At 70.1% G+C, this 57487-nt stretch carries 52 protein-coding genes, 1 tRNA gene and 1 pseudogene (1 of these 54 cut by a window edge); 32 read left to right on the top strand and 22 right to left on the bottom strand.

The window, feature by feature from the left end; genetic code table 11:
- Positions 1 to 387 precede the first annotated feature (387 nt).
- The 15 genes from OHB21_RS02295 to OHB21_RS02225 all read left to right on the top strand — a co-directional run bounded on the left by OHB21_RS02295 (position 388) and on the right by OHB21_RS02225 (position 23505).
- Complete coding sequence (locus OHB21_RS02295; protein WP_195125468.1) at positions 388 to 2529, top strand: GNAT family N-acetyltransferase; 2142 nt, start codon at positions 388 to 390, stop codon at positions 2527 to 2529.
- Positions 2530 to 2541: 12 nt separating this feature from the next.
- Positions 2542 to 4353, top strand: coding sequence for an IucA/IucC family protein (locus OHB21_RS02290; protein ID WP_195125467.1), 1812 nt, complete (start codon positions 2542 to 2544; stop codon positions 4351 to 4353).
- Entirely contained in the window at positions 4350 to 6674 is a 2325-nt protein-coding gene (locus OHB21_RS02285) for a penicillin acylase family protein (protein WP_067510605.1), read from the top strand. The genes OHB21_RS02290 and OHB21_RS02285 overlap by 4 nt, the downstream gene beginning before the upstream one ends.
- 103 nt (positions 6675 to 6777) lie before the next feature.
- Positions 6778 to 8322, top strand: coding sequence for a pyridoxal phosphate-dependent decarboxylase family protein (locus OHB21_RS02280; RefSeq protein WP_067510603.1), 1545 nt, complete (start codon positions 6778 to 6780; stop codon positions 8320 to 8322).
- Positions 8315 to 9628 (top strand): lysine N(6)-hydroxylase/L-ornithine N(5)-oxygenase family protein, encoded by a 1314-nt coding sequence (locus tag OHB21_RS02275; protein WP_067510601.1) that lies wholly within the window; start codon positions 8315 to 8317, stop codon positions 9626 to 9628. The genes OHB21_RS02280 and OHB21_RS02275 overlap by 8 nt, the downstream gene beginning before the upstream one ends.
- Before the next feature lie 18 nt (positions 9629 to 9646).
- Positions 9647 to 9964, top strand: a complete 318-nt coding sequence (locus OHB21_RS02270) for an acyl carrier protein (RefSeq protein ID WP_267898927.1) — start codon at positions 9647 to 9649, stop codon at positions 9962 to 9964.
- Between the two features lie 398 nt (positions 9965 to 10362).
- On the top strand, positions 10363 to 10845 hold the full coding sequence (locus OHB21_RS02265) for a hypothetical protein (protein ID WP_067510597.1): 483 nt from the start codon (positions 10363 to 10365) through the stop codon (positions 10843 to 10845).
- A gap of 367 nt (positions 10846 to 11212) precedes the next feature.
- Positions 11213 to 12667 carry a condensation domain-containing protein gene (locus OHB21_RS02260; protein ID WP_067510595.1) on the top strand — a complete coding sequence of 485 codons (1455 nt, stop codon included), beginning with the start codon at positions 11213 to 11215 and terminating at the stop codon, positions 12665 to 12667.
- A gap of 98 nt (positions 12668 to 12765) precedes the next feature.
- On the top strand, positions 12766 to 16260 hold the full coding sequence (locus OHB21_RS02255) for a non-ribosomal peptide synthetase (RefSeq protein ID WP_195125466.1): 3495 nt from the start codon (positions 12766 to 12768) through the stop codon (positions 16258 to 16260).
- Between the two features lie 19 nt (positions 16261 to 16279).
- Positions 16280 to 17686, top strand: a complete 1407-nt coding sequence (locus OHB21_RS02250) for a condensation domain-containing protein (protein ID WP_232331785.1) — start codon at positions 16280 to 16282, stop codon at positions 17684 to 17686.
- Positions 17683 to 18834 carry an acyl-CoA dehydrogenase family protein gene (locus OHB21_RS02245; RefSeq protein WP_195125465.1) on the top strand — a complete coding sequence of 384 codons (1152 nt, stop codon included), beginning with the start codon at positions 17683 to 17685 and terminating at the stop codon, positions 18832 to 18834. Before OHB21_RS02250 ends, OHB21_RS02245 begins: the two co-directional genes overlap by 4 nt.
- Positions 18831 to 20123 (top strand): wax ester/triacylglycerol synthase domain-containing protein, encoded by a 1293-nt coding sequence (locus OHB21_RS02240; protein WP_067510587.1) that lies wholly within the window; start codon positions 18831 to 18833, stop codon positions 20121 to 20123. The genes OHB21_RS02245 and OHB21_RS02240 overlap by 4 nt, the downstream gene beginning before the upstream one ends.
- A 108-nt stretch (positions 20124 to 20231) precedes the next feature.
- A complete protein-coding gene (locus tag OHB21_RS02235; RefSeq protein WP_067510651.1) occupies positions 20232 to 21872 on the top strand; it encodes a long-chain-fatty-acid--CoA ligase in 1641 nt (546 codons plus the stop codon).
- A gap of 107 nt (positions 21873 to 21979) precedes the next feature.
- Positions 21980 to 22717, top strand: a complete 738-nt coding sequence (locus OHB21_RS02230) for an ABC transporter ATP-binding protein (RefSeq protein ID WP_067510585.1) — start codon at positions 21980 to 21982, stop codon at positions 22715 to 22717.
- The gene (locus tag OHB21_RS02225; protein ID WP_067510583.1) at positions 22717 to 23505 is read left to right on the top strand and encodes an ABC transporter permease; all 789 of its coding nucleotides are present in this window, start codon (positions 22717 to 22719) and stop codon (positions 23503 to 23505) included. Before OHB21_RS02230 ends, OHB21_RS02225 begins: the two co-directional genes overlap by 1 nt.
- Positions 23506 to 23511: 6 nt before the next feature.
- Here the strand turns inward: OHB21_RS02225 and OHB21_RS02220 are convergent.
- From OHB21_RS02220 to OHB21_RS02210, 3 genes and pseudogenes are all read right to left on the bottom strand, one after another.
- Positions 23512 to 24059, bottom strand: a pseudogene (locus OHB21_RS02220) (response regulator transcription factor).
- Positions 24056 to 24205 carry a hypothetical protein gene (locus tag OHB21_RS02215; protein WP_170160805.1) on the bottom strand — a complete coding sequence of 50 codons (150 nt, stop codon included), beginning with the start codon at positions 24203 to 24205 and terminating at the stop codon, positions 24056 to 24058. The pseudogene OHB21_RS02220 and the gene OHB21_RS02215 overlap by 4 nt, the downstream one beginning before the upstream one ends.
- Before the next feature lie 228 nt (positions 24206 to 24433).
- Positions 24434 to 24730, bottom strand: a complete 297-nt coding sequence (locus OHB21_RS02210; protein ID WP_067510581.1) for a type II toxin-antitoxin system Phd/YefM family antitoxin — start codon at positions 24728 to 24730, stop codon at positions 24434 to 24436.
- A gap of 166 nt (positions 24731 to 24896) precedes the next feature.
- Between OHB21_RS02210 and OHB21_RS02205 the strand changes: the two genes are divergently transcribed.
- Positions 24897 to 25292, top strand: coding sequence for a VOC family protein (locus tag OHB21_RS02205; protein WP_195125464.1), 396 nt, complete (start codon positions 24897 to 24899; stop codon positions 25290 to 25292).
- A gap of 218 nt (positions 25293 to 25510) precedes the next feature.
- Here OHB21_RS02205 and OHB21_RS02200 read toward each other — a convergent pair whose 3' ends face one another.
- A complete protein-coding gene (locus OHB21_RS02200; RefSeq protein ID WP_228790591.1) occupies positions 25511 to 26029 on the bottom strand; it encodes a hypothetical protein in 519 nt (172 codons plus the stop codon).
- Between the two features lie 97 nt (positions 26030 to 26126).
- Here OHB21_RS02200 and OHB21_RS02195 point away from each other — a divergent pair, with 97 nt between their 5' ends.
- A complete protein-coding gene (locus OHB21_RS02195; protein ID WP_067510573.1) occupies positions 26127 to 26735 on the top strand; it encodes a TetR/AcrR family transcriptional regulator in 609 nt (202 codons plus the stop codon).
- A 289-nt stretch (positions 26736 to 27024) separates the two neighbouring features.
- On the opposite strand, the gene OHB21_RS02190 is transcribed toward OHB21_RS02195, so the two are convergent.
- Positions 27025 to 27098 (bottom strand) — tRNA-Met (locus OHB21_RS02190).
- Positions 27099 to 27161: 63 nt separating this feature from the next.
- Positions 27162 to 28691: an L-piperidine-6-carboxylate dehydrogenase gene (amaB, locus tag OHB21_RS02185; RefSeq protein ID WP_195125463.1), complete on the bottom strand. Its 1530-nt coding sequence runs from the start codon at positions 28689 to 28691 to the stop codon at positions 27162 to 27164.
- 109 nt (positions 28692 to 28800) lie between these two features.
- On the opposite strand from amaB, the gene OHB21_RS02180 reads away from it, so the two are divergent.
- Positions 28801 to 29253, top strand: coding sequence for an Lrp/AsnC family transcriptional regulator (locus OHB21_RS02180; RefSeq protein ID WP_067510571.1), 453 nt, complete (start codon positions 28801 to 28803; stop codon positions 29251 to 29253).
- Between the two features lie 64 nt (positions 29254 to 29317).
- Complete coding sequence (gene lat / locus OHB21_RS02175) at positions 29318 to 30667, top strand: L-lysine 6-transaminase (RefSeq protein WP_084537791.1); 1350 nt, start codon at positions 29318 to 29320, stop codon at positions 30665 to 30667.
- A gap of 13 nt (positions 30668 to 30680) precedes the next feature.
- Here the strand turns inward: lat and OHB21_RS02170 are convergent, their stop codons facing one another.
- Positions 30681 to 31025, bottom strand: a complete 345-nt coding sequence (locus OHB21_RS02170; RefSeq protein WP_067510569.1) for a hypothetical protein — start codon at positions 31023 to 31025, stop codon at positions 30681 to 30683.
- Positions 31025 to 31393 (bottom strand): DUF1707 SHOCT-like domain-containing protein, encoded by a 369-nt coding sequence (locus OHB21_RS02165; protein ID WP_067510567.1) that lies wholly within the window; start codon positions 31391 to 31393, stop codon positions 31025 to 31027. The genes OHB21_RS02170 and OHB21_RS02165 overlap by 1 nt, the downstream gene beginning before the upstream one ends.
- Positions 31394 to 31536: 143 nt before the next feature.
- On the opposite strand from OHB21_RS02165, the gene OHB21_RS02160 reads away from it, so the two are divergent.
- Positions 31537 to 33504, top strand: coding sequence for a serine/threonine-protein kinase (locus tag OHB21_RS02160; protein WP_195125462.1), 1968 nt, complete (start codon positions 31537 to 31539; stop codon positions 33502 to 33504).
- 158 nt (positions 33505 to 33662) lie between these two features.
- Positions 33663 to 34028, top strand: coding sequence for a nuclear transport factor 2 family protein (locus OHB21_RS02155; RefSeq protein WP_195125461.1), 366 nt, complete (start codon positions 33663 to 33665; stop codon positions 34026 to 34028).
- Between the two features lie 9 nt (positions 34029 to 34037).
- On the opposite strand, the gene OHB21_RS02150 is transcribed toward OHB21_RS02155, so the two are convergent.
- The 3 genes from OHB21_RS02150 to OHB21_RS02140 all read right to left on the bottom strand — a co-directional run bounded on the left by OHB21_RS02150 (position 34038) and on the right by OHB21_RS02140 (position 38293).
- Positions 34038 to 34976, bottom strand: coding sequence for a patatin-like phospholipase family protein (locus OHB21_RS02150; RefSeq protein ID WP_067510561.1), 939 nt, complete (start codon positions 34974 to 34976; stop codon positions 34038 to 34040).
- A 357-nt stretch (positions 34977 to 35333) separates the two neighbouring features.
- A complete protein-coding gene (locus OHB21_RS02145) occupies positions 35334 to 37136 on the bottom strand; it encodes an acetyl/propionyl/methylcrotonyl-CoA carboxylase subunit alpha (RefSeq protein ID WP_067510558.1) in 1803 nt (600 codons plus the stop codon).
- Between the two features lie 242 nt (positions 37137 to 37378).
- A complete protein-coding gene (locus tag OHB21_RS02140; protein WP_067510556.1) occupies positions 37379 to 38293 on the bottom strand; it encodes a sulfurtransferase in 915 nt (304 codons plus the stop codon).
- Positions 38294 to 38460: 167 nt separating this feature from the next.
- Here OHB21_RS02140 and OHB21_RS02135 point away from each other — a divergent pair, with 167 nt between their 5' ends.
- Positions 38461 to 39240 (top strand): helix-turn-helix transcriptional regulator, encoded by a 780-nt coding sequence (locus OHB21_RS02135; RefSeq protein ID WP_067510554.1) that lies wholly within the window; start codon positions 38461 to 38463, stop codon positions 39238 to 39240.
- Here OHB21_RS02135 and OHB21_RS02130 read toward each other — a convergent pair.
- From OHB21_RS02130 to OHB21_RS02120, 3 genes are all read right to left on the bottom strand, one after another.
- Positions 39166 to 39804 (bottom strand): Maf family protein, encoded by a 639-nt coding sequence (locus tag OHB21_RS02130; protein WP_067510552.1) that lies wholly within the window; start codon positions 39802 to 39804, stop codon positions 39166 to 39168. The genes OHB21_RS02135 and OHB21_RS02130 overlap by 75 nt on opposite strands.
- Positions 39801 to 40133, bottom strand: coding sequence for an acyl-CoA carboxylase subunit epsilon (locus OHB21_RS02125; RefSeq protein ID WP_067510549.1), 333 nt, complete (start codon positions 40131 to 40133; stop codon positions 39801 to 39803). Before OHB21_RS02125 ends, OHB21_RS02130 begins: the two co-directional genes overlap by 4 nt.
- A gap of 137 nt (positions 40134 to 40270) precedes the next feature.
- A complete protein-coding gene (locus OHB21_RS02120; RefSeq protein ID WP_067510547.1) occupies positions 40271 to 41911 on the bottom strand; it encodes an acyl-CoA carboxylase subunit beta in 1641 nt (546 codons plus the stop codon).
- A 231-nt stretch (positions 41912 to 42142) separates the two neighbouring features.
- Between OHB21_RS02120 and OHB21_RS02115 the strand changes: the two genes are divergently transcribed.
- Both OHB21_RS02115 and OHB21_RS02110 read left to right on the top strand, forming a co-directional pair.
- Entirely contained in the window at positions 42143 to 42376 is a 234-nt protein-coding gene (locus OHB21_RS02115; RefSeq protein WP_157115842.1) for a hypothetical protein, read from the top strand.
- Between the two features lie 42 nt (positions 42377 to 42418).
- Positions 42419 to 43240 (top strand): biotin--[acetyl-CoA-carboxylase] ligase, encoded by an 822-nt coding sequence (locus tag OHB21_RS02110; protein ID WP_195125460.1) that lies wholly within the window; start codon positions 42419 to 42421, stop codon positions 43238 to 43240.
- A 51-nt stretch (positions 43241 to 43291) separates the two neighbouring features.
- Here OHB21_RS02110 and OHB21_RS02105 read toward each other — a convergent pair whose 3' ends face one another.
- On the bottom strand, positions 43292 to 44245 hold the full coding sequence (locus OHB21_RS02105; RefSeq protein WP_195125459.1) for an acyl-ACP desaturase: 954 nt from the start codon (positions 44243 to 44245) through the stop codon (positions 43292 to 43294).
- A 201-nt stretch (positions 44246 to 44446) separates the two neighbouring features.
- On the opposite strand from OHB21_RS02105, the gene OHB21_RS02100 reads away from it, so the two are divergent.
- The 3 genes from OHB21_RS02100 to OHB21_RS02090 are packed head-to-tail and all read left to right on the top strand — an operon-like array spanning position 44447 to position 47013.
- Entirely contained in the window at positions 44447 to 44980 is a 534-nt protein-coding gene (locus OHB21_RS02100) for a PH domain-containing protein (protein ID WP_067510542.1), read from the top strand.
- Between the two features lie 43 nt (positions 44981 to 45023).
- Positions 45024 to 45701: a response regulator transcription factor gene (locus OHB21_RS02095; protein ID WP_067510540.1), complete on the top strand. Its 678-nt coding sequence runs from the start codon at positions 45024 to 45026 to the stop codon at positions 45699 to 45701.
- Between the two features lies 1 nt (position 45702).
- Positions 45703 to 47013 carry a sensor histidine kinase gene (locus OHB21_RS02090; protein ID WP_067510538.1) on the top strand — a complete coding sequence of 437 codons (1311 nt, stop codon included), beginning with the start codon at positions 45703 to 45705 and terminating at the stop codon, positions 47011 to 47013.
- Here OHB21_RS02090 and OHB21_RS02085 read toward each other — a convergent pair.
- The gene (locus OHB21_RS02085; RefSeq protein WP_067510536.1) at positions 47010 to 47552 is read right to left on the bottom strand and encodes a GtrA family protein; all 543 of its coding nucleotides are present in this window, start codon (positions 47550 to 47552) and stop codon (positions 47010 to 47012) included. The two genes, OHB21_RS02090 and OHB21_RS02085, sit on opposite strands and share 4 nt — an antisense overlap.
- 39 nt (positions 47553 to 47591) lie before the next feature.
- On the opposite strand from OHB21_RS02085, the gene OHB21_RS02080 reads away from it, so the two are divergent.
- Together OHB21_RS02080 and purE are read left to right on the top strand one after the other, a co-directional pair.
- Complete coding sequence (locus OHB21_RS02080; RefSeq protein WP_067510534.1) at positions 47592 to 48812, top strand: 5-(carboxyamino)imidazole ribonucleotide synthase; 1221 nt, start codon at positions 47592 to 47594, stop codon at positions 48810 to 48812.
- Positions 48813 to 48853: 41 nt separating this feature from the next.
- Positions 48854 to 49354 (top strand): 5-(carboxyamino)imidazole ribonucleotide mutase, encoded by a 501-nt coding sequence (gene purE, locus OHB21_RS02075; RefSeq protein WP_267898926.1) that lies wholly within the window; start codon positions 48854 to 48856, stop codon positions 49352 to 49354.
- A gap of 390 nt (positions 49355 to 49744) precedes the next feature.
- On the opposite strand, the gene OHB21_RS02070 is transcribed toward purE, so the two are convergent.
- Both OHB21_RS02070 and OHB21_RS02065 read right to left on the bottom strand, forming a co-directional pair.
- Positions 49745 to 49915 (bottom strand): hypothetical protein, encoded by a 171-nt coding sequence (locus OHB21_RS02070; protein WP_195125458.1) that lies wholly within the window; start codon positions 49913 to 49915, stop codon positions 49745 to 49747.
- 76 nt (positions 49916 to 49991) lie between these two features.
- Positions 49992 to 51386 (bottom strand): xylulokinase, encoded by a 1395-nt coding sequence (locus OHB21_RS02065; protein WP_195125457.1) that lies wholly within the window; start codon positions 51384 to 51386, stop codon positions 49992 to 49994.
- 442 nt (positions 51387 to 51828) lie between these two features.
- Between OHB21_RS02065 and OHB21_RS02060 the strand changes: the two genes are divergently transcribed.
- Together OHB21_RS02060 and OHB21_RS02055 are read left to right on the top strand one after the other, a co-directional pair.
- Positions 51829 to 52512 carry a TetR family transcriptional regulator gene (locus OHB21_RS02060; protein WP_067510530.1) on the top strand — a complete coding sequence of 228 codons (684 nt, stop codon included), beginning with the start codon at positions 51829 to 51831 and terminating at the stop codon, positions 52510 to 52512.
- A 132-nt stretch (positions 52513 to 52644) separates the two neighbouring features.
- Positions 52645 to 53805, top strand: coding sequence for an acyl-CoA dehydrogenase (locus OHB21_RS02055; protein WP_195125456.1), 1161 nt, complete (start codon positions 52645 to 52647; stop codon positions 53803 to 53805).
- Positions 53806 to 53858: 53 nt separating this feature from the next.
- Here OHB21_RS02055 and OHB21_RS02050 read toward each other — a convergent pair whose 3' ends face one another.
- Both OHB21_RS02050 and OHB21_RS02045 read right to left on the bottom strand, forming a co-directional pair.
- On the bottom strand, positions 53859 to 54506 hold the full coding sequence (locus OHB21_RS02050) for a response regulator (protein ID WP_195125455.1): 648 nt from the start codon (positions 54504 to 54506) through the stop codon (positions 53859 to 53861).
- Entirely contained in the window at positions 54503 to 55666 is a 1164-nt protein-coding gene (locus OHB21_RS02045; protein ID WP_195125454.1) for a sensor histidine kinase, read from the bottom strand. The genes OHB21_RS02050 and OHB21_RS02045 overlap by 4 nt, the downstream gene beginning before the upstream one ends.
- A 118-nt stretch (positions 55667 to 55784) precedes the next feature.
- On the opposite strand from OHB21_RS02045, the gene OHB21_RS02040 reads away from it, so the two are divergent.
- The gene (locus tag OHB21_RS02040) at positions 55785 to 56801 is read left to right on the top strand and encodes an SDR family NAD(P)-dependent oxidoreductase (RefSeq protein ID WP_084537789.1); all 1017 of its coding nucleotides are present in this window, start codon (positions 55785 to 55787) and stop codon (positions 56799 to 56801) included.
- On the opposite strand, the gene OHB21_RS02035 is transcribed toward OHB21_RS02040, so the two are convergent.
- Both OHB21_RS02035 and OHB21_RS02030 read right to left on the bottom strand, forming a co-directional pair.
- Entirely contained in the window at positions 56802 to 57104 is a 303-nt protein-coding gene (locus OHB21_RS02035) for a GNAT family N-acetyltransferase (RefSeq protein WP_067510524.1), read from the bottom strand.
- A gap of 61 nt (positions 57105 to 57165) precedes the next feature.
- Positions 57166 to 57487, bottom strand: partial view of an FAD-binding oxidoreductase gene (locus OHB21_RS02030; protein WP_067510523.1) — the end only. Its footprint extends 1037 nt past the window's final position; the window shows 322 of its 1359 coding nt (coding positions 1038-1359); the start codon falls outside the window, past its right edge — the gene reads right to left on this strand; its stop codon occupies positions 57166 to 57168.

Below are 57487 nucleotides of genomic sequence, written 5' to 3'. Positions count from 1 at the left end.
GTGGAGGACGGAACGGTCCGGGATCCGCTGGCCGCGTCGGGCCGATTCGCCGAGTTCTGGGCCCGCCGGCACGACGCCGCTGGGTGGCGGATCGGCACGGGGCAAACCTCGATGAGCGCCGGCTGAACGACCGGGATGCCGGGCGCGAGCGGCGGTTGTTCCTTTCGGCGGTTCCGGTATTCCCGCGCGGAGCGGTCCCGGGTGACCGGCTGGTTAGTGTAGCCTAAGCTTGCCTGAGGCTCAATTCGAGAGCGGCGGTTGTTTGTCACAGCGCAGCGCGCTTGTCCCGTAGTCGCGATTGGCTATGCTCGGATGGCCAGTTAGTGCACCCTAATTTTTTAGGGTGCACTAATCAGGTGATGGTCCTGATCTGCGAGAGGCGTTCTGATGGTGGTTACTCGTCCCGAGGCGAGTACGGAGATTGACCTCCGGGCGGACATCGGTGCGGTCCTGGGGATTGCGCCCGACGCCGTGGACCCCGAGGGCGACCTGATCGGACAGGGCCTGGACTCGCTGCGCATGATGCGGCTGGTGGGCCGTTGGCGCAGCCTCGGTTACGACATCGATCTGGCGCGCCTGTCGGCCGCGCCGACCCTCGCCGCCTGGGCGGCGCTGCTGGCCGAGCGCCGGATCGCCGAAAGCGACGCCGCCGCAGTCGAATTCGACGACGCCGACCTGGCCGCCGCGTTCCCGGTCGCGACCACCCAGCACGCCTATTGGACCGGACGCTCCCGCGATCACGGTCTGGGTGGCGGCGCGGCCCACCTCTACGTCGAATTCGACGGCCCGGCCCTCGATCCCGAGCGTTTCCGCGCGGCCGTGACCGCGCTGCTGGAGCGCCACCCGATGCTGCGCGTCCGCCCGCCGCACGACAGCACCCAGGTCGCCGAAGCCGGTGCGGTGAGTGTGCACGATCTGCGCGAACAGTCGCCCACGGCGGTCGCCGAGGCCCTCGAAGAGCGCCGTCAGCGGGGCACCGACCGCAGCCTGCCGGTCGAGGACAGCGCCGTGCTGCGCGCCGAGCTGACCTTGTTGCCCGAAGGTCGCGGACGGGTCCATCTGGCCGTCGACATGACCGCCGCCGACGCCATGAGCTACCGCGTGCTGGTGGACGACCTGGCCCGGCTCTACCTGGGCGAGCACCTGCCGGAGCTGGGCGTCACCTTCCCGGCGCTCTCGGCCGAACGCCGTGCGCGCGAGGCCGATGTGGCCTGGTGGAAGGCCCGGATCGCCGATCTGCCCGGCCCGCCCGAACTTCCCGTGAACGCAGCGGCCGCCGACGCCGCGCCCGCGATCCTGCGCCTGCACCACCTGATCGACGCCGACGCCCGGCAGCGCCTGGAAGAGGGCGCCCGCCGGCGCGGCGTGACGCCCGCCGCCGCGATGGCGGCCGCGTTCGCCGAGGCGGTGGGCGCGTTCTCGGCCAGCAGCCGCTTCCACCTCACGGTGCCGCTGTTCGACCGCGACGCGGTGACCCCCGACGTGGACGAGGTCGTCGGCACCTTCACCTCCACGATCGTGGTGGACGTGGACCTCGCCGAGGAGCAGCCGCTGGCCGAGCGCGCGAGCGGGATGCGCGCCGCCATGCACGAGGCGGCCGGTCGCGGCACCGCCGGTGGCCTGGATGTGCTGCGCGAACTCGGCGAACGGGTGGTGTCGCCGGTGGTGTTCACCAGCGCGCTCGGGCTCGGCGAACTGTTCTCGCCGGTGGTGGCCGAGGTGCTGGGAGAGCCGTCCTGGATCGTCTCGCAGGCCCCGCAGATGCTGCTCGACGCGAAGGTCGTCGAGGTGTCCGGCGGTTTGCTGGTCAACTGGGGCGTGCGCACGCCCGACCTGGCGCCCAAGACCGCGCGGTCGATGTTCGACTACTACGTGCGCCTGCTGGACCTGCTCGTGGCGGGCGAATGGAACACCCCCGCGCCCGGTCCGCAGAGCGTGACGGCGCCGGTGTACCACTTCGAGTCCCGGCCGATGGATGTCGACCGCGACGCCGTGGTGGCCCACGGCTGGCTGAACCACCCGAAGTCGGCCTACTGGGGCATGCTCAACAGCAGTGTGGCCGACGTCCAGGAGCTGATCCGGGAGGCGGGCGCCGATCCGGACCCGCGCTTCGGCATGCGCATCGGGTACTTCGAAGGCGAACCGCAGTTCCTCTTCGAGCTCTACAACCCCGCGACCAGTGACCTGGCCGAACCGGGCACCGGGTACGTGCACGAGCCGGGTGACATCGGCATGCACCTGCTGGTCGCCAGCACCGATCGACGGCTCCCGGCTTTCACCGGGAACGTGATGCTGCACATCATGCGGACCGCGTTCTTCGAACTCGGCGCCGAGCGCGTCGTGGTCGAACCGGATGTGCGCAACCTGGACGTGCAGGCGCTCAACGCCGCCGTCGGCTTCGTGGTCGCCGGGGACTACCCGGTGGCGGACAAGGTGGCTCGACTCAGCTACTGCACCCGCGCGAATTTCATTCGCGTGACGGACAACGGGCGCTCGCTCGCAACCGTCGATCAGCGTTCCGATTCCTGAGAAGGCAGCGTTTTGAGTAGTACCGAGGCCAACGCCCGTTCGTTCTGGCAGATCTACAACGCCAGAATCGCGAAGAAGATCCTGTCCGAGTTCTGCCACGAGCGTTTCGTGCATCCCGCCGAACTGTCGCCCGGCCTGTTCGTGGTGTACTCCGACGACGGCCGCACCGAGTACCGATTCCGCGCCGAGATCCTCGCGCTGGACAGCTGGAGCATCGATGAATCGTCGCTGCGGCGGATCCGCGACGGTGTGGAACTGCGCGTCGACTCCCTCGCCCTGATCGTCGATCTCGCGGGCTCCCTGGGCATTCCGGCGGAGTCGCTGCCGGAATATCTCGAGGAATTCACCAACACCCTGACCATCAGCACCAACCGCCCGGACGCGCGGCGGATCGCGGCGGCCGAACTGGCCGAAGCCGATTTCCAGACGATCGAGCGCACGATGACCGAGGGTCACCCCTGCATCGTCGCCAACGCCGGGCGGCTCGGTTTCAGCGCCGACGACGTGGAGCGCTACGCCCCCGAATCGGGCGGGCGGTTCCCGCTCACCTGGGTGGCGGCCTTGCGCGAGAACACCGAGTTCGCCGCCGTGTCGGGCGTCGACTACGACAGCCTGGTGCGCGGCGAACTGGGCGCGGACACGCTCGCCGGTTTCGACGCCGTGCTCACCGAACGCGGCCTGGACCCGGCGGCCTACTACTACATGCCGGTGCACCCGTGGCAGTGGGTGCACAAGATCGCGCGCATCTACGCCGTCGACATCGCCGAGCGCAAGATCGTGAAGGTCGGCGACGCGCCGGACCTGTACCAGCCGCAGCAGTCCATCCGGACCCTGTTCAACGTGTCGAATCCGGCCCGCCACTACGTGAAGATGGCGCTGTCGATCGTGAACATGGGCTTCACCCGGGGCATGTCGGCCGACTACATGCGCACCACCCCGCTGATCAACGACTGGGTCCGCAGCCAGGTGAGCGGGGACCCGTACCTGAAGTCGCTGGGCTTCGAGCTGATCTACGAGGTCGCGGCGATCGGCTACCGCAGCACCACCTACAACGCCCTCACCCAGCCGGGTTCGGAGTACCGCAAGCTGCTCTCGGCGCTGTGGCGCGAGAGCCCGGTGCCGCGTGTGGCCGAGCACGAGCAGCTCACCACGATGGCGGCGCTGCTGCACGTCGACCATCTCGGCACGCCGCTGGTCGAGGCGATCATCCGCCGCTCGGGCCTGCCCGCCGGGGAATGGCTGGCCCGTTATCTGCGCTGCTATCTCCAGCCGATCATGTACCTGCTGTACAAGTACGAGTTCAAATTCTCCCCGCACGGCGAGAATCTGATCCTGGTGCTCGACGGCGGCGTCCCGGTGCGCGGCATCCTGAAGGACATCGGCGAAGAGGTCTCCATTTTCGCCGCGCCGGACGGCATTCCGGACACCTGCCGCCGCGCGGTGACCGAAGAGGCCGACGAGATCCGCAACATGGGCGTGCTCTCGGACGTGTTCGACGATTACCTGCGCCACCTCGCGCTGATCCTGCACGCGCGCGGATTGCTCGCCGACGCCGACTTCTGGTCGGTCGTCGCGCGCGCCGTCGTGGAATTCCAGGAGCAGCACCCCGATATGTCGGAAAAATTCCGGAAATGGGACCTGTTCGCGCCGACCTTCAAAGCCATTCACATGAATCGCCTTCAGCTGTCCAACAACCGGCGCATGGTGAACCTCGGTGACTCCTACTCGACCTTGGTCGACGCCGACCACGAACTGGTGAATCCGATCGCGGCCCATCGCCCCGCGCCCGAGCGGGCGCGCGCCGAGGAGGTGGCGGTCTCGTGACCACCGCCGGACTGGAGGTCATCCGGGACGCCCAGGGCGTCCCGCACATCGTCGCGGATTCGGCCGAGGGCGCGCTGTTCGGGCAGGGGTACGCGAGCGGCGTCGACCGCGCCTGGCAGCTGGAGTTCCTGCGCCTGCGGGCCGAGGGACGCACCGCCGAGGTGTTCGGCGTCGACGGCGTGGGCTGGGACGAGTTCGTCCGCCGCGCGCAGCTGGACCGCGCCGCCCGCCGCGTCCACGACGCGTCCTCGGAGCGCACGCGGCGATTGCTGGCCGCCTTCGCCGAGGGGGTCAGCGCCACGGTGGAGACCGCCGACGCGCTCGAGCTGACCGAGTTCGGGCACCGCCCGACGCCGTGGCAACCGTGGACCCCGATCTCGGTGTTCCTGTTGCACCACATCCTCTTCGGGCGTTTCACCACGAAGCTGTGGCGGCTGCACGCCGCCCGCGCGCTCGGCCCCGACGCGCTGCGCCAGTTCGACTGCGAAGGCGTCGACGTCGCGCTGCCGACCGTGCCCGACTACCCCGACGACGCGTTCCTCACCGACCTGCTGGCCCAGTTCACCGGGACGGGCACCGAGACGCCCGGCGAATCGTTCGGCGAACCGCTGTCGGGCAGCAACGCGTGGGGCGTCGCGTCGGCGCGCACCGCGACCGGTGCGCCGCTGATCGCGGGCGACCCGCACCGCTTCCTGGAGCTGCCCGGCATCTACCAGCAGATCCACCTGGCCTGCCCCGAATTCGACGTGGTCGGCTTCTCCTTCGCGGGCGTGGCCGGGGTGCCGCACTTCTGCCACGCGGGCACGGTCGCCTGGGGCATCACCAACGCGATGGCCGACTATCAGGACCTCTACGTCGAACGGTTGACCCGCTCGGGCGACGGCGTGCTCGTCGAATCGGCCGAGGGCGTGGGCCCCGCAGAGGTCCGGCGCGAGCGGATCCTGGTGCGCGACGGGGACCCGGTCGAGCTCGAGATCGTCGTCACCGGCAACGGCCCCGTGCTGTTCGGCGGGCCGGAGGCCGCGTTCGCGGTGAGCCTGCGCTCGCCCATGCTGAACGACCCCGAGGTCACCTTCGACGCCGCGCTGGACGTGCTGTTCGCCAAGACGGTGGGCGATGTCGAGCAGGCCATGGCGGGGTGGGTCGAACCGGTCAACCGGATCGTCATCGGCGACACCAGCGGCCGGGTGACCCACCACGTGGTCGGCAAGATCCCGGTGCGGGCGCACGAGAACTACTGGCTGCCAGTGCCGGGCTGGGACGCGCGCTACCGGTGGCGCGGTTACGTCACGCCGTCGGTGCACGACGACGGGTTCGACGCGAGCGTGCCGGGCTACTCGGTGATCGCCAACCAGCGCATCCCCGATTCGCTTCCGCTGCAACCGGTCACCACCGAATGCGCGGCCGCCGCGCGCGGCGCGCGGATCGGCGCGCTGCTCGACGCCGATTCCGCCGTCACCGTGGACGCGTGCGAGCGCATCCACGGCGACGTCGCCAACGAACAGGCCGACGTGCTCGTCGGGCGGCTGCCCGCGCTCACCGGCCTGAGCCCGGCCGCCGAGGAACTGCGCCGCGCGCTGCTCGCCTGGCACGGCGAGATGCGGGCCGACAGCACCGACGCGTACGCGTTCGCCGAGGTGCGCACCCGCCTGGTCCGCGCCATCGCCCGCCACGAAGCGCTCGCGGGCCTGTCCGAGCCGCACCTGTTCTCGCCGGTGCTCAACCCGTGGTTCGTGGTGGAGACGCGCCTGGCCGCGGCGCTGGATTCGGTGCTGCGCCTGGCGCCCGAAGTCGGCGTGGACATCGAGCGGCTGCTCACCGAGGCCCTCGAGGCGGTCGCCGCGCACCTCGCCGAGCAGGAGACGGTCCCGACCTGGGGCAGCGTCCACGTGCTCACTCCGCTGCACGGCCTGGATCTGGCCGGCCTCTCGCCGAAGCTGCCCGAGCTGTCCGCGCGGATCCGGCCGGACCGGCTGCCGCTGGGCGGTGACGCCGAATGCGTCTTCGCGAACGGCAGCGCCGTCGGGTTCTCGCACGCGTGCAGCCTGGGTTCGGCCGCCCGCTACGTCTGGGATCTGGCCGACCGCGACGCGAGCCGCTGGATCGTGCCGCTGGGCGTCAGTGGCGATCCGCGCTCGCCCTGGTTCCAGGACCAGGCGCCGCGGTGGGCGCGCGGGGAACTCGTGCCCCTCGTGAGCGACTGGGCGCGCCTGCGCGAATCCGGCCACCCCCGTGCGGTTTTCGAGCGGGCCTCCGGGTCCGCGGGCTACCGGCTCGCTCGCACGGGATCCGCGCACGACCCGGCGCGAGGAGAGACGTGACGGTCTCGACGCCGGGGTAGCCACGCCCGATCGCCGCGGGCCGACCACCTCGGCCGAAACAAGTTCGTTCTCGATGCAATCCGACGTAATAGTGGGGCTTTCCGTGTCACATGAATCCACCTCCCCCTGGGGAAGGCCATCCAAGTTCGCCGACCCGGGCGACGGCTGGACGGCCGCAGGCAGCGGACTGGCGCAGCTGGCCGCCGCGGTCTCCGACCATCGCCACCACAGGGCGCCGCTGCCGCCCGGCGATCCCGCCGAGGTGCTCACCGTGGTCGCGGAGGCGCTGGGGCCCGAGCGCATCCCGGACAGCGGTCTCGGCGAACCGGCCGCGCTGGCGCGCCTGGCCGATCTGATCGCCGCCTACGGCCTGGACCTGACCCACACGCTGTGCGCGGCGCATTTGCAGCCGCCGCCGCTGACCGTGGCCGTGGTGGCCGACGCGCTCGCCAGCGCCACCAACGCCTCGCTGGACACCTATGACTCCGGCCCCGCAACCCTGGCCATCGAGAAGTGGGCCGTCAGCGCGCTGGCCCGGCTGGCCGGCCTGCCCGAGTCCGCCGGCGGCGTGTTCGGGCCGGGCGGGTCCTACTCGAACCTGCTGGCGATGCTGATCGCCCGCGACTACAGCGCCGCGCAGCTCGGCATCGACATCCGGCAGAACGGCGTGAGCGCCCTGCCCCGGCCCGTGGTGCTCTGCTCGCGGGTGGCGCACTTCTCGGTGCACCGCGCGTGCGCCGCGCTGGGCCTGGGTGAGGCGGCGGCGATCCCGGTGCCGGTCGACTCCGAGCACCGGATGATCCCGGAGGCCCTCGAGCAGATCCTCACCGAGCTCGCCGAGAGCCACACCCCCGTCGCGGTGGTCGCGACCGCGGGCACCACCGACTTCGGCTCGGTCGACCCGCTGCCCGAGATCGCCGAGATCACCGCCCGGCACAATGTGTGGTTCCACGTCGACGCCGCCTACGGCTTCGGTTCGCTGTTCTCCGACAACCTGGCCGGACTGCTGACGGGCATCGAGCGCGCCGACTCGGTCACCCTGGACCTGCACAAGGTCGGCTGGCAGCCCGCCGCCGCCAGCGTGCTGCTGCTCGCCGACCAGGAGCGCTTCGCCTCGCTGAGCCGCTCGGTCGCCTACCTGAACCCCGACGACGACGTGGAGGCCGGTTTCGGCGGCCTGCTCGGCCAGACCTTGCAGACCACCCGCCGCCCCGACGTGCTGAAAGTGGCCGCGACCTTCCTGGCCTACGGCCGCGAGGGCCTGGGCGAGATGCTCGACACCTGCCACGAGCTGGCCCGCTTCGCCGAGCGCCGCATCGGCACCGAGCTCCAGCTGGAGCTGGTCGCGCCGGTCACCATGACCACGGTGGTGTTCCGCTACCGCTGCGAGGACCTGGACCTGGACCAGGTGAACGCCGAACTGCGCCGCCGCCTGATCAGCTCCGGCAAGGCCCTGATCGGACGCACCCAGGTGCGCATCCACGGCGAGGGTGAACCGCGCACCTGCCTGAAGCTCACCTTGCTCAACCCCGAATCCAGTGAGCAAGATATCGATTCGCTGTTCGACGAACTGCTGCGCGTGGGCCTGGAAGTGGAGTCCGAAGGCCTGAACACCGAGCGCGACGAGATGGTGAAGATCCATGAGTGAAGTCCAGAAGGTCGACATCCTGGCGATCGGGTGCGGCCCGTTCAATATCGGCCTGGCGGCCATGGCCTCGACGGTCGAGGACGTCGAGGTGTTGGTGGTCGACTCGGTCGAGGAGTTCCGCTGGCACCCCGGCCTGATGTTCGACGAGGCCAAGCTCCAGGTCAGCTTCCTGTCCGACCTGGTCTCGCTGGTGGACCCGACGCATCCGATGTCGTTCCTGGCCTACCTGGCCGACGTCGACCGCCTGTACCCGTTCCTGGTGCGCGAGGACTTCTTCCCGACCCGGCGCGAGTACGAGGCGTACCTGCTGTGGGCGGTCGGCAAGCTCACCTCGCTGCGGTTCTCCACGACCGTCGAGGCGGTCCGGTGGGACGAGGCCGCCGGGCACTTCGAGGTGTCGGTGACCAGCGGCGGCGAGGCGTCGGTGATCCACGCCGGCCACGTCGTGGTGGGTGTGGGCACCGAGCCCGCGATCCCGGCGGCGCTGTCCACCGACTCGCCCGCGCTGGTGCACAGCTCGCAGTACCTGTTCCAGCAGGAGGCCGCGCACCGCGCCGACGCGGTCACCGTCATCGGGTCCGGCCAGTCGGGCGCGGAGATCGTCATCGACCTGCTCGAGGCGAACCTGCGCGGCGGCCCGGCCGTGCGGTGGTGGACCCGCACGCCGTGGTTCGCGCCGCTGGACTTCACCAAGCTGTCGCTGGAGATGACCACGCCCGCGTACATGGACTACTTCCACAGCCTGCCGGAGGAGACCCGCGACCGGGTGCGCGCGGGCCACTGGCAGTTCCACAAGGGCATCTCCTCCGACACCCTGGAGCGGCTGCACGACCTGCTCTACCGCCGTCAGCTGCTGGAGAAGCTCCCGCCGGTGCAACTGCGCAACGGCGTCGCGGTCGAGGGCCTCGACACCCTCGGTGACGGCAGGCTGCGCATCCGCGGCAAGCACCTCGACACCGGCGCGCGCCTCGCGCACACCGCGGATCTCGTCATCGCGGCCACCGGCTACCGGCCGCGCAAGACCGACTTCCTGGCCCCGGTCGCCGACCGGCTGCGCCGGGATTCGCGCGGGCGCCCGGTGGTCGAGGCGAATCACGCCGTGGCCGCCGACGAGGCGCTGTCCGGCCGGATCTTCGTGGCCAACGCCGAGGCGCACGCCGTCGGCGTCTCGGCGCCGAACCTCGACATCGGCGCGGTCCGCAACGCCAAGATCCTCAACTCCGTGCTCGGCCGCGAGGTGTACCGGTTGCCGCGCAACACGGCCTTCACCAGCTTCGGCGTGACGGACGAGGAGATCGTCAAGTAGAGCGCAGCCCGCTCACCCGTGACCACGCACCTCCGGTGGTGCACCTGCCGGGCCAGTCCCGGCAGCAGACAACAAGGAGTACCTATGTCCGACGACCACATTCGCGACGCGCTGAACAGCATCCTGGAAGAAGACCTCGACCTCTCGCTCACCGACGTCTCCCGGTCCTCGCTGCTCGTCGAGGACCTGGGCATCGACTCGGTGGCCTTCGCCATCGGCGTGGTCGCCATCGAGGAGCGGCTCGGCGTGCAGCTGACCGAGAAGGAGATGTCGGAGGCCGCTTCGGTGGGTGATCTGGAAGACCTCATCCGCGCGAAGGCGACCGTCACCGGGTAGTTCCGCCGGACCCGATGCCGATGTCGCGACAGTGACATCGGCGTCGTCGCGTCGGCACCCGCGTGCCCGAGTCTTGCGAATCGAGTTTGCCTGACAACGTAATTCGCGGGGCCGGGGCCGGGGCTCGCGGGAATTCGCCGGGCACCGCCATGCGGTCGACGCCGTGCTTGTGAGAGCCCTTACATACCGGAGGCCGGGCGGACCTGAGGCTTGATCACCGAAGCGCGGCTAATTAGGATTGACTGGCCTAACTTACGCGGCTACCGGGTGCGGGTGATCTCGACGAGTTCGCTCCCCGGTAGCTCGCACGGGCGGGCTCGGCGGATGTCGCGGGTGGTCGCCAGGTGGCGGACCTCGTCCCCGGCCGGTTCTGTTTCTACTGGTCAATGAAGGTTGCCATGTCAAAACTCATCAAGGTCGCTGTCGTTTCGATTCTGGCCGCCCTGCTCGGCCTGGGCGTGGCCCAGCCCGCCTCGGCGGACGTGCTGATCCGCGATGCGAAGGCCGCCGATCTCTACATCCGCGACGATGTCCCCTCGCTGCAGCAGCTCGAGCGGATGTACGCCGCGTTCTACAACCCCAACGTCTCCATCAACGACAAGGTGGCGGTCACCCTCGGCGGTGAGAAGGCCCGTCCGATCGTCGAGCAGAACATGTCGTTCAGCCAGGCCTACGACTTCTTCTCCATCCAGGGCCGTGCCGTCGGGCCGGTCAATATCAACGGCGACTCGCTCAGCGTGGTGGGCGAGGGCCTGATCGCCGGCTTCCCGGCCACCTCGGCGACCTTCTACCTGCAGCGCGAGGGCGGTCTGTGGAAGTTCGACTTCAAGAAGTTCTGCGAGAACGTCGCCTGCGCGGGCAACCCGCAGTTCGACTACTGAGCCGACCCACGGCCCGCGGCCGGAAGTGAATCTCGACCGCGGTCACCGGTTCTCTCCGATCGGGTGGTTCGCACGCCTCCACGGGTGTGCGGGCCACCCGATCGTCGTTCCGGCGGTCGCGGCGGGTTTTTCCTCACACTCGAGCCTCTTGCTCCCCGGTCGGGATGGTCTATGCTCGACGGGTGCGGTTAGTGCACCCTAACTTCCGGGTGCGCCGACCCGCGATCACGATCCGCGCGCAGGGCGGACCCCGCCCGTGGACGACCGGATTCGGAGACCGCCGAACGGCCCTCGGCGTGGGTCGTCGACCGTGCCGCCGTCCGGCGGCCGGTACGACCGGCCCCCACCCTCCACGGCTAGGAGAAGCATGAACGTACTGACCGACGCGCAGCGCGAGCTGATGCGGCAGCGGCTCGCCGACGCGGGCCTCGCGGCCGGCCGGGGCGCGACCGCCGAGCGGGCGCGCCCGGAGCAGTCGGACGGCGGCATGGGCATCGCCGAGCGCCGGATGTGGAAGATCTACGAGCTGGACCCCGATTCCATCTCGCACAACTACGGCGTGCTGCTGGAGTTCGACGACTCCTACACCCTCGACGAGGTCGTCGCCGCCTATGAGCGGCTGGTGAACGCCTCGGAGGTGCTCAGCTCGGTCGTCACCGTCGGCGACGACGGCGTGGCGCGGCGCGAGCCGAGGCGCTGGGACGGGCGCTGGGTCGTGCCGGGCCGGGTGTGGGAGTGGGGCTCGATGCCCGAGTCCGAACCGAACACCGAGGGCCGGTCGTTCGAGGAGATCGTGCGGGCCGCCGCCGTGGCGCTGTCGACGGCGTCGTTCCGGCTGCGGGAGGACCCGCCGATCCGCGCGCGGGCCTACGCGGGCGAGAACGGCGGCGTGTCCATGGTTCTCGTGCTGCACCACCTGGCCGGTGACGAGACCGCGCTGCCCCCGATCCTCAGCAAGCTGGTGGCGCGCCCCGGCGCGGCCGAGGCCCCCGCGCCCCAGGCCCCGCCGCGCCCGGTCGCCACGCTGGACCGCGCGGTGCAGCACGCGGTGCGCACCTGGGCGGCCGAAGGCATTCGCTATCCGCTCTCGGGCGAGCTGCCCACCACCACTCCAGAGGAGAGCTGGTTCTCGGTGATGGGGGAGGGGCCCGGCGCCTACCTCACCCACCCGATCGAGCGGGCCGGGGTCACCGCGCTGGCCGGCGTCGCCCGCGAGATCGGCGCGACGCCCAACGCGCTGTTCATCGTCGTGTCCGCGCTGAGCATCGCCGCGCTGACCGGCGCCGACGACTATGTGCTGCTGGTGCCCGCCGACAACCGGCAGCCCGGCGAGGCGGCCGACAAGGTCGGCTACTGCGGCAACGTGGTGCCGATGCGCTTCACCTTCGATCCGGCGGCGAGCACGAAAGACGCGCTGCGCGAAGCGGTGTCGACGGTCTACGGCGCGATGGAGTTCTCCTCGGTCGACTACGGGCCGATCCTCACCGCGCTGCGCGGCGGCGGCGGGCGCTTCCCGGTGGCCGAGGTGATGGCGCTGGTGAAGAACACCCCGCTGCGCGGTGTGCCGATCCCGGAGGGCGCGCGGGTGAGCTGCGAGACCGTCTTCAAGGGCGTCGTGCACTACCCGCTGGCGCTGGCGTTCGAGATCACCGAGGACGACCAGGTGCGCCTCGAGGTCGAGTACCGGACCGACGTCCTGGACGACGCCTACGCGCGCCGCGCCGCGGCGGTGGTGACCGACCTCGTCGTGCGGGTGCCCGCGGCGCTGGACCGGCCGCTGCGGGACCTGTTCGGGGATGTCCGTGCGGCGGCGAGCGCCTGAGTCGTCGCGGGGCTGCCCGGCCGTGCCGGGCCCCAGGTTTCAGCATGTTAGGCTAGGCAAGCCTAGCCTAAGTATCAGGTTTTGATCCGAGGAGTCACGTGTTTTCGAAAGACCAGCTACGTGCTGATGTCGCGGCCTTGCTGGGTGTTCCCGGTGATTCCATTGGCGACAGTGACGATCTGGTCCGCCTGGGCCTGCACTCCATGCTGCTGATGAAACTGTCCGGCACGTGGCGTCGCCAGGGCTACCGGGTGCAGAGTTCGCAGCTGGCGCTGGAGCCGACGATCGAGGCGTGGGCCGCCCTGCTGGGCGCGGGCTCCGCGCCCGCCGAGTCCGCTCCGTCCCCGTCCCCGGCCCCGGCTCCGGCCGAATCCGACCCTGCCGACCCTGCCGCCGAGGCCGAGGACGAGGAATTCGCGCTGGCCACCATGCAGCACGCCTACTGGGTCGGACGTCAGTCCGGGCAGGCCCTCGGTGGCGTGGCGGCGCACCTGTACGTCGAGTTCGACGGCGCGGGCGCCGATCCCGATCGCCTGGAACGCGCCGTCGCGCAGGTTGTTTCGCGCCACGACCAGCTGCGCTCCGCCTTCGGCGAGGCGGGCAAACAGCGCATCCTGGCCCAGCCGCCGGAGTCCTTCTTCCGCGTGGTGGACCTGCGCGAGGCCGCCGACGCCGACGCCGAACTCGAGACCATGCGCGACCGCATGAGCCACCAGCTCCTCGACGTGGCCGCGGGCCGGGTGGTCGAGTTCGTGCTCACCCTGCTGCCCGAGGGCAAGCACCGCCTGCACCTGGACGTCGACATGCTCGCCGCTGACGCCATGAGCTACCGGCGCATCCTGGACGACCTGGCCGCCGCCTACGAATCCGACGGCGCCCTGCCGCCGGTCGGCTACAGCTTCCGGCAGTACCTGGCCGAGCGCGGCGACCGGATCCCGGCCGACGAGCACGAGGCCGCCCGGCGGTGGTGGACCGAGAAGTTGCCGAGCCTGCCCGAGACCGCCGAACTGCCGACCATCGCGGAGGCCCGCCGCGCCGACCCGTCGCGCAGCGTGCGCTTCCACCACCGGCTCGAGCCCGAGGACAAGACCCGCCTGTACGCGCTGGCCCACGGCCACGGCCTCACCCCGGCGGTGACGCTGGCCTCGGTGTTCTCCGAGGTGATCGCGCGCTGGTCGGCGCGCCAGCGCTTCCTGCTGAACCTGCCGCTGTTCAACCGGGAGCCGGTGCACGACGAGATCGACCAGGTGGTCGGCGATTTCACCAACTCGGTGCTGGTCGACGTCGACGCCCGCGCGAGCGAATCGCTGGTCGCGCGCGCCCGCCGCCTCCAGCGCGAACTGCACAGCTGCGCCGCGCACGCCACCTACGAGGGCCTGGACGTGCTGCGCGATCTGGGCAAGCTGCGCGGGTCGGCGGTCACGCCGTCGGTGGTGTTCACCTCCGGCCTGGGCCTGGGCGAGCTGTTCTCCGAACGCGTGACGCGCCTGTTCGGCAGCCCGGTGTGGATTCTGTCGCAGGGCCCGCAGGTCGATCTGGACGCCCAGGTGGCCGAGGTCGGCGGCGGACTGCTGGTGAACTGGGACACCCGCCGCGACGCGCTGCCCGCGGGCGTCATGGCGTCGATGTTCGCCGAGTTCCGTGCCCTGCTCGACAGCCTGCTGGCGCCCGAGGCCGACTGGAATGCCCCGCTGTCCATTGCGTTGCCCGCCGAGCAGCGCGCCGCGCGGGAGGCCGCCGAGACCACCTCGGCGTCCATCGCGCCGCGCACCTTGCACGCGGAGTTCTTCGAGCGCGCGGCCCGGCACCCCGAGCGCGTCGCGCTCGTAACCTCGCAGGGCGAGGAACTGACCTACGGCGCGGTCGCCGAACAGGCGCTCTCGCTGGCGAATTCGCTGATCACCGCGGGTGTGAACACCGGCGACACCGTCGCCGTGATCGTGCCCAAGGGCCACCGCCAGGTGATCTCGGTGCTCGGCGTGCTCGCCGCGGGCGCGGTGTACCTGCCGGTCGGCACCGATCAGCCGGTCGCGCGCCGCGACCGCATCCTCTCCCGCGGCCTGGTGCGCGCCGTGGTCACCGGCGCGGATGTCGAGGTGCCCGAAGGCATCTCGCGGATCGTCTTCGAGGAGTCGATCAGCGGTCCGCGCGCCGACCAGGCCGTGGTGCCCGATCCCGACGCGCTGGCCTACGTGCTGTTCACCTCCGGTTCCACCGGTGAACCCAAGGGTGTAGAGGTCAGCCATCGCGCGGCCGCCAACACCCTCGACGCCATCGCCGAGGAATTCGGCCTGACCGCCGAGGACCGCACCATCGGCCTCTCGGCGCTGGAGTTCGACCTCTCGGTGTTCGACATGTTCAGCCCGCTCGCACTCGGCGGCGCGCTGGTCTGCATCGACGCCGACAAGGTGCGCGACGCCGCCGCCTGGGCCGAACTCGTGGCGGCGCACCGGATTTCGGTGCTCAACTGCGCGCCCGGCCTGATCGGCATGCTGCTCGACGCGGCCTCGGCCGACCAGCTGCGCAGCCTGCGGGTGGTGATCACCGGCGGCGACCGCGTGGACGCGGGCATGGCCGCCCGCATGCGGGCCCGGGTCCCCGGACTGCGCTTCGCCGGTCTGGGCGGCACCACCGAGACCGCGATCCACTCCACCGTGTACGAGGTCACCGACGAGTTCCCCGCCGAGTGGACCGCCGTGCCGTACGGGCGCCCGCTCTCGGGCGTGCGCTGCCGCGTGGTGAACGAGCGCGGCGAGGACGCCCCCGACTGGGTCACCGGCGAGCTGTGGATCGGCGGCGTCAGCGTGGCCGACGGCTACCGCGGCGATCCCGAGCGCACCGCCGACCGGTTCGTCACCGCGCAGGGCACCCGCTGGTACCGCACCGGCGATCTGGCCCGCTACCTGCCGGGCGGCACCATCGACTTCCTCGGTCGCGCCGACCACCAGGTGAAGATCCGCGGCTACCGCGTCGAACTGGGTGAGGTGGAGGCCGCGGCCAAGACCCGGCCCGAGGTCGGCGAGGCGGTGGCGGCGGTCGTCGCCGGACGGCTGAGCCTGGCCGTGGTCGGCGCCGAGGCGGGCCGGGTGGTCGACACCGTCGCGGTGGCCGCCGCCCTGGCCGAACTGCTGCCGGAGTACATGGTGCCCGACGTGCTGCACTTCCTGGAGCAGGTGCCGCTCACCAGCAACGGCAAGATCGACCGCGCCGCCATCCGCGCGGTGCTGGAGCGGGAAGCCGAGGGCCGCACCGTCGCCGAGTACGTGGCGCCGGAGACCGCGCTGGAGGCGGCGATCGCCTACATCGCCGCCCAGGTGCTCGGCATCGACCGGATCGGGGTGACCACCGACTTCTTCGACGCGGGCGCCAACTCGATCCTGGCCACCACGTTCGTCGCGAACGTGCGCGGCCTGCTCGCCATCGACGGCGTGGGCGTGACCGACGTGTTCAGCGCGAAGACGGTGCGGGGCTTCGCGGCCCGGCTCGTCGAGCGCGAGGAGGTGCCCGGCCAGCTCACCCAGGTGGCGCGAATCCTGTTGGAGGTCGCCGGAGTTCCCGATCCGTCGGCCGACCTGGCCGCGGCGCGAGCCTGATCGGGCAAGGAACGAACCAGTGCCGTCACTAGAGGACCTTCAGGCCGCGATGCGGGCCCGGCTCAGCGATGCCGGCATCGCGGCCGCGCCGGGCGTCACGGCCCGGCGCGATCCGGGCCGGGCGCCGCTGTCGTTCGCGCAGCGCGCCGTGTGGGCGTACCAGGTCCAGGCGCCGGACAGCTCGGCCCACAACCTCTGCCTCGCTTTCACTTTCACCGGTGCGGTGGACGAGGACGCGCTGCGGCGCGCCTTCCTCGCGCTGGTCCGCAAGCATGAGGTGCTGCGCACGACCTATCACGCCGACGCCGACGGCACGCCGTATCAGCGCATCCACGACGACCTTCCGCCGCGCGTGACCGCGCTGGACCTGCGCGGCGAAGCCGACGCCGACGCGCGCTTGCGCGCGGTGATGGCCGCCGCGGGCACCGAACCGTTCGACTTGGTGACCGAGTCCTCGCTGCGGTTGACCTTCGTGGAATTGCCGCCCGACGACGCGGGACAGCCCAGGACGGCCGTGGTGATGGCGTTGCAGCACATCGCCTGGGACGGCATGACGCTGCCCGTCCTCTCTCGCGATCTGGAGAGCGCCTACGTGCGCGCGAAAGAAGCGCCGGGCTCCGAACTCGACTTCACGCCGCTGTCGTTGCAGATCGCGGATTTCGCGGAGTGGGAACAGAATCGGTTCGCCGACCGCGACCACGCCGACGACATCCGTTTCTGGGAGCGGCAATTCGAGGGCGTCGAACCGCTGCGCCTGCCTTACGACCGGCAGCCCGCCACGGTCTCCGAACGCGGCGCCCGCTCGGATCGCACGCTGAGCGCGGCGGCCGACAAGAACCTGCGCGCGCTGAGCACCGCGCTGCGCACGCCGGCGTTCTCGGTGTTCCTCGCCGCGTACTACCGCACCCTGCGGCAGCTCACCGGTCAGCGCGACATCGTCATCGGCACCGCGGTCGCCAACCGCGAGGAATCCGGAATGGGTTCGCTGATCGGCAATTTCAGCAACGCGATCGCGTTGCGCGTGGGCGCCGACACCGACTCCTTCGCCGATCTGGTCGCCCACGTGCGCGCCGTCACCGACACCGCGTTCGGCCACCGGAACCACCCCTACGACCACATCGCCGAGGCGGCGCGGCGCGTCCAGGGTGGCGCGCGGCCGTACGAATCGCTGGTGCTGTTCCTCGAACAGAAGATCGACGGACCCCAGCTGCCCGGCTGCACCACCACCTGGGAACTCGCGGAGAAGGGCTACGCCCTGCTCCCTTTGACCGTGGAGGCGTTCCTGCACGCCGACCACACCGATGTGCAGATCGCCTATCAGGTCGATCTTTTCGACGAGCAGTCCGTCGCGCGCATCCACGAGGAACTCGACCGGGTCCTCGCGAACGCGTCGGCGGACCGGCCGGATCAGAGGGCTCACCAGTGACAGACACTTCCTACGACGACGTGCTCGCCAAGGCGTTCGACGACCGCGTGGTCGCCTGGACCGAACAGGCCGAGCTGGACAAGAAGTTCCCGCGCGCACTGCTCGAACATCTCGGCGCCGCCGGGGTTTTCGCGCGCAAGTGGGAGGACCGCAAGCTCACCGATCTCGGGCACCACTTCGCGCTGGCCCACCAGCTGGGCGCGCTCGGCTCGGCGGCCATCGGCGTCGGTGTGAGCCTGCACGATTCGGCCATCGCGATCCTGCGCCGCTTCGGGCGCAACGACTTCCTGCGCGAGCTGGCCGAGCAGGCCATCGCCACGGAGAAGGTGCTGTGCATCGGCGCCTCCGAGGAGTCGGGCGGCTCGGATCTGCAGAACGCGCGGACCATGATCGAGCCCGAGGGCGACGGCTACCGGGTGGTGGGGCACAAGAAGTTCGTCTCGCTCTCGCCGATCGCGGACTACATCTTCGTCGTCGGCCGTAGCGCCACCAGCGGCTCGTCGGGCGATGCGGGCAACGTCGCGCTGGCCGCGGTGCCCATCTCACAGGTCCAGGTCGGCACCCCCTACGAGAAGCTGGGCGCGGGTCCGCTGGACACCGCCCCGGTGACCATCGATACCTGGATCCCCGAGGAAGCGCTCATCGCGCGCCCGGCGACCGGCCTGGCCGTGATCAGCTGGGGCCTTGCCCACGAGCGCTATTCGGTGGCGGGCCAGATCGCCGCGGCCTGCGAGGTGATGCTCGGCGTCACCCTGGCCCGGATGTACGACCGTGTCCAGTTCGGCAAGCGCCTCTACGACCACCAGGCCCTGCGCCTGCGCGTCGCGGATCTGCAAGCGCGCGTCGACCTGCTGCGCTACGCACTGAAAGGCGTTGCCGCCGAAGGCCGTATCAACCTGCGCACGGCCGCCTCGCTGAAAGCTTCCGCCGCGAGCCTGGGCGAGGAGGTCGCCTCGGAGTGCCTGCACATCTTCGGCGGCATCGGCTACCTGCAGACCGGCCTGCCGCTGGAACGCTGGTACCGCGATATGAAACTGGCCCGCGTCGGCGGCGGCACCGACGAGGTGCTGTGGGAGCTGGTGGCGGCGGCCATGAAGCCCGACAACGAGCGCTACGCGCAGATGTTCGCGAAGGTGGAACAGTCATGAGCACCCCGGTGAATACCGAAACCACGTCCGCCGTCACGGAATTGACGCCCTCGGACCACACCTACCTGCACCTGGACACCAAGAGCCGTCCGATGCACTGGTCGATGGCGCTGGAGCTGGCGGCCGACGGCCCGCACCTGTCCGTCGCCGACGTGCGCGAGCGAGTGCGCGAGCGCAGCGAGCTGTTCGACCTGTTCCGCATGGGCATCCGCGACGGCCGCTGGCGGGAGCCGCAGGTGGTGCTGGCCGAAAAGGTCGACGTGGAACGGCATCTCACGGCCGTCGAGTACGCGGACGGGGCCGATCTGCGCGCGCGGGTCGCCGCGCTGCTGGAGACGCCGTTGCCCCGGCCCGAACCGCTGTGGCACATCACCATGTTCACCCCGCGCGGTGACGGCGCGCAGTTCTTCCTGCTGCGCGTGCACCACGCCGTGTCCGACGGCATCGCGGGCGCCGCGTTCGCCGCGCTGCTGGCCGACGGCACTCCCGAAGAGCTCACGGAATTCGAGCGATTCGCGACCACGCCGCGTTTCCGCAGCCCGGAAGTCGAGCCGGAGGTGCTGAAAGAGGCGAAGGCCGCGTTCAACGAGCAGTGGGCGGCGGGCCGCAAGGGCCGCGGCTGGCCCAAGCTCACCAAGTCCGGCAAGCGCGAGTACGCCCTGTACAGCGCGTCCACTCGCGAGCTGCGCCGCGCCGCCAAGCGCAACGGCGCCACCGTGCACGAATTCCTGCTGGCCGCGATCGGCCGCACCGTGAGCATCGCGCCGCCCGCCGCGTCGAACCAGGCCGAGGTCATCCGGGTCACGCTGCCCGTCACCAACGATCCGGCCTTCCGCCACACCGGCAACGCGGTCGTGGTCACGCCGCTCAACCTGCTGGGCAACGAGACCGACCTGGCCCGCCACGTCGACCGGTGCCGCACGCAGCTGGCCACCATCGACAAGCGCCGCCCGGAACTCACGACGGCCGCTCCCGCCACCGCGCCCGGCCTGCCGTGGGCCGTGCGGCGGGCGATCGCGGCCGCCGGCCTGGCGCATATGAGCCCCGATATCCATATCGGTATCAATCCCGGATTCTCGCGGATTCGTTCCGTGCTCGGAAAGCCGATCGCGGAATTGACGCCGCTGTCGCCGCTGGCGGGTTATTCGCTCTCGGTGACCGCGCTGATCCTGGGCAACAAGACGTCGTTCGGCATCGTGATCGACCCCGCCGCACTGCCGGCAGGATACACCGACATCTTTGTGGAGCATTTCGACCGGGTGCTTCGCGAAGCAGGTACATCGGAATAAATCCGGCCGCATCCCGGCGTCCCGGAAAGTAATTCCGGAAACACAACCCATTCGACGCCGGGGTGTCCTCTGCGCAGAAGCGCCGTGCGGGAAGAGATGGAAACCCCAATGAGCAGAATTACCGAGTTGCTTTTCGAGCAGCCTGCTTCCGAGGTGAACGGCCTGTGGAGCGGTGTGGACGCGTCGGATCTGACGTTCCGGTCCTGGGATCAGGTGCGCGCGACGGCACGCCGGGTCGCGGGCGGTCTGGCCGAGGCCGGGGTGCAGCCAGGCGATTCCGTCGCCATTCTCGCGGGCACCCCGGGTGACGTGGCCGTCACCGTCCAGGCCACCTGGATGCGCGGCGCGGCCTTCACGATGCTGCATCAGCCCACCCCGCGCACGAATCTCGAGACCTGGGTGGCGGATACGCGCGCGGTGATCGAGATGCTGGGCGCCCGCGTGGTGGTGGTCGGCGCGCCGTTCACCGAGGCCGTGCAGGGTGTGGATATCGGCGTGCCTTTCGTCTCGATCGACGAATTGACCGCTCGCACCGAGGAATTGGCGCACGTTCCCACCGCCGAGGACGACGTCGCCGTCCTGCAGCTCACCTCCGGCACCACCGGCGTGCCGAAGGCCGTCGCGATCACCTACGCGAACCTGCACCAGAACCAGCTGGCCATGGTCGCCGCCGCCGGATTCCGCGCCGACGACGTGGTCGTCAGCTGGCTGCCGCTCTATCACGACATGGGCATGATCGGCACCTTCATGACCCCGCTGTTCGCCGGGGCCACCACGGTGATGATCACCCCGCTCGGCTTCCTCCAGAATCCGCTCTCCTGGGCCGAACTCATCACGCGCTTCGGTGGAACATTCACCGCCGCACCGAATTTCGCCTACGCCGTGCTCGCCCGCCGCCTGCGCCGCGCCGCCGACGGGGCCTACGACCTGTCGACCATGCGGGTCGCGGTCAACGGCGCGGAGGCCATCGACGAGTCCACGCTGCTCGAATTCCTCGGCGAGGCTTCGCGTTTCGGCTTCAAGGCCGAAGCGTTGATGCCCGCCTACGGCATGGCGGAGACCACGCTGGCGGTGTCGTTCACCGCCGCCGCCGAGCGCTACACGGTGGACGTCATCGACGCCGACTCGGCCGAGGCCGACAGCGTCGTGCGCCGCGACGAGGTGACGCGCCCGCGCACCCTCCTGCGGCTCGGCGTCCCGGTGCCCGGCCTCGAACTGAAGATCGCCGACGACAACGGCGACACCCTGCCCGCCGACCGCGTGGGCAACATCCTGGTGCGCGGCGACGCCGTCACCAGGCGCTACCTCGGCCCCGAGGGGTACGTCTCGGCGCTCGACGCCGAGGGCTGGCTGTCCACCGGCGACCTCGGCTACGTCGTCGACGGCACCGGCGAGGTGGTGGTGACCGGCCGCAAGAAGGACGTCATCATCGTCGCGGGCCGCAACATCTCGCCGACCGTGGTGGAGCGCGCGGCGGTCGGCGTCTCCGGTGTGCGTCCCGGCAGCGTCGCGGCGCTGGCCGTCCGGTTGCCCAGCATGGCGCGCGAGGGCATCGCCGTGATCGCCGAATCCGATTTCGCGGCCGACGCCGACGAGAGCGAGCGCATCCGCAAGGAAGTGGCCCGCGCGGTCTACGCCGACGTGGGCATCGCGCCCGCCGTGGTCACGATCGTGCACAAGGGCGCGCTGCCCAAGACGCCGTCGGGCAAGCTGCGCCGGTCCTCGGCGGCGAGCCTGATCCCCGCCTGATATCGCGCGATCGCGCTCGGCTTAGGATCGACTGTCCTAACCTGCCGCACGGAGCGTCGCTCCGTCGTGTGGTGTGGCACCCCGACCCGTAACCCAGGATTTCCTTCATGATCAGCGTTCGCGGCGTTACCAAACGCTTCGGTGAGAACGTCGCCGTAGACGATGTCAGCTTCGAGGCCGAGGCGGGCTCGATCACCTACCTGCTCGGGCCCAACGGCGCGGGCAAGACCACGGTCATGCGCATGATCGCCGGTCTCACCCGCCCCACCTCCGGCGCGATCGCGATCAACGACAAGGGGCTGCTGGAGTTCCGCGACACGATCCGCGAGATCGGGTTCAGCCTCGGCGCGTTCTCCCGCAACCCCAAGCACACCGCCGAACAGCACCTGCTCTGGCAGGCGCGCCTGGGCGGTGTGCCCGCCGCGAACGTCGGTCGGGTGCTCGAGCGCGTCGGGCTCGCGGCGGTCGCGCGCCGCTCGGTCGGCAGGTTCTCCTACGGCATGTTGCAGCGGCTGGGCATCGCCTCGGCCCTGCTCGGTGATCCGCGCACCCTGGTGCTGGACGAGCCGGCCAACGGTCTCGACGTCGAGGGCACGCTCTGGTTGCGCGAGCTGGTCGTCGGCCTGGCCGCCGAGGGCAAGTGCCTGCTGGTGGCCTCGCACAATCTCACCGAAGTAGAGATCACGGGTGACCGGATCGTCGTCATGGGCAAGGGAAAAGTGCTGTCCGATACGAGCAAGGACGAACTGGTGGCCAAGGGGACCGGTCCCCGGCGGTTGGAGTCGGCCTACGTCGACCTCACCCGCGGCAGCGTCGAATACGCCGCGGGCGGGGGTGAGCGCTGATGCTCGCCACCTATCTCGCGCGGTCCGTGCGCAGCGAGCTCACGAAGCTCTCCTGGCGGAACTCGTTCTGGTACACCGTGGTTCCGCTGGCGATCCTGATCCCGGTGCTGATCAACTTCGGCATCGCGAAGGCCACCCAGGAGCAGGCGTTCAACGGCTCCGGCGGCATGGAGACCAATAACTCCACCTACTGGATCCTCATCTTCGCCACCTTCATCCTGATGTCGGGCGGCGTCACGTCGCTGTGCGCGGAGTTCAAGGACAAGACGGTCGAGACGGCGTTCGGCATCCAGGCGCGGCGCTGGCTGCTGCCGGTGTCGAAGCTGATCGTGTTCGGCGCGATCTCCGGTGTGACCTCGCTGCTCACCACGTTCATCCTGGTCGGCGGATTCCCGCGCCTGTTCCCGGACGTGTGGGGCAAGGTCGACGCGTTCTCGTCGGTGGGCGTGCGCCTGCTGATCTGCGTGCCGATCTTCACGATGCTGATCTGCGCGCTCGGCCTGGGGCTCTCGGCGCTGCTGCCCAAACCGGGCCTGGTGGTCATGATCGTGCTGCTGTGGAAGTTCGGCGTCGAAGTGTTCGTCACCTTCGTGCCCGGCGACCTCGGCATCATGCTCCAGCGGCTGTCCCCGTTCAAGAACGGAGAACTCGGGGTGGGCCAGATGTCGACCATCAAGACCCTGTTCGGCGGGCCGACCGGCTCGCTGCTCTACTTCGCGGCGCTGTGCCTGGCGATCTTCGTGATCGGGACGGTGCGGTTGTCGACAGGGGATACGAAGACCGACTAGCGCGGATCAGGTTTCGCCGAGGAAGTCCGGGTTCGCCAGTCCGGCGCGGTAGGCGATCACGACGAGCTGGGCGCGGTCGCGGGCGTGCAGCTTGGTCATCGCGCGGCTGACGTGGGTGCGGACGGTGCCGTTGCTCACGACCCAGCGGCGGGCGATGTCCTCGTTGGAAAGCCCTGCGCGACAAGGGCGACCGCTTCGCGTTCGCGTTCGGTGAGCGATCGGGTCGCGGGCCTGCTCGCCGAGGCCGGACCGTTGGCGGGGCCGAATCGCGTGATCAGCCGCTGCACCAACTTCGGTGTGAGCAGGGCGTCGCCCTGCGCCACCGTGTGGATGGCGTCCACGAGCGCGTCCGCCGAGGCATGTTTGACGAGGAACCCGCTGGCGCCCGCGCTGAGCGCCTCGTACACGTACTCGTCGAGCAGACGGGTTCGTTCCACGGCGGTGAGCCCGTTGTCGGCCTCCCCGACGACGGTGATGCCATCCTCGAGATCGAGCACCGTGCGGAATCCGGTCCGCACGAGGTGCTGGTCGTCCACGACGAGCACGGTGATCACGACCGCGCGCCTCGCGCGTCGCGGGGGTACGCCCACTCGGCGACCACCTCGAATCCGGGTCGGTCGGCGCGGAATCCGGCGCGCAGTGACCCGCCGATCGTCTCCACCATCGCGCTGATCGCGGCGGTCTGGTTGTCGGTGGCCAAACCATGGGGCCGCGTCCGCCCTTCGACCGCAACTCCCGTCCGGGAACGGACCCGGGTGAGTCGGGTGTAGGGGTCGGGTGAGCGCCTCCGGTTCGCGGCACATGTCGCGGGCCGGAGGCGTTTCGCCGTGGTCCACATCCGTGACCGAACCTCCGGCCACCGCAACGCCCGAATCAGCGGGGGCTCACCGACTGGAGCCTCACCGGCATGCCGAGGATCCGGGGCTCCTCAGTACCGCTCGCCGTCCCGTAGCTCCCGCAGCGCGGCGTTCACTCGGCCGGCGTCGATCGGCTCGTTGGCGATCCGGCGGCGAACCTCCGTGAGCAGGTCCGGCCGACCTCCGAACGCCGGCCGCCGGTGCCCTACGGCGGCCGATCGGACCCGTCGGTCGTGCGTCGGGTCCACCGGCACGATCCGTGCGACGACCTCGCCGCGCTCGATGATGTCGACAGTCTCACCGGACTCGACCAACGCCTTCGCCCGCGCGGCGTGGTGTGCGAGCTCCCCGATCGGAATGGCCGTCATGGATCAAGCGTGTCATACAGTGCGGCCCATCCCGGCTCAATTATCGAACGGCGTCGCGGTCGATCACCCGCCCTTTCGCCGACCGCTCGAGCTCGGGCCCAGCACTCGCCGATCGTGTACCAATTTTCCAAGCCGACCCGCATCGCGCGCGGCAATACTCACGACCATGGCTATCGACAGGATCGCTCCGAAACTGGTCGTCAGCGACGCCGCCGCGGCGATCGAGTACTACACCACCGTCTTCGACGCCACCGTCCTCGAACGCCACAACGATTCCGGCCGTGTGGTCTTCGCCGAACTCGCCCTACCCGACGGCCCGACGTTCCAACTCAAGGACTCCGACGAATACGACCGCGACCCCCACCAACTCGGCAGCCCTGGCCTCCTCCTCACCCTCACCACCGACACCCCCGATACCCTCGCCGCCCGCATGACCACCGCCGGTGGCAACACCGTCTTCCCCGTCGCCGACCAGCCCTACGGCGCCCGCCAAGGCCGCATCCGCGACCCCTTCGGCCACGAATGGATCGTGGGCACAGCGATTCCCGCGGAGTCCGACTGACCCGGTTCGATCGTTGCTCACGCTCGTCCGGGTACCTACTGAATCAGTATCGATGTTCTGATTCAGGAGGTGTGGGCATGACTGGCGAGCTGTCGATCGGCGACCGCATCGATCGCGCGAGGTAGGTCATCGCTCGGGAATCTCCGGGCGGACGCCGGGCCTGTCGACCTTCATTCTCCGAGCCCGCCACATCAGAAGTGGCTTCCGTCGTATCGGGGTCAGTCGTGGGAGCCGTTCTCGGGCAACGACTTCCGTGCCGCATGGTGTTTGTGCGAGACCGTGTACTCGTCGCGGCGGGCGAGCATGGCGGCGAGCATGAAGAGGAGCATGAGGATGTGGCCGCCCATCATCAGGCCCATCTCATCGAGGTGTCCGGTCCACAGGGGCGGGAACAGGACGATGAAGCCGGCGGACATGGCCAGGCACATCTCCACGATCGGGCGGGCCCGGTGCCCGCGGAACCTCATCCAGGCCGCCATGGTGACCGACATGCTGGCGGCCATCAGCAGGCTGTCGATCTCCGGCCGGTCCGGGAGGCCGCCGGTCGCGAGTTCGAGGGCCGGTAGGACGAGCAGCATCCCGACCGTCATGGCCAGCACCATTTCCAGGTAGTGCCACGCGAACCGTGCGAACGGGCCGGTCATGCGTTGCCGTCGGGGGTTCGCGTGAGCCATCGTCCCGCCCGGCGTCCGTTCGGTCTCGTCGCCGACCATCACATGTGCCCTCCGCTCGGTCATACCGCACCTCCCACTTAAGTCGAACAGCAGTGTTCGAGTTCAATGATGCTACGGTAACTCGTACACCGGTGTTCGACAAGAGTGAAGGCGAGGGCGAATGTCCGCACGGGCGGGTCAGATCAGCAGACCGCAGGCGCCGAATCAGCGCGCCGACGCGCGCCGCAACCGCGAGGCGATCCTCGACGCCGCCATCACCTGCCTCGGCCGCGATCCGGACACCAGCGTCGCGGCGATCGCCCGGGAGGCGCGGGTCGGCCGGGTCACCCTGTACGGGCATTTCCCGACCAGGGCCGACCTGGTGGACGCCGCGCTGGTCGCCGCCCTCGAACAGGGCGACGCCGCCCTCACCGGCGTGGACCTGTCCGGTGACCCGCAGCGGGCGCTGGAACGGCTGATCGAGTCGAGCTGGCAGCTCGTCGAACGCTCACGCGCCCTGCTCGTCGCCGCGCAGAAGACGTTGCCGCCCGGCCGAATTCGCGCCCTGCACGCCAAACCGGCCGAACGCGTCCTCGGCCTGCTCATCCGCGGCCAAGCCGAGGGCGTGTTCCGCACCGACCTCCCCGCCACCTGGCTGGTCGGCACCCTGCACAGCGTCATGCACGGCGCGGCCGAGGAAGTCAACGCCGGCCGCGTCGCGAGTGCCGACGCCGCGCACTACATCACCGCCACGGTCCTGCCGGCCTTCAGCGCCGCCGCGCGCGGCTGAGCGCGTTCACCGCCGTATGACGGCGACAGCGACTCCTGGGACCGCCGGACGGTCTCCGGATCGATCTCCTGGATCTGGAGGACGACACCGTCCGGGTCGGTGATGCGGATGCTGCGGGGTCACCGAGGCGCTGTCCACCCACACCGAGGTCGCGTTCGCCGCGACCACCACGGGCGCGACCAACGTGCTCGCCCTCAACGAGCCGGCCCGCCCCTACTACCCCGCGCGTGACGCGGTCCACGCATACGAAAAACGGCCCGGAACAAGTGTTCCGGGCCGCTTTCCCTAGTAGCGGGGACAGGATTTGAACCTGCGACCTCTGGGTTATGAGCCCAGCGAGCTACCGAGCTGCTCCACCCCGCGTCGGTAAGTACAACCCTACACAGGGGGCGGAGGAAGTTCCTAATCGCCTGGTCAGGGGCGGTTTCAGGTGAACTTGATGCCCTGGGCCAGGGGGAGGTCGGGGGAGTAGTTGACGGTGTTGGTGGCGCGGCGCATGTATGCCTTCCAGGAGTCGGAGCCGGATTCGCGGCCGCCGCCGGTGTGCTTCTCGCCGCCGAACGCGCCGCCGATCTCGGCGCCGGAGGTGCCGATATTGACGTTGGCGATCCCGCAGTCGGATCCGTCGGCGGCGAGGAAGCGCTCGGCTTCGCGCTGGTCGGCGGTGAAGATCGCGGACGAGAGTCCCTGGGGGACGCCGTTGTGCAGGGCGATGGCGTGGTCGAAATCGCGGTAGGTGAGCACGTAGAGGATGGGGGCGAAGGTCTCGTCGCGCACGACGCCGGTCTGGGCGGGCATGCGCACGATGGCCGGGCGCACGTAGAAAGCGTTGTCGCCGTGGACATCCACGCGCTCGCCGCCGCAGACGAGTTCACCACCGTCGGAGAGCGCACGGTCCAGCGCGGAACGCATGGCGGTGTAGGCGGATTCGTTGATCAGCGGTCCCACCAGCATGCCTTCGTGCAGCGGATTGCCCACGGGCAGTTGGCCGTACGCGTTCTCCAGTTGGCGCAGCAGCGGGCCGACGATGTCGGCGTGCGCGATCAACCGGCGCAGCGTGGTGCACCGCTGCCCGGCGGTGCCGGCGGCCGCGAACACGATTGCGCGCGAGGCCAATTCCAGATCGGCGGTGGGCGTCACGATGGCCCCGTTGTTCCCGCCGAGCTCGAGCAGACATCGCCCGAACCGCGCCGCCACCTTCGGCGCGACGGTCCGGCCCATCCGCACCGATCCGGTGGCGCTGAGCAGCGCGACGCGTTCGTCGTCGACGAGCCGGGCGCCCACCTCGGCGCCGCCCTGAATCAGTTGGTGCACTTCGGGATCCGCGCCCACATCGACGGCCGCCCGCCGCAGCAGGGAGTGACACGCCAACGCCGTCAGCGGCGTCGTCTCCGACGGCTTCCACACCACCGTGTCGCCACACACCAGCGCGATGGCGGTGTTCCACGCCCACACGGCCACGGGGAAGTTGAACGCGGAGATCACGCCGACTACGCCGAGCGGATGCCACGTCTCCATGAGCCGGTGACCGGGCCGCTCGGAGGGCATCGTGCGCCCGTACAACTGCCGCGAGAGGCCGATGGCGAACTCGCAGACGTCGATCATCTCCTGCACCTCGCCGACGGCCTCGGGCCCGATCTTGCCCGCCTCCAGCGTGACCAGCTCGCCCAGTTCGGTCTTGTGCGCGGTGAGCAGTTCGGCGAGCCTGCGCACCACGGCGGCCCGCACGGGCGCGGGCACGGTGCGCCAGCCACGGAACGCCTCGGCAGCGCGGCCGATCGCGGCGTCCGCGTCGGCGGGCGTGGTGGCGGGGAGGGTGGTGAGCAAGCCGCCGGTGATCGGGGTGCGAGCTGGGAGTTCGCCGGGTGGCGGCAGTTCGGCACCGAGCGCGCGCAGGATGTTGGTGGCGCGTCCGGACAGGTCGCGGGTCAGACGGTCGTTCAGGGTGTTCGTCATCGATTGCTCCACATCGGCTTTGGGTCGGCACTCGGTGCTAGCGGGTTGCCGGAAGTGAACGAGTCGAAGTTTCCTCCACGAGTCGCTGTTGCTGGGTTAGCCTTCGCTGATGGCGGATACACCGGCAAAACCCGTACTCGACGACATTGATCGCCTGTTGATTCGTGAACTGATGGCCGATGGTCGCGCCACCTTATCGAACCTGGCCGAGAAGGCGAGCCTCTCGGTGTCGGCGGTTCAGTCGCGTGTACGCAGGTTGGAGGCGCGCGGTGTGATCCGCGGCTACACGGCGAACGTGGATCCCGAGGCGCTCGGACAACTGCTGTCGGCATTCGTCGCGATCACTCCTCTCGATCCGTCGCAGCCGGATGATGCCCCCGCTGTCCTGCAACATATCCCGGGAATCGAGGCATGCCACTCCGTGGCGGGCGACGAGAGCTACGTGTTGCTGGTCCGGGTGGCCTCGCCGCGCCACCTGGAACAACTGCTCCAGGAGATCCGGGCGACCGCCAACGTCCGCACGCGCAGCACCATCATCCTGCAGACATTCTATGACAGATAGCGATTGAGCGTACTTCCTCCAGTTATCCGTGGAGATTTCGTAAAAATTTCCGTACCCTACGGGTGTGACCTTAGAACTGGAACGCACCCGATCGGGTGGTGACAAGGCACCGGTCACCCCCGCGACCCGGGTACACGAGATCCTGTCGGCGCACATCCTGGCCGACGGGTTCGATCTGGTGCTGGATCTGGAGAACTCCCGCGGCTGCCGTCTCGTCGACGAACGCGACGGCAGCACCTACCTCGACATGTTCGGGTTCTTCGCCTCGAACGCGCTGGGCATGAACCATCCCGCCCTGGCCGACGACGCCGCGTTCCGCGCGGAACTGGCCACGGCGGCGGTGAACAAGCCCTCCAACTCCGACATCTACACCGTCGAGATGGCGCGCTTCGTCGAGACCTTCGCGCGGGTACTGGGCGATCCGCGCCTGCCGCACCTGTTCTTCATCGACGGCGGCGGGCTGGCCGTGGAGAACGCGCTCAAGGTCGCGTTCGACTGGAAGAGCAGGCACAACGAGGCGCACGGCCGCCCGGCCGAACTCGGCACCAGGGTGCTGCACCTCACCGGCGCGTTCCACGGGCGCACCGGCTACACCATGTCGCTCACCAACACCGACCCGGTGAAGACGGCCAGGTTCCCCAAGTTCGACTGGCCGCGCATCGACGCCCCGTACCTGGCCGACGGTCGCGACATCGAGGCCGCCGAGGCGCACGCGCTGGACCGGGCGCGGCGCGCGTTCGCCGAGAATCCGCACGATATCGCCTGTTTCATCGCCGAACCCATTCAAGGCGAGGGCGGCGACCGGCACCTGCGCCCGGAGTTTCTGCGCGCGATGGCCGAACTGTGCCGCGTGAACGACGCGCTGTTCGTGCTGGACGAGGTGCAGACCGGCGTCGGCATGACCGGAACCACCTGGGCCTACCGGCAACTCGGCCTCGAACCCGATGTGGTGGCGTTCGGCAAGCGCACCCAGGTGTGCGGGATCATGGCCGGCGGGCGCGTCGACGAGGTCGCCGACAACGTGTTCGCCGTGAGTTCCCGGCTCAATTCCACCTGGGGCGGCAACCTCACCGATATGGTGCGCGCCCGGCGAATCCTCGAGGTCATCGAGCGCGATCGCCTCATCGAGGGCTCCCGGCCGCTCGGTGAACACCTGCTGCGCAGGCTGACCGGGCTGGCCGCCGACCATCCGCGCGTCACCGAACCCCGCGGGCGTGGGCTGATGTGCGCGATCACGCTGGCCACGCCGGAACTGCGGGACGCGGTGGTGACCGCGCTGCGCGAGCGCGAGCACGTGCTCATCCTCGGGACCGGGGAGCGCGGGATCCGTTTCCGCCCGCCGCTCACCGTGAGTGCTGCGGAACTGGACGCGGCGGTGGACGCGCTGGATCGGGTGCTGCGCTCGGTGGAATGAGGGCGGGCGCGGCTCAGTTCCGCGGGAGTCGCAGTCCCAGTCCGCCGGTGACGAAGCGGCTCACGGCGGTGCTGCCCGCTTCGAGGGCGGGTTCGTAGCCGGAGCGCGACCACCCGGTGAGGTCGGCGGTGCCGTCGGCGGCCGGGGTGACGACGATCTCGGCGACCATCTCCGCCGTGGTGGGTTCGCAGACCGCCCACGAATAGTGGGTTTCGGCGTCCCAGCCCGCGGTGCGTCGCGCGACGTACTCGGGGTCGGTGATGCCGCCGTCGGCCAGGGCCGGGCGGTCGTCGATGCGCTCGTCGGCGCGCAGCGCGCGCAAATACCAGGTGCCCGCGTTGATCTCGACGGGTTCCATCAGTGCCCTCCGTGTCGCTTGCCGAACAGCAGGGCACCGGCCAGCGGGATCGCCAGGAACCACAGCCAGCTGCCCGTGACGAAGAACAGTATGACCGCGACGATCGGGATCGCCGCCATCACCCGCTCCGGCCAATCGCCCAGCAGCGCCGGATCGCGGCGAGCGGGGGCCTTGTCCTGACTCGGCTCCGGCGGGAGGTCGGAGAACACCGGTTCCAGCTCACCGCGGGTGCGCGCGTTGGCGATGACGGCACTGCGCTCGTCGAACTCCGCGACGCTCAACCGTCCGGCGGCGAAGTTGTCCGAGAGCCGCCGCATCGCCCGCTCCCGCTCCTCGGTGCCGATCCGGATGTCGGGTGGCTGGTCCATACGCCCAGGTTAGTGGACGGGCGAGGGCGCGGGAGTCGGGCGGCTCACAGCCCGGCGGGCCCGCGCGCGGGTACGCTCCAGGCAGGACTCGCGGGTCGGGTGGCCGCGGGTCCGGTACGTCGACGGTGACCGGGAGGTGCGCGATGGAAGCGGCGCGATTCGGTCGCTATCGGCTGGAACGGTTGCTCGGTCGCGGCGGCATGGGCCAGGTGTGGCGGGCGCACGACACCGAATCCGGGCGGGCGGTCGCGCTGAAACTGCTGCCCGCCGAACTCGCCGTCGACGCGGACTACCGCAAGCGCTTCGCGCGCGAGGCCGAAGTGGCGGCGGCGCTGCGCGATCCGCACATCGTCGCGATCCACCGGCACGGCGCGATCGACGGACGGCTGTTCATCGAGATGGACTACATCGAGGGGACCGATCTGGCGGCCCGGCTCGCCGCGCACGGCACCCTCGATCCGCGCGCCGCGCTCGCGATACTCGGGCAGGTGGCGGGAGCGCTGGATGCCGCGCATCGGGCCGGGCTCGTGCACCGCGACGTCAAACCGTCCAACATCCTCGTGCGCCCCGACGGGTTCACCTACCTCATCGATTTCGGTATCGCCCGGGTGACCGGCCAAACCTCCGTGACCACCACGGGTCTGGCGATCGGCACGTGGGCATATATGGCGCCGGAACGGTTCTCCGGGGACGCCGACGCCCGCTCGGATGTGTATTCGCTGGCCTGCGTGCTCTACGAATGTCTCACCGGCAGAAGACCTTACGGCGACACCGACCCCGCCCGTCAGATGCACGGGCACCTGATGACCGAGCCGCCCCGCGCCTCCGCGCACAACCCGGACGTGCCCGCCGCGCTGGACGACGTCATCGCGCGGGGGATGTCGAAAGAGCCTGCCGAACGGCCCGCGCGCGCAGGGGAATTCGTGCGGGCGGCAGTGTATGCGGTGGTCGGGGGTCGGGCGGATTCGCCTGGAGGATCGTCCGAGCGAGCGGGCTCGGGGACACCTCGCCCCGCCGAGCCGGGCGGTGCGAATCCGGCTCCGCTGAGCGGTCTTCCGGCTGCGCATTTCGAGTCGGCATCCGGTGCTGCGATGGCGGGCTTTGCGGTGCCGAACCCTTCAGGAGCCCTCGGCCCGCAAGGTACGAAGGTTCATTCCCAGCCGAGACTTCCGCTGACGCGAGTCGGTGGGCCCGATGCGGTGGGTCCGCCCACCCCCGGCTCGGACAATCGGCCGTCGGTCGCCTCTGCCGGTCCGCAGGGGACGAAAGTTCTTGCGCAGCCGGATCGTCCGGCGACGAGAGTGGAGACGAGGTACACCGCTCCGCCGGCGGTGTCTCGCGGGACCGGCGTGCTCCCGGTGGACCCGCGCGGGAATCCGCCTGTGGGATGGGTGGATTCGCGACCGTACCGCCCGGCGCCCGGATACGGTTGGCCTGCGCCGGTCCCGGCGGGCAAGCGGTGGTACCTGCGGCGTAAGGCGCGGGCGGGGCGGTGGCCGTCGCGCGGCCCTGCGTACTTGGTGCCCCGCAGACCGCAGCCGCCGCCGCGCCGCAAGCGTGGGGGAGTGTTGAAGAAGGCGCTCACCGCGTTGCTCGTGATCTTCTTGGCGCCGTTCGTGTTCGCGATCGGGTGCCTGGCGCTGATCGCGGCGGGGAGCGGAGAGTCCGAGCCGGGTACCGCGCCGCCCGCGGCGATTGTCGAGGACACACCGCCCGGCGCACCGGCGCAGGCGGGTGGTCCGGCACGCGACGGCAAGTTCGAATTCGCGGTCACCGGTGTGGATTCCGGCGTGTCGCGGGTCGGATGGCAGACGGCGCGTGGCACCTTCCTGGTCGTCACGCTGAGCGTGCGCAACATCTCCGACGAGGGCCGCTGGTTCGTGCCGTTCGGCCAGAAGCTGCGCGACAGCACCGGCGCCGCCCTCGAGCACGACACTACCGCCACCGCCTGGGAATCCGTGCAACGCGGCTTCGGCTACCCGATCCAGGTCGACCCCGGCAACACCGTGGACGCCGTGCTCGTCTTCGACGTCCCCGCCGGCACCACCCCCACCCACCTCGAACTCCACGACTTCGTCTTCTCCGGCGGCGTCACGATCCCCTTGGTATGAGCGCGGCATCGCCTGCGACACTCACCGTGCCCGGTCGGATGGTCGGTCCCGCAGGCCCACCGGTCGTCATACCCCGAGTCTGCGCCGGCGCCGTGCCCCCCCGCCATTACCTGCGGGGTAATGGACGACTCGGAATCCCGTCGGCGACAGTCTCCTTCATGGAGAGCACCAACAAACAACGGATCATCGACGGTTTCCGCGAATTCGCCTCGGGCAACGTGGAGGTCCTACGAACACTCCTGCACGAGGACGTCCTCGAGCACAGCCTCGGAAACCCCAGTGGGCGAGACGCTTTCATCGACTACATCACCCACGCGCCCGTCGCGGGCGCCCGCCTGGAACTCGCGCGCGTGATCGCCGAGGACGACCACGTGGTCGTGGACTACCGCATGACCCCGCCCGGCGCGGACCACGACGTCACCGTCGTCGACATCTGGCGCCTGGCGGACGGTCTGATCGTCGAGCACTGGGACGTCGTCCAACCTGTCCCCGACGCGACCTCCCTCCCCCACGGGATGTTCTGAACCGGCCGATCAGGACGACGAGTCGGCGCCCGCGACCAGCGCGCCCAACGCGTCGTGGACGGCTCGGCGGCCGTGGTGGAGCGCCGTGGTGAGCAGGGCGGTGTCGCGGGCCGTGCCGTCGACGGTGGGGGAGTCGGCGGGCGGGTGGATCTGGAGGGCGGCGTCGCCGAGGTCGGCCAGCAGGCGCTCCTCGGCCGCTTCCTGTTCGGGGCGGCGCAGCCAGGCGCGGTAGGCGCCGGGGGCGCGCAGACGCAGGTAGTTGCCGCCGACCACCGAGTGCAGGCGGGAGGCGGGCGGGCGCGGTTCGCCCGCGCGGCGGGTGCGCAGCACCAGGCAGTGGGTGGCGCCGGCGCGGACGGCGCTGTGGATGGGGATCGGTTCGGCGATGCCGCCGTCGAAGTAGAGCACGCCGTCGAGGGCAATCGGCCCGCCCGCCAAGATCGGCAGGTTGGCACTGGCCCGCAGCGCGCGCATCAGGCTGCGCTTGTCGTAGATGTGCGGGCGCAGGTCGATGGCGTTCCCGGTGCGCACGTCGGTGCCGATGGGGTGCAGGGTGGTGGGGTTGTCCAGGATCGCGGGGAAGTCCATCGGCTCGAGCCCGTCGTAGACGCGGTGCACGAGATAGCGCACGTCGAAGGCGGCCCCGCCCCGCATCAGCCGCGCCGGATCGATCACCCGCCGCATGATGTCCGGATTCGACCAGGACCGCATGCCCGGCACGGCGCGCCCGCACAGCAGCCACGCCCCGTTGATCGCCCCCGCCGACGTGCCGTACACGGCGTCGAACACCCCGGAAAGCCCCAGCTCCTCGAGGCCCTGCACCATCCCGCTGGAGTACACCCCGCGACTGCCGCCGCCTTCGATCACGAGCATCAGCCGATGCCCGTCGTCGCGCGACCCGGACGCGGCGCGAGCGCGGATGACCTCGGCGGCAGTAGGACTGGTCACCCGACCACGATACGTCGGCCGAGGAGCCGGGGCATGCCGTGATCGGTGGGCGCCGCGTCGCCCCTCCACCGTCGGCCTCTGCGGTCACCTCGACGGGGCGGACTGGGCGACTCGGATACATGCGAGCCGCCGCTATGGGCATCCGCGCTATGGCCGCCTAGAGCGCGGGCTTGTTGCCCGAATCGGCGGTGTTATGGCAGCCCCGGGTGTCGGCGGAACGCCTGTCACACCGAGCGGAGAAGTCGGCTTGTTCGCGCCTGCCGTGCGTTCGGACCGGACGGTCGGCACGGCCCCCACAAAAATAGGAGCGGGCGCGGACCTCGTTGTCCGTGCCCGCCCTCGTCGGTGCCGGCCGATCTACTTGATCTCGGCCAGCACCGTGCCCTGGGTGATGGCGGCGCCCGCCTCCACGGCGAGCCCGGTCACCACGCCCGACTTGTGCGCGTTGACGGGGTTCTCCATCTTCATGGCCTCGAGCACCACGATGAGGTCGCCCGCCTCGACGGACTGACCCTCCTCGACGGCGACCTTCACGACCGTGCCCTGCATGGGCGCGGTGACGGCGTCACCGGAGGCCGCGCCGCCGCCCGCGCCGCCACGCTTGCGCGGCTTGGGCTTCTTGCGGATCACACCCGCGCCCGCCGCGGCGCCACCGCCGGAGCCGACGGAGAAGTTGCCGGGCAGCGACACCTCGACGCGGCGGCCGCCGACCTCGACGACGACCTTCTGCCGGGGCAGATCCTCCTCGTCGTCCTCGGCCGGGGCGCCCGCGCCCGCGTACGGCTCGACGGTGTTCTTCCACTCGGTCTCGATCCACTTGGTGTAGACGTCGAACTTCTCACCGTCGCCGATGAAGGCGGGGTCCTCGACGATCGCCCGGTGGAACGGGATGACGGTGGCCAGGCCGTCGACCTCGTACTCGGCCAGCGCGCGGCGCGCCCGCTCCAGCGCCTGGGTGCGGTTCTCGCCGGTGACGATCAGCTTGGCCAGCATGGAGTCGAACTGCCCGCCGATCACGCTGCCCTGCACCACGCCGGAGTCCACGCGCACGCCGGGGCCGGTCGGCTCCTTGTACACCGTGACCGGGCCGGGGGCGGGCAGGAAGCCGCGGCCGGCGTCCTCGCCGTTGATGCGGAACTCGAAGGAGTGACCGCGCGGGGTGGGGTCCTCCTTGATGGACAGCTCGTGGCCCTCGGCGATGCGGAACTGCTGGCGCACCAGGTCGATGCCCGCGGTCTCCTCGGTGACGGGGTGCTCCACCTGCAGGCGGGTGTTCACCTCGAGGAACGACACGGTCTCGCCCTGCACCAGGTACTCGACGGTGCCCGCGCCGTAGTAGCCCGCCTCGCGGCAGATGCGCTTGGCCGACTCGTGGATCTTCGAGCGCACCTCGTCGGACAGGAACGGCGCCGGGGCCTCCTCGACGAGCTTCTGGAAGCGGCGCTGCAGCGAGCAGTCGCGGGTGCCCGCGACCACGACGTTGCCGTGCTTGTCGGCGATGACCTGGGCCTCGACGTGGCGGGCCTTGTCCAGGTACTGCTCGACGAAGCATTCGCCGCGCCCGAACGCCGCGACCGCCTCGCGGGTGGCCGACTCGAACAGTTCGGGGATCTCCTCGATGGTGTGGGCCACCTTCATGCCGCGCCCACCGCCGCCGAACGCGGCCTTGATGGCCACCGGCACGCCGTACTGCTCGGCGAACGCGACGACCTCGTCGGCGTTCTTCACGGGGTCCTTGGTGCCCGCGGCCATCGGCGCGTTCGCGCGCTCGGCGATGTGGCGGGCGGTGACCTTGTCGCCGAGGTCGCGGATGGACTGCGGCGAGGGGCCGATCCAGATCAGCCCGGCGTCGAGGACGGCCTGGGCGAAGTCGGCGTTCTCGGACAGGAAGCCGTAGCCGGGGTGGATCGCGTCGGCGCCCGACTTGGCGGCGGCGTCGAGGATCTTGTCGAACACGAGGTAGGACTCGGCGGAGGTCTGGCCACCGAGGGCGAACGCCTCGTCGGCGAGCTTGACGAACGGGGCGTCGGCGTCGGGCTCGGCGTAGACCGCGACACTGGCGATCCCCGCGTCCTTGGCCGCCCTGATCACGCGCACGGCGATCTCGCCTCGGTTAGCTACGAGTACCTTCGTGATCCGCGCGCTGGCATGGCTGGGCACTGAGCCTCCTGATTGCAATCTTCTGGTCGCTTCGCGGGATGGGGCTGCACGGCCCGGTCCCCGGTGAGGGGCGGCGCGCCGCACAGGCTCCGCGCCCGTTCCACAAATCTACGACGCGTCTCCACGACGCAAATCTGCGACTCGGGCGAGTGTAGGCAGTCTGCCAACAGACGCCGAACTCGGATAGCCCTACTCGACAGTAGGTCGTGGATCACACTCCCGCACATCCGGTGCCGAACGTGCTACCTGGCGCGCTGTTTGCGGCCCGCTCCGGAAGGCGCCTCACCCGGTTCATCCCCCCTGACGATCGGCATACGCACCGAGTTGCCCCATTCGGTCCACGACCCGTCGTAATTGCGCACCGAGGGGTAGCCGAGCAGGTACGTCAGCACGAACCAAGTGTGGCTGGACCGCTCGCCGACCCGGCTGTACACCACCAGATCCTCGGCGCCGTTCAGCGCGCCGTAGAGCTCGTCCAGTTCCGCGCGCGAGCGGAAACGCTTGTCGGAGGCCAACGCTCGGTCCCAGGGGATGTTCAGCGCGGTGGGGATGTGGCCGCCGCGCAGGGCCGCGTCCTCGGGGTTGTCCGGCTTCGGGCTGGTCTCGCCGGAGTACTCCTCGGCGGAGCGCACGTCCAGCAGGGGCTTGCCGAGATGGGACAGCACGTCGTCGCGGAACGCGCGGGCGATCTCGTCGTCGCGGCGCACCGTGGGGTAGTCGCTGAGCGGGAGGTCGGGGGTGTCGAAGACGGTGTCGCGCTCCTCGGAGATCCACACGTCGCGGCCGCCGTCGAGCAACCGCACGTCCTCGTGCCCGAAGAGGGTGAACAGCCACAGCGTGTGCGCCGCTTGCGCGTTGCCGCGATCGCCGTAGATCACCACCGTGTCGTCGCGGGAGATGCCTTTCGCGCGCATGAGTTCGGTGAAACGCGCGCCGTCGATATAGTCACGCGTGACCGGATCGTTCAGATCACCTCGCCAGTCGATCTTGACCGCGCCGGGCACATGTCCGATGTCGTATAACTGGCTGTCCTCGTCGGCCTCGACGATCCGCAGTCCCGGCGCGCCGATGTTTGCCGACAGCCACTCCGTGGTTACCAGTCGGTGAGGATGCGCGTACGCACCGAAGGAGGGATGAGAGTCCGGGGCTACGGGCACGATTCGGGTCCTTCACACGAGGTGGTCGGTGGTAACGGCGGTTCGGGTCTCACAGGAGATGGTAAATGTGGGGCGTTTGTGAAACTGGTGTCAGATCACGAATCGGCTGAATGGGCGAATAAATCGCACCCTCATCCGATAAAGTCTCCCGGGAGGAGGGGTGAGCTATGTCCGATTCTTGGCCGCGGCGGCGACTGCTCGCGATCCTACGTGGCGCAAGCGAACCTCTCGACGCGCAGGAGCTGGCCAGGATCACCGGACAGCACGTCACCACGGTCCGTTTCCACCTGGATGTTCTCACCAAAGAATCCCTGGTCCGCCAATTCCAGCAGCCGCCCCGCGGGCGCGGCAGGCCGCGCATCGGTTACAGCGCGGTGCAGCGATCGGTCGGCTACCAGGAACTCGCGCAGGTGCTCGCCGATCAGCTCGGCCCCGACCCGCGCCACCGCCAGGAGGCGGGCATCGCGGCGGGCCGTGCGTGGGGCGGCAAACTCGATGTGGGTGACCACCCCGCCGAGACGCTGGAGGACGCGAAAGACGTCACCGTGACGGTGCTCTCGGAGCTCGGGTTCGCGCCCGAACGCGATCCGGCCGCCGACGACGAGCGCAGTGTGCTCATCCGGATGACCGCCTGTCCGCTGCGCGAGCTGGCCCGCACGCACTCCGACGTGGTGTGCGGGGTGCACCTGGGACTCATGAGGGAAGCGCTGGAGCGCTGCGGCGCCCAGGGCGTGTCGGTGCGGCTGCTGCCGTTCGTGGAGCCGGAACTGTGCCTGGCGCGGCTGGAATCGACCGGCTGCGGCGATCAGGACGAGCGCGCCGCGGTGCCGGTGGGCGCCGACCCGTCCGCCGAGCCGCCCCGCACGCCGCCGCTAGGAGGCCGTGTGCCGCCACAGCTGCGCAATACCGACCCCAACGTCTTCGAGCAGCCTGCGCAGCAGTGGTAGCCCGATTCCGATGACGCTGGACGGGTCGCCCTCGATCCGGTCGACGAACCAGCCGCCCAGCCCGTCCAGGGTGAACGCGCCCGCCACCTGCAACGGCTCGCCGGTGGCGATGTAGGCGTCCAGCTCGTCGGCCGCGGGCTTGGCGAAATGCACGGTGGTGGAACTGCAATCGACGGCCTGCGCGACCACCGCGCCGTCGCGCAACCGCAGCACGCAGTGACCGGTGATGAGATCGGCGCTGCGACCGGCCATGTCGGTCCAGCGAGCGCGCGCCACCTCGGCGGTGTGCGGTTTGCCCTGGAGTTCGCCGTCCACCAGCAGCATCGAATCGCATCCCACCACAACGCAATCGGCGTCGTAGTCGGGAACGGCCGCCGCCACCGCGGCGGCTTTGGCCTTGGCCAGCTCCACCACGACGGTCTGCGGGCCGGAGTCCGCGGGCAGCGCGGCGGCCACGGCGTCCTCGTCCACGTCCGACACCCGGACCACCGGGTCGATGCCCGCCGAGCGGAGCACCTCCCGGCGGGCGGGCGACGCGGACGCCAGGATCAGCGTGGACGTCACCGAAGGTGCGACAGTTGCGGGAAGGCGTACGGCGAGAACGGCGAGCTGCCGCGGTGCATCAGGGTGGGCCTGCCCCACGCGTCGGCGGGGCCGGTGGGCGCGGGGGGCGCATCCTGGCCCGCCGCGCTGAAAACGCACACCAGGGCAGCGAGTTCGAGGTCGTTCGGCGCGCCCTTCTCGATGCGGAGGAACGGCTGTCCGTCCGGCTCGGCGGCCGGGGTGGCCTGCACGGCGTTCGGCGCCTCGACCTCGACCTCGTCGGCGATCTCCTCGACCGTGAGATCCAACTCGGCGGCGGTCAACACGTCTTCATCTGCCACGGTCGTCACAGTGCCAGATCCTTCCTCTAGCTCGATCGGGCGGCTGTGTGTTCACCCGATGGGTGGGATGACGCGATGGTCATCCTCGGATCCACTCATTGCCTCTCAGCAACCAGTGTGCGCGGCTTACCGAGGGTATCGCTGATTCACAGCGGGATGTTGCCGTGTTTTTTCGGCGGGAGGGTCACCATCTTGCGTTCCAGCAGTCGCAGCGCGGACACGATCTGGCCGCGCGTGTGCGACGGCGGGATGACCGCGTCCACGTAACCGCGCTCGGCGGCGACGTACGGGTTCACGAGGGTGTCCTCGTACTCGTTCTGGAGCTCGAGCCGCAGCGCATCGACGTCGGCGCCGTCTTTCGCGGCCTGCTGCAACTGCTTGCGGTAGACGAATCCGACGGCGCCGGAGGCACCCATGACGGCGATCTGCGCGGTGGGCCAGGCCAGGTTCACATCGGCGCCCATGTGCTTGGAACCCATCACGTCGTAGGCGCCACCGTAGGCCTTGCGGGTGATGATCGTGATTTTGCCCACAGTGGCCTCGCCGTAGGCGTAGAGCAGCTTCGCGCCGCGCCGGATGATGCCGTTGTACTCCTGGCCGGTGCCGGGCAGGAAGCCGGGCACATCGACCAGCGTGATGATCGGGATGTTGAACGCGTCACAGGTGCGCACGAACCGCGCCGCCTTCTCCGAGGCGTCGATGTCCAGGCAGCCGGCGAACTGGGTGGGCTGGTTGGCGACGATGCCGACGCTGCGGCCGTCGACCCGGCCGAAGCCGACGATGATGTTCATCGCGCGCTCGGCCTGCACCTCGAGGAACTCGTCGTCGTCGAGCAGCCTGCGGATGACCTCGTGCATGTCGTAGGGCTGGTTCGGCGAATCCGGGATGATCGAGTCGAGCTCGAGGTCCTCCTCGGTGAGCGAGTCCTCGATGGCGCCCTCGATGGGGTCGGTGGCCGGGAAGCGCGGGGCCTCGGCGCGGTTGTTGCTCGGCAGGTAGGACAGCAGATCCTTGACGTAGTCCAGCGCGTCCTGCTCGCCCGAGGCCACGTAGTGCGCCACACCGGACTTGGTCATGTGGGTGTGCGCGCCGCCCAGCTCCTCCATGGTGACTTCCTCACCGGTGACCGTCTTGATGACATCGGGGCCGGTGACGAACATCTGGCTGGTCTGGTCGACCATCACGACGAAGTCGGTGAGTGCGGGCGAGTACACGTGACCGCCCGCGGCCGGGCCCATGATCAGCGAGATCTGCGGGATCACGCCGGAAGCCTGGATATTGCGGTGGAAGATCTCGCCGTAGAGGCCGAGGGAGACGACGCCCTCCTGGATGCGCGCGCCCGCGCCCTCGTTGATGCCGATGAGCGGGCGGCCGGTCTTGAGCGCCAGATCCATGACCTTGACGATCTTCTCGCCGTACACCTCGCCGAGGCTGCCGCCGAAGACGGTGACGTCCTGGCTGAAGATGCAGACGTCGCGGCCGTCGATGGTGCCGTAGCCGGTCACCACGCCGTCGCCGAGCGGGCGGTTGTTCTCCAGTCCGAAGTTGACGCTGCGGTGGCGGGCCAGCGCGTCCAGTTCCACGAAGGAGCCCTCGTCCAGCAGTGCGAGGATGCGCTCGCGCGCGGTCATCTTGCCCTTGGCGTGGACCTTGTCGACCGCGGCCTCACCCATCGGGTGGGTCGCCTCTTCCAGCCGATTCCGCAGATCAGCCAGCTTTCCGGCGGTGGTGTGGATATCGGGTTCGCCCGCCGAACCGGAAGCGGACTGCTGCTGGACACTCGTCATGGCTCGGAGTGTAACCAGTACCAGTGCTCTTCCGGAACCGCGCCCGGGCTACCGATGAGTAGAAAAGCCCAGGTCGGCCACCGGATTCGGTGCTTTGTCACAAGCCGTGACCCGGGCCGGCGCGCGAAAAATCGGTATCGCCGGAGCCCCCCGCTCACTTAGCCTGAGTGCGTTCGTTTTTCGGCTCGAAAGGCAGGGGGAGCTGGGCTGATGTGGGAGTGGAGCAGACGGGTGCACGAGCACGCCGCGGCGGCCTCGTGGACCCGGTGGCGGATCACCGATCCCGAACCGACCATCCTCGATCCCGAGACCGACGCGGACCGGGGCGACGGTGTGGCGGAGGGGGCCGCGCCGGGCAGCATGACGCTGTCCGGCGCGGCCCCGTTCGCGTCCGGGCACGCAGTGGTGGTGACCGTGGTCGTCGCGGCGCCCGACCGGCCGGACACCTACGACCTGGCGGGCTGACCTGCCCCGCGCGGGCGATGCGGGCGAGTAGCGTGCACGACTGTGACGCCTTCGACTGATGCCCCCGACCGGTCGCCGCTGGACGCCGATCGCCTGCGGCGCGCGCCGGGCGAGTCGCCGGAACTCGCGTTCTTCTCGCGGGTGGACGTGGTGGAGTCCACCGGGTCCACCAACGCCGACCTGCTCGCGCTGGCCGGCGACGCCGACGCCGACCACCGGGCGCTGATCGCCGAGACCCAGGAGGCCGGACGCGGGCGGCACGCGCGCACCTGGGTGAGCCCGCCGCGCGCGCAGATCGCGCTGTCGGTGCTGGTGCGGCTGCCCGGTATCGACCCGGCGGCCCTGGGCTGGCTGCCGCTGCTCACCGGCGTCGCCGCCGTCGACGCGCTGCGCACCGCCGCCGGCGTGGACGCCGCCCTGAAGTGGCCGAACGACGTGCTGATCGGCGATCGCAAGGTGGCGGGCATTCTCGCCGAGGTCGGCGCGGCCGACGGGGTGCCCGCCGTGGTGGCGGGCATCGGCGTGAACGTGAGCCTCACCGAGCCGGAACTGCCTGTCCCGCACGCCACTTCGCTCGCGCTGGCCGGTGCGACCGATACCGACCGCACCCGCCTGGCCCTGGCCCTGCTCACCGAATTCGCCCGCCGCTTCACCGTCTGGCGCGAGGTCGCCTGGGACACCGCCGATCTCGCCGCCGCCTACCGCGCCCGCTGCGCCACCCTCGGCAAGGAGGTCCGCGCGGAACTGCCTGGCGGACGCGAACTCACCGGCGTCGCCGCGGATGTGGACGCCGCGGGCCGCCTGCTGATCGACGGCGAAGCGGTATCGGCGGGCGACGTCACCCACCTGCGCGCGGGGTACTGAGCGGCGCGGTGGTGAATCTCGCGATTCACCACCGCCCCAACGGGATTCGGCTCACACCGGCTGGAGCTTGCCCCGTGCCGCCTCCCTGGCGAACATGCGGTCGCGCTGTTCCTCGAACTTCACCACGTCCTGGCCGAGCTTCTCGACGAACGCGGCGAGCTCCTCGCGTGCCTTCTCCCCGCGCGGCCCGAAGTCGTTGCGGTCGAAGACGTTCCACTTCTTGAGCACCGGGTTGACCACTTCCTCCAGGTGCTGGCGCAGGTCGTAGATGCCGTGCTTGGCCATCAGCACACCGTTGCGCCGGAAGTTCGGCATCCCGTGGCCGGGCATGACGAAATTGGTGAGCACGCTGGTCAGCGCCGTCATCGCCTGGTCGGGCACCAGGTCCAGCGCCGCGCCGCACAGGTTGCGGTAGAAGATCATGTGCAGGTTCTCGTCGGCCGCGACGCGCTGGAGCATGCGGTCGGCGATCGGGTCCTGGCACACCTTGCCGGTGTTGCGGTGGCTCACCCGGGTGGCCAGCTCCTGGAACGTCACGTACGCGACGTTGACCAGGAACCCGCCCCAATCCTGCGGCGCGTGCGCGCCGTTGGTCATGTGGATCATCCGCGCCTGCTCCAGCGCGACCGGGTCCACGCCCCGCGTCACCACCAGGTAGTCGCGCATCACGATGCCGTGTCGGTTCTCCTCGGCCGTCCAGCGGCCCACCCAGGTGCCCCACGCGCCGTCCAGGGAGAAGTTCTGCGCGATCTCCCGGTGGTAGGAGGGCAGATTGTCCTCGGTGAGCAGGTTGGTGATCATGGCCGCCTTGGCCACCTCGCTCAGTGTGGACTGTTCCGGGTCCCAGTCCACGCCGCCCATGGCCGCGAAGTTGCGGCCCTGGTCCCACGGCACGTAGTCGTGCGGGTGCCAGTCCTTGGCCATCGACAGGTGCCGGTTCAGGTTCTGTTCGGCCACCGGTTCGAGTTCGGTCAGGATTTCCAGCTGGGTCAGATCCTTGGTCACACACGCCTCCACAGTCGTTTCCACGTCTAGCCGAGCGGTTGTCGTCCGAAGTCGGGATCGAGCTTGTCGAGCAGAAGAGAACTTGGTCCTGCGCTATGCGAGGCAATGGGGTGAAACGTCCCCGCCAGGCTGAAGATTGTGCAGCACACGGCGCGGCGGTGTCAGCCATTCTGGCATCTCGGGCGGGGTAGGGTTTCGGGCATGGGTTATCCGGAGGACGTGCTCGCGCCCGACGAGCAGCTGATACTCCACCGCCATCCGCATTGGAAGATGCTGTTCTGGCCCGTCGTGACGCTGATCGTCGCCACGGCACTGGCCGGGTTCGCGGGGGGGCTGGCGTACCGCAATATCGAGGGTACGGGGCAGACGGTGGTGCTCGCGCTGATTCTGGCCGCCTGGGTCGGCATCGTCGCGTGGCGCTTCCTGGGGCCGCTGATCAGTTGGGCGTCAACGCATTTCATCATCACCGACCGGCGGTTGCTGATCCGCCAGGGCGTCATCACCCACGTCGGCACCGACATCCCGATGAGCCGCATCTCGAGTGTGCAGTTCCGGCACGGACTGTTCGACCGGATGCTGGGCACCGGCACGCTGATCATCGCGTCGTCCTCGGACGAGCCGCTCGAATTCGACGACATCCCCCGGGTGCAGGCCGTGCACTCGCTGCTCTACCACCAGGTCTTCGAGGTCGACCGCCACGCGGGCCGTCGCACCTACGGCGCACCGGACCACTGACGGGTTGCCGCCCGCGCGGCGCCTCCGTCCGTAATCTGTTGGCATGACCGCCGTACTCCTGGCCGAAGACGACGAGGCCATCGCCGCGCCGCTGTCGCGCGCGCTGGGGCGCGAGGGTTACTCGGTCACGGTGGAGAGCTTCGGGCCCGCCGTGCTGCGCCGCGCCCTGGAGGGCAATCACGACCTGCTGATCCTCGATCTGGGCCTGCCCGGGATGGACGGGCTCGAGGTGTGCCGCCAGGTGCGGGCGCGCGGCGCCGATCTGGCGGTGCTCATGCTCACCGCCCGCACCGACGAGGTCGATTTCGTCGTCGGGCTGGACGCGGGCGCCGACGACTACGTCGGCAAGCCGTTCCGCCTGGCCGAACTGCTGGCCCGCGTGCGAGCCCTATTGCGGCGCAGCGGCATCGGCGACGAGGCGGTGGAGGTGGGCGGCATCCGGCTGGAACCCGCCGCGCGCCGGGTGCTGGTCAACGGCGTCGAGGTGGGCCTGGCCAACAAGGAGTACGAACTGCTCAAGGTCCTCATCGACCGGGCGGGCCAGGTGGTGCCGCGCGAGACCATCCTGCGCGAGGTGTGGGGCGACGCCGAACTGCGCGGTTCCAAGACGCTCGATATGCACATGTCGTGGTTGCGCCGCAAGATCGGCGACGAGGGGCCGATGGCCGAGCGGCGCATCGTCACCGTGCGCGGCGTCGGTTTCCGGCTGAACACCGACTGACGTGCGCAGGCGGATCCTGCGGTCGATCCTGACCGTGCTGACCATCACCACCATCGTGCTCGGCGTCCCCCTCACCTACACCGCGTGGCTGTGGGTGGAGGACATCACCCGCAACGACTTGCAGAGCAGGCTCGATCGGATCGCCGTCGAGGTGATCGCCCAGGAGCGCGCCGACGGCCTCGTGCACGGCGGGCTGGACGTGCGGTCGGTGCGCCCGCTGGTGCCCGAGAACGGCAGGCTCACCATCGTCTACCCCACGCCGGGCGACAACGCCGCCCGGATGGACGTGGGCGCGCAGACGGTGGCCGACCCGTTGGTGGAGTCGCTGTCGATGGGCACCGACGGGTCGCTGCGGTTGGAGGTGCCCGCCGCGCCGATGCAGGCCAGGCAGCGCCAGGCCGTCGCGGTGGTGGCGGCGGCCGTGCTGGCGTCCCTGGGTGCGGCGGTGACCGTCGCGGTGGTCACCGCGCGTCGGGTCGCCGACCCGCTGCGCGATGTGGCCGCGCGCGCGGCGCGGCTGGCGATGGGTGATTTCCGTCCTGATCCGCGCAGGCACGGCATCGCCGAACTGGATCGCGTCTCCGATGTGCTCGATTCGGCGACCGTCGAGATCGCGGGCCGCCTGCAACGCGAGCACGCGCTGGTGGCCGACGTGTCCCACCAGCTGCGCAGCCGGTTGACGGCGGTGCGGTTGCGCCTGGACGAGCTCTCCGCCCACCCCGACCCGGAGGTGGTGCACGAGGCCGAGGAGGCGATGGCGCAGGTCGACCGGCTCACCGAGGCCATCGACGATCTGGTGCGCGCCTCCCGCGACGAGGACGCCGCCGACCGCGACCCCATCCCGGTGATGGACGAACTGCGCGGCATCGTCGCCGAATGGACGCACCCGTTCGACGAGGCGGGCCGCACGCTGGTCCTCACCGGTGACGAATCGCTGAGCGCCCCGATCACCGCGTCCCGGCTGCGCGAGGCGGTCGCGGTGCTGATCGACAACGCCCTCATGCACGGCGGCGGCACCTGCACCGTGTCGGTGCGCACGGTGCGCCCCGGCAACGCCCGCGAACCCCTGGTGTGCGTGGAGGTGGCCGACGAGGGCGAGGGCGTGCGCGAGGAACTGGCCCCGCACATCTTCGACCGCGGCTTCTCCGCGGGCGGCTCCACGGGCGTGGGCCTGGCGCTCGCGCGAGCCCTGGTCGAGGCCGACGGCGGCCGCCTGGAACTGCAACGCCGCCGCCCCGCCCTGTTCGCCGTCTTCCTCGGCTACTCCGCGCCCCGGCGCCCGGTGGCCGCCGGCGTCCCGGAACCGCGCTAGCTACGGCCGAGCTGTTCTTCTTCGATGAGTTCCTCGAGTTCGGCGTCGAGTGCGCTCATTTCGTCGGGGAACACCCAGCGGCGCATGGCCCAGAAGCGGAACGCCATTTGTAGCAGGTTGCCGATGATGAACGCGCTGAAGAAATCGGCGAGGTTCTCGACGGTGAAGCTCACGTTGGGCTGGCGCAGATCGAACACGTAGCTCGAGATCCACAGTGGAATATTGCTCAACATCACACCGACGCCGCTCACTCCGAAGAAGAGCAACGCCTCGTGATGGCGTTCCCGTCCGCCCCGATTCTTGAACGACCATTCCCGGTTGAGAATGTAGGACGCGATGACCGCGATCACACCGGAGATGATCTTGGCGGTGACCGGTTTTTCGGTCAGCACCGTCCATTTCAGGGCGTAGAAGATTCCGCTGTCGATCACGAAGGTCGTGGCGCCGACGATGGCGAACTTGATCAGCTCGTGATGGCGGTACGCGATCTCCCGCAGGGGCGCTGGGAGGACGTTGACCACGTCGTCGACGAAAGACACGAGAGCCGAGTGTACCGGTAGCGGTGATTGCCGCCGGACATGACAAGATTGGTAGACGTGACCACCCGTTCTTTCGACAGTTCCGCCCTGCCCACCGTCACCATGATCGGCGGCGGCCAGTTGGCGCGGATGACCCATCAGGCCGCGATCGCGCTCGGCCAGCGGCTGCGGGTGCTCGCCGAGCGTCCCGAGGACCCGGCCGCCCAGGTCAGCCCCGAGGTGGTGCTGGGCAGTCACACCGACCTGGCCGCCCTGCGCAAGGCCGCCGTCGGCTCGCATGCGCTGACCTTCGACCACGAGCACGTGCCCACCGAGCACCTCGAGGTCCTGGTCGCCGAGGGCGTGAACGTGCTGCCGCCGCCGAGCGCGCTGGTGTACGCCCAGGACAAGCTGGCGATGCGCACCAAGCTCAGCGAGCTGGGCCTGCCGGTGCCCGCCTTCACCCCCGTGACCGAGGTCGCCGACGCGGTGCGCTTCGGTGACGAGCACGGCTGGCCGTTCGTGCTGAAGGCGGTGCGCGGCGGATACGACGGGCGCGGGGTGTGGATGCCCGCCGACGCCGCCGAGGCCGAGCGGATCGTCGCCGATCAGCTCGCGCACGGTGTGGGGCTGCTGGCCGAGGCCAAGGTGGATCTGAAGCGGGAGCTCTCGGCCATGGTGGCGCGCTCGCCGTTCGGACAGGCCGCGACCTGGCCGGTGGTCGAGACCGTGCAGCGCAACGGGCAGTGCGCCGTGGTGATCGCGCCCGCGCCCGACCTGCCCGACGATCTCGCGGCGAGCGCGGAGACCCTCGCGCTGAACCTGGCCGCCGAACTCGGCGTGGTCGGGGCGATGGCCGTGGAGCTGTTCGAGACCCACGACGGTGAGCTGCTGGTGAACGAGCTGGCCATGCGCCCGCACAACTCCGGGCACTGGGGGATGGACGGCGCTCGCACCGGCCAGTTCGAACAGCATCTGCGCGCGGTGCTGGACTATCCGCTGGGCGACACCAGCCCGCTCGCGCCGGTGACGGTGATGGCCAATATCCTTGGTGCTCCGCAGGCCCCGGCCATGTCGATGGACGAGCGCCTGCACCACTTGTTCGCGAGGATGCCCGAGGCGAAGGTGCACCTCTACGGCAAGGGGGAGCGGCCCGACCGCAAGATCGGGCACGTCAACGTGCTCGGTGACGACGTCGCCGCGGTGCGGGAGAAGGCCGAGCGCGCGGCGCACTGGATGTCGCACGCGGTGTGGACGGACGGATGGGATCCGCATGAGTGAGGGAGTGGTCGAGGCATGACCGAGCGCAGCGAGGTGCGGGCGTGAGCGAACCGCGGGTCGGGTTGATCATGGGCAGTGACTCGGATTGGCCGACGATGGAGGCCGCCGCCGAGGCGCTATCGGAGTTCGGTGTGCGGTTCGAGGTGGGCGTGGTCTCCGCGCACCGCACCCCCCAGCGCATGCTGGACTACGCGCGCGGGGCGGCCGAGCGCGGTGTGCGGGTGATCATCGCGGGCGCGGGCGGTGCGGCCCATCTGCCCGGCATGGTCGCCTCCGCCACCCCGCTGCCCGTCATCGGCGTCCCCGTCCCCTTGAAGTACCTCGACGGCATGGACTCCCTGCTCTCCATCGTGCAGATGCCCGCGGGCGTCCCGGTCGCCACCGTCTCCATCGGCGGCGCCCGCAACGCCGGCCTGCTCGCCATCCGCATCCTCGCCGCCTCCGACGCCGCCCTGCGCTCCCGCATGGAGAAGTTCCAGGCCGACCTCGAACAACTCGTCCTCGACAAGGACGACGCCCTGCGCGCCAAACTCCTGGGCTGAGTTCAGCCCCGGCCACCCCGCAGCGCGGCTACGGCTTCGACGACTCCGGCAGTTTCGAGTGCGCCGAGCACTTCCTCGGCGCACTCGGGCGCGTTCCGTCGCGAATCGGCGATCTGCTGTACGCACGCCCACACGACCCGGTCATCGAGAGCGATCTGGTCGAGAAGAAACTCGTCGGGGCTCTATGGCCTCGATGTTGCAGTCCGCCAGATATTCGGCGGGGAAGTCGCGCAGGTTCGAGGTGACGATAACTGCGCGCCTGCCTTGATCGCCGCCGCAAGCACGTGCCTGTCGTCGGGTCGGGCAGCTTCAGCCCCTCGACCAGCGGCTCGTATCCTTCGACCAGGCAGTCCGGTACCGTTCGCGTCGTACAGCACCACGAATGCCATGTCAGATGCCGAGATCCTGTCCGAGGGCGGACAATTCGTCGGCGGCCGCACGGCTCGCGGACTCGGCGGGATGACGCATGAGGCAGTCCTTGATGCGACGCATCGCCCGAGCCGCGACTTCCGCATCGATCTCGCCCGCAGCGATGCGCTTGGCTGTGTGCATGCCGGTCATGTCGGCCCCCTTTCCCCTCGAACATACGAAACAACCGACGTAAACGAAATAAACGAACAGCCACGGCGCGGTGTCGCTATTGGCCGGAGGTGCGGGTGCGGAGGTCGTTGTAGCGTGCGACGACGTCGGGGGCGGGGAGGGCTGTGGATATTTCGGGGGTGCCCGTGGCGGTCCAGGTGGGTTCGGCTTTGGTGTGGGTCCAGGCGGCTTGGCGGGCCGCGCCGAGGGCGACGTATTCGGCGGGGGCGGGGATGAGGACGTCGCGGGCGAAGAGGGCGGGGGCCAGGGCGCGGACGGCGGGGGATTTGGTGCCGCCGCCGACCAGCAGGATGCGGTCGATGGCGACGCCCTGGGCGGCGAGCCGGTCGAGACAGAAGACCAACGAGCAGAGCAGCCCCTCGACGGCCGCGCGCGCGATATTGGCGGGCGTGAGGTTGGTGAGGGTGATCCCGTGCAGGGCGCCCGCGGCGCCGGGCAGGTTGGGGGAGCGCTCGCCCGCGAGGTAGGGCACGAGGGTCAGCCCCTCGGCGCCGGGCGGTGCGGACAGCGCCAGCCGGGAGAACTCGTCCAGTCCGACGCCGAGGAGGCGCGCGGTCGAGGCGAGCACCGGCGCGCCGTTGAGGGTGCAGATGAGCGGCAGTTGGCGGCCGGTGGCGTCGGCGAACCCGGCGACCAATCCTTCGGCGTCGCGGGGCGGGGTGTCGGTGATCGCGCTGACCACTCCCGAGGTGCCCAGTGAGACAACGCAATCGCCGGGTGCGGCCGCGAGTCCCAGTGCGGCGGCGGCATTGTCGCCCGCGCCGGGCCCCAGCGTCTGCCCGCGCTCGGTGGTTCCCGCCGTCTCGAACGGACCGATCACGCGGGGCAGCAGGGGCGTTCGTCCGCGCAGGGCGAGGTCGAGAATCTCGGGGCGGTAGGTGTCGGTGGCGGCCGAGAAGTACCCGGTGCCCGAGGCGTCGCTGCGGTCGGTGGTGAGCGCGTCGAGACCGGGCGCGCCGGCCAGCCGCCAGGTGAGCCAGTCGTGGGGCAGGCACACGGCGGCGGTCCGGTCGGCATTCGCGGGCTCGCGGTCGGCCAGCCACCGCAATTTCGCCGCGGTGATCGCCGCGACCGGCACCACACCGACCTCGTCCACCCACCGCTGCCGCCCGCCGAACTCCTCGATGAGCTCCTCCGCGCTCCCCGCGGACCGAGTGTCGTTCCACAGCAACGCATTCCGGACGACATCGCCGTTCTCGTCCAGGCAGATCAGCCCGTGCTGCTGCGCCGCGACCGACACCGCCGCCACATCGTCGAGCCCGCCCGCCTCCGCCACGGCCCCCGCCATCGCCGCCACCCACGCTCCGGGATCCACCTCGGTCCCACCTGGATGCGGCCGCACCCCGGACCGGACGATCATTCCGTCCTCGGCGTCACACACCACCACCTTGCAGGACTGCGTCGACGAATCGATACCTGCCACCAGCACCACACCGACTCCCTTCCCTCGCCCCCGCCAGCGTACGGAGGGGAAGCGGAGCGGGGGATCGAACGAAGGGCACCGGGGTGATTGATTCGGGCGACCCCGGATCGCGTTCCGTATCGATCGGCCGAGCAGTACGCGTGGCGCACAGGCCCGTGCCCCGGCCGAGGGCGGCGAGCGCAGGCGGCCCGATGGTGCGCCGGTCTGACGCATGGCCGCACCCCGGATGAAGTTTCGTTCGTTTCGCCGAACGAGCGGAACACGCGGTCCGCACTGGCGAAGACTTGCCCCCGGCGTGCGCGGGTACCGCGCGCGTCAGGAGCCGCGCGTGCATGGGCGCCCCGGACGGTGCCGCGCGAGTCGGGGGCCCGGCACCGCAGTTCCCTCGGTCGCGCACCGAATCGGTGCGGTCCGGCCGAACCGGGGCGCCCGGGTCGCTACGGTGGCTGGCGTGAGTGAGGAGAGTGGGCGGGTGCGGGCGGGGGACGATCCGGCGCGGTTCCGGCTGACCGTCGTGGATCAGGCGCTGCGGTTGTTCGCCGACAAGGGGTACGAGGCGACGACCGTGGACGAAATCGCGGAGGCGGCCGGTATCTCGCGGCGGACGTTCTTCCGGCAGTTCCGGTCCAAGGAGGACGTGATCTTCGCCGATCACGAATCGCAGCTGGCGCAGGCGGCGCAGTACCTGGAGGGCGCGCAGGGCGACCCGTGGGAGGCGGTGTGCGAGGCGGTGGTGCAGGTGTTCGAGCGCTTCACCCAGTGGCGCGACATCGCGGCGCGGCGCTACCGGGTGGTGCGGCGGGTGCCCGCGCTGCGGGAACGCGAGATCGTCACGGTGTTCCGCTACGAGCGGCTGTTCACCGATTACCTGCGTTACCGGCTGCCCGAGGCCCCCGACTTGGCGCGGGTGCAGTTCACCGCCGCGGTCACCGCGACGCACAACTACCTGCTGCGCCGCATGGTGCGCGGGGAGTCCGACGCGGGCGCCGCCGATCTGCGCGTGGAGCTGGCCGCGATTCCGCGCGGTCCGGCCCGCGCCCGCGACGCCGACGAACTGGTGGTCGCGGTCTTCCCGAAGGGCATGCCGGCGCGCCGGGTCGCCGATCTGCTCGCCCACCGGCTGGGTACGCTATGACGTGCCCCACAATGCCAACAATCTGACACTGAGTGCCACGGGTATCCGCATGTGATGCCTGGCGCCCACGTATAATGGCGCACGATATGGCACTGAGTGCCGACTATCTCGACGGACCCAGGAGTGTGTCCCATGGCGGGAAACCCCGATTTCGACCTGTTCAAGCTCGAGGACTTCCACGACGAGCTGCGGGCGGCCATCCGCGCGCTGTCGGAGAAGGAGATCGCCCCGTACGCCAAGGACGTCGACGGTAACGCCCGCTTCCCGGAGGAGGCGCTGGCCGCGCTCAACGCCGCGGGCTTCAACGCCGTCCACGTGCCCGAGGCCTACGGCGGCCAGGGCGCCGACTCGGTCGCCACCTGCATCGTGATCGAGGAAGTGGCCCGCGTCTGCGGTTCCTCCTCGCTGATCCCCGCCGTCAACAAGCTCGGCACCATGGGCCTGATCCTCAACGGCTCCGAGGAGCTGAAGCAGAAGGTGCTCGGCGACCTGGTCGAGGGCAAGATGGCCTCCTACTGTCTGTCCGAGCGCGAGGCGGGCTCCGACGCCGCCGCCATGCGCACCCGCGCCAAGCAGGACGGCGACGACTGGGTCATCAACGGCACCAAGTGCTGGATCACCAACGGCGGCAAGTCCGACTGGTACACGGTGATGGCCGTGACCGACGCCGACAAGGGCGCCAACGGCATCTCGGCCTTCGCCGTACACAAGGACGACGAGGGCTTCGTGGTGGGCCCGCTCGAGCACAAGCTGGGCATCAAGGGGTCGCCCACCGCCGAGCTGTACTTCGAGAACTGCCGCGTGCCGGGCGACCGCATCATCGGCGAGCCGGGCACCGGCTTCAAGACCGCGCTGCAGACCCTCGACCACACCCGCCCGACCATCGGCGCGCAGGCCGTCGGCCTGGCGCAGGGCGCGCTGGACGCCGCGATCGCCTACACCAAGGACCGCAAGCAGTTCGGCAAGGCCATCTCCGACTTCCAGAACACCCAGTTCATGCTGGCCGATATGGCGATGAAGATCGAGGCCGCCCGCCTCATGGTCTACACCTCGGCCGCCCGCGCCGAGCGCGGCGAGAAGAACCTCGGCTTCATCTCCGCCGCCGCCAAGTGCTTCGCCTCGGATGTGGCGATGGAGGTCACCACCAACGCCGTCCAGCTCTTCGGCGGCGCGGGCTACACCACCGACTTCCCGGTGGAGCGCATGATGCGCGACGCCAAGATCACCCAGATCTACGAGGGCACCAACCAGATCCAGCGTCTGGTCATGTCGCGCGCGCTGCTGCGCGGCTGAGTGCTCTCGAACGGGGCGGTCCGGAAACGGGCCGCCCCGTTGGTGTTTCAGGGCTACGTCCCGCCGCAGTGCCGTAAACCGATGGCGGCCAGGCGAACCCGGTTGGTCGCGCCGGTCTTGGTCATCAGGCTGGTGACGTGGGTCTTCACGGTCGTGATGCCGATGTGCAGGCGCGCGGCGATCTCGCCGTTGGACAGTCCGTCGGAAAGCAGTGCGAGCACGTCGGATTCGCGCGGGGTGAGGCCGGGGATCGCGGCGGCGGGCTCGGCCGGGGTGCGCGAGGTGACCGCCGCCGTCACCATCCGGTCCAGCACCTCCGCGCCGAAGGGGCGCTCACCGGCGGCGGCGCGGCGGATGCCGTCGAGCAGCACGTCGGGTGAGGTGTCCTTGACCAGGAACCCGCAGACGCCCGCGGACAGCGCGGGATACAGGTGGTCGTCGTCATCGAAGGTGGTCAGGGCGAGTATGCGGGCGCTCGGATCGGCGGCGAGAATCGTTGCGGTGGCGCGGATTCCGTCCATGCCGGGCATGCGCAGGTCCATCAGGATCACGTCCGGGCGCAGTCGTTCGGCCAGGCGGACCGCCTCCGAACCGGTGGCGGCCTCGCCGACGACCTCGAGATCGGACGCGGTCTGGCAGAGCATGCGCAGGCCCGCGCGGACCAACTGCTGATCGTCGGCGATGAGGACGTGGATGGTCATATGGCCGCTCCCGCCAGCGGCACCTGGGCCGTCAAGCGCCAGCCGTCGCCGCCGGGACCGGCCGTCACCGTGCCGCCGAGCAGTTCGACGCGTTCGCGCAGGCCGATGAGACCGACCCCGTGACCGGAAGGCTCGCCGCGGGGAAAACCGTTGTCGCGCAAGTCGAAATGGGCTTCGGTGGCGCCGACCCGAAGGCTCAGTTCGGCGGTCGCGTCCGGGCCGGCGTGCTTCAGGACGTTCGCCAAGCCCTCCTGGGTGAGCCGCAGCAGGGTGAGGCCGGCGAGCGCGTCGACGGTGGGCAGGTTCTCATCGATCGCGGCGTCGACGCGCAATCCGAGTCCGCGCGCGGAATCCACGGCGGCCGCGACGGCGTCGGGCAGATCGGCCGGGGCGACGAAGGATTCGCCGCCGCCCTCCGGATCACGCAGGACGGCAACGAGTTTGCGCAGATCGGTCAGCGTGGCGCGGCCGCTGGCGTGCAGGTCGTCCAGGACTTCGAGCACGGGGGCGGGCGCGTCGGTGAGCGCGTGCCGGGCGACGCCGACGCGCAGCACGGTGGAGGACACGTGGTGGGCGATGAGGTCGTGCAGCTCGCGGGCGATGGCGGTGCGCTCGAGCACGCGGGCGGTGGCGATCTCGCGTTCCCGGTGCCGGGCGAGTTCCGCCGCGTCGCGCCGGACGCGTTCGGCATTCTCGCGGGTGGCGCGCAGCAGGGCGCCGATCACCACCGGGGCCGCCGCCATCACCACCGCGCGATAGCCGGTCGCGGCGAGTCCGTCGGCCCGGTGCAGGGCGTACACCACGGCGACCGTTCCCGCTCCGGCGAGCGGCTGCCACCCGCCCCGCCGTGCCGCGAGTTCGGCGAGCGCGAGCGCGGCCGCGATCTTCGCCACCAGCGGTCCGGTGTCGCCGACCAGGAAGGCGAGCCCGAGCAGTCCGGTCGCGGTGAGCGAGGCGGCCAGCGGGAAACGCGCACCGCCCGCCGTCGCCAGCGTCGCGAGCAGGCCGATGGCCCACTCGGTTCCGGACGCGTCCGCGCTCAGCAGCGCCAGGCACCCCACGGCCGCGAGCAGCAGGACGGCCAGGCGCACCGGCACCGACCGCGGGTCGAGCAACCACTCGACACCCCGGGCCACACCTTTCGCCTCCACGCGAATCATGATGCCCGCTCGGCCCGCCGCCCGTCTCCTCCCCGGGGAGGAGAAGCCTCCTCCGCGCGGTCGCGAGACGAGCCCGCGGTCGGATCCGTCCACCCGCCCCGAACCGAACACTGAACCCATGACCGACCGCGAACCCAACCCCGCCGCGAACGCGGACCACCCACGCGAAGCCGCGAGCACCCCTGAGCGCGCCGCCACCACCACAAAAGCTTCCAAATCCACCCGCCCGTCCCGCCGTCGCCTTCTCGGCGCGATCGCCGCCTCCGGAATCGCGGCGGGCGCGGTCGGCGCCGGGGTCGGCGTCGCACTCGGCGCGGAGTCCAACCCACCCAGGCTCGCGCCGATCGCACAGCGCCGCTTCGAGAACAAAGTCGTGCTCATCACCGGCGCGACGTCCGGGATCGGGGCGGCGGCCGCGCGGCTGTTCGCGGCCGAGGGCGCGAAGGTGGCGTTCTGCGGGCGACGGGTCGAGCGCGGGAGAACGGTGGAGCGGGAGATCCGCGAAGCAGGCGGGGAGGCGACGTTCCTGCGCGCGGACGTTCTGGTGGAGAGCGATGTCCGCGATTTCGTCGACACCGCCGTCCAGCGCTACGGCGCGCTCGACGTGGCGTTCAATAACGCGGGCATCACCATTCAGAAGAAACTGCACGAGTACAGCGCCGACGAGTTCGACCGCGTGGTGAACACCAACCTGCGCGGCACCTTTCTCGCGATCAAATACCAAGTGCCGCACATGATCCGGTCCGGCGGCGGCACCATCGTGGTGACCTCGTCCAGCAACGCGCTCGCCACCGACGGCGGGCGCGGCGCCTACACCGCGAGCAAACGCGGGCTGGTGGGCCTGGTCCAGTCGGCGGCCCTCGACTACGCGGCCGACGGCATCCGCGTCAACGCCCTGGTCCCCGGCACCACCGACACCGAACTGGTGCGCCGCGCCGCGGGCATGGAGTCCCTGCCCGACGACGTCTACCAGGTGATGATGAAGCAGTGGGCGGGCTCCAACGTCCCCGGTCTCGGCAGGCTCGCCACGGCCGAGGAGATCGCCGCCTTCGCGCTCACGCTCGCCTCACCGGAACACCCGTATCTCACCGGCGCCCAGTTGGTGATCGACGGCGGCAAGACCGCCCACGCCTGATCAGGCGGCGGCGACCAGGTCGCGGTACTCCTTGTGCTCCACGATGTACTTCTCCACGTACCAGCAGGTCGGGATGACGGCGAAGCCGGCGTCGCGCGAGTCGTTGAGCGCGTACTCGACGACCTTCGCGGCGATCCCCTGCCCGCGGAACTCGGGGAAGGTCATGGTGTGGTGGAATTCGCGCGCCTTGTCACCGCTCTTGCGCAGCGTGCGTTCGTCGTAGTCGGCGTAACCGGCGAGCACGTCGTCGACATAGATCTCGAAGCGCGTGTCGGCCACATTGTGTTCCAACCTGGTGGTCATGGTTCTGGCAACTCCTTCGCGGCCGGAAATGTTTCCCGGGACCGGCATACCCGGGGCGGGATCACAGAATCGCGCCGGGGTTGAGAATCCCCTCGGGATCGAGCGCCGCCTTGATCCGCCTGGTCAGCGCCATCACGTCCGGGCCGACCTGGTCGGGCAGCCAGGCCTTCTTGAGCCTGCCGACGCCGTGCTCGCCGGTGATGGTGCCGCCCAGCGCGATGGCCAGATCCATGATCTCGCCGAAGGCGCGGTGCGCGCGGGCGGTGTTGTCGGGGTCGGTGGGGTCGTGCACGATCAGCGGGTGGGTGTTGCCGTCGCCGGCGTGCGCGATCACCGAGACCAGCACGTCGTTGCGTTCGGCGATGTCGGCGATGCCGGTGACG

It is taken from the genome of Nocardia puris (genome assembly GCF_036051655.1).
Lineage (GTDB): Bacteria > Actinomycetota > Actinomycetes > Mycobacteriales > Mycobacteriaceae > Nocardia > Nocardia puris.
Note: the sequence above shows the minus strand (reverse complement) of the source record. Positions and strands in the feature narration are given on the sequence as shown.

Bases quoted from the DNA above. Each gene is read 5' to 3' on its own strand.
- OHB21_RS02295 (WP_195125468.1), top strand. From the start codon at position 388: ATGGTGGTTACTCGTCCCGAGGCGAGTACGGAGATTGACCTCCGGGCG.
- OHB21_RS02275 (WP_067510601.1), top strand. From the start codon at position 8,315: ATGAGTGAAGTCCAGAAGGTCGACATCCTGGCGATCGGGTGCGGCCCG.
- OHB21_RS02265 (WP_067510597.1), top strand. From the start codon at position 10,363: ATGTCAAAACTCATCAAGGTCGCTGTCGTTTCGATTCTGGCCGCCCTG.
- OHB21_RS02260 (WP_067510595.1), top strand. From the start codon at position 11,213: ATGAACGTACTGACCGACGCGCAGCGCGAGCTGATGCGGCAGCGGCTC.
- OHB21_RS02240 (WP_067510587.1), top strand. From the start codon at position 18,831: ATGAGCACCCCGGTGAATACCGAAACCACGTCCGCCGTCACGGAATTG.
- OHB21_RS02235 (WP_067510651.1), top strand. From the start codon at position 20,232: ATGAGCAGAATTACCGAGTTGCTTTTCGAGCAGCCTGCTTCCGAGGTG.
- OHB21_RS02230 (WP_067510585.1), top strand. From the start codon at position 21,980: ATGATCAGCGTTCGCGGCGTTACCAAACGCTTCGGTGAGAACGTCGCC.
- OHB21_RS02225 (WP_067510583.1), top strand. From the start codon at position 22,717: ATGCTCGCCACCTATCTCGCGCGGTCCGTGCGCAGCGAGCTCACGAAG.
- OHB21_RS02210 (WP_067510581.1), bottom strand. From the start codon at position 24,730: ATGACGGCCATTCCGATCGGGGAGCTCGCACACCACGCCGCGCGGGCG.
- OHB21_RS02205 (WP_195125464.1), top strand. From the start codon at position 24,897: ATGGCTATCGACAGGATCGCTCCGAAACTGGTCGTCAGCGACGCCGCC.
- OHB21_RS02200 (WP_228790591.1), bottom strand. From the start codon at position 26,029: ATGACCGAGCGGAGGGCACATGTGATGGTCGGCGACGAGACCGAACGG.
- OHB21_RS02195 (WP_067510573.1), top strand. From the start codon at position 26,127: ATGTCCGCACGGGCGGGTCAGATCAGCAGACCGCAGGCGCCGAATCAG.
- amaB (WP_195125463.1), bottom strand. From the start codon at position 28,691: ATGACGAACACCCTGAACGACCGTCTGACCCGCGACCTGTCCGGACGC.
- OHB21_RS02180 (WP_067510571.1), top strand. From the start codon at position 28,801: ATGGCGGATACACCGGCAAAACCCGTACTCGACGACATTGATCGCCTG.
- OHB21_RS02170 (WP_067510569.1), bottom strand. From the start codon at position 31,025: ATGGAACCCGTCGAGATCAACGCGGGCACCTGGTATTTGCGCGCGCTG.
- OHB21_RS02165 (WP_067510567.1), bottom strand. From the start codon at position 31,393: ATGGACCAGCCACCCGACATCCGGATCGGCACCGAGGAGCGGGAGCGG.
- OHB21_RS02160 (WP_195125462.1), top strand. From the start codon at position 31,537: ATGGAAGCGGCGCGATTCGGTCGCTATCGGCTGGAACGGTTGCTCGGT.
- OHB21_RS02155 (WP_195125461.1), top strand. From the start codon at position 33,663: ATGGAGAGCACCAACAAACAACGGATCATCGACGGTTTCCGCGAATTC.
- OHB21_RS02135 (WP_067510554.1), top strand. From the start codon at position 38,461: ATGTCCGATTCTTGGCCGCGGCGGCGACTGCTCGCGATCCTACGTGGC.
- OHB21_RS02120 (WP_067510547.1), bottom strand. From the start codon at position 41,911: ATGACGAGTGTCCAGCAGCAGTCCGCTTCCGGTTCGGCGGGCGAACCC.
- OHB21_RS02100 (WP_067510542.1), top strand. From the start codon at position 44,447: ATGGGTTATCCGGAGGACGTGCTCGCGCCCGACGAGCAGCTGATACTC.
- OHB21_RS02095 (WP_067510540.1), top strand. From the start codon at position 45,024: ATGACCGCCGTACTCCTGGCCGAAGACGACGAGGCCATCGCCGCGCCG.
- OHB21_RS02080 (WP_067510534.1), top strand. From the start codon at position 47,592: ATGACAAGATTGGTAGACGTGACCACCCGTTCTTTCGACAGTTCCGCC.
- OHB21_RS02070 (WP_195125458.1), bottom strand. From the start codon at position 49,915: ATGACCGGCATGCACACAGCCAAGCGCATCGCTGCGGGCGAGATCGAT.
- OHB21_RS02055 (WP_195125456.1), top strand. From the start codon at position 52,645: ATGGCGGGAAACCCCGATTTCGACCTGTTCAAGCTCGAGGACTTCCAC.
- OHB21_RS02050 (WP_195125455.1), bottom strand. From the start codon at position 54,506: ATGACCATCCACGTCCTCATCGCCGACGATCAGCAGTTGGTCCGCGCG.
- OHB21_RS02045 (WP_195125454.1), bottom strand. From the start codon at position 55,666: ATGATTCGCGTGGAGGCGAAAGGTGTGGCCCGGGGTGTCGAGTGGTTG.
- OHB21_RS02040 (WP_084537789.1), top strand. From the start codon at position 55,785: ATGACCGACCGCGAACCCAACCCCGCCGCGAACGCGGACCACCCACGC.
- OHB21_RS02035 (WP_067510524.1), bottom strand. From the start codon at position 57,104: ATGACCACCAGGTTGGAACACAATGTGGCCGACACGCGCTTCGAGATC.